Annotated in this window: 54 protein-coding genes (2 of these 54 cut by a window edge); 27 read left to right on the top strand and 27 right to left on the bottom strand. The window is 66.4% G+C overall.

Annotated features, from left to right (window positions below):
• The 3 genes from phoB to DOM56_RS02365 all read right to left on the bottom strand — a co-directional run.
• Positions 1-285: the 5' portion of a phosphate regulon transcriptional regulator PhoB gene (phoB, locus tag DOM56_RS02375; RefSeq protein WP_110601779.1), read on the bottom strand. It extends 405 nt beyond the left edge of the window; 285 of the gene's 690 nt are visible here — the first part of the coding sequence; it begins with the start codon at positions 283-285; its stop codon lies beyond the left edge, outside the window.
• Positions 286-430: 145 nt separating this feature from the next.
• Complete coding sequence (ubiA, locus tag DOM56_RS02370; RefSeq protein WP_110707312.1) at positions 431-1,324, bottom strand: 4-hydroxybenzoate octaprenyltransferase; 894 nt, start codon at positions 1,322-1,324, stop codon at positions 431-433.
• A gap of 83 nt (positions 1,325-1,407) precedes the next feature.
• Positions 1,408-1,890: a chorismate lyase gene (locus DOM56_RS02365; RefSeq protein ID WP_348627085.1), complete on the bottom strand. Its 483-nt coding sequence runs from the start codon at positions 1,888-1,890 to the stop codon at positions 1,408-1,410.
• A 221-nt stretch (positions 1,891-2,111) separates the two neighbouring features.
• Here DOM56_RS02365 and DOM56_RS02360 point away from each other — a divergent pair, with 221 nt between their 5' ends.
• The 3 genes from DOM56_RS02360 to DOM56_RS02350 all read left to right on the top strand — a co-directional run bounded on the left by DOM56_RS02360 (position 2,112) and on the right by DOM56_RS02350 (position 4,243).
• A complete protein-coding gene (locus DOM56_RS02360; RefSeq protein ID WP_110707310.1) occupies positions 2,112-3,314 on the top strand; it encodes an FAD-dependent oxidoreductase in 1,203 nt (400 codons plus the stop codon).
• A 168-nt stretch (positions 3,315-3,482) separates the two neighbouring features.
• Positions 3,483-3,758, top strand: a complete 276-nt coding sequence (locus DOM56_RS02355; RefSeq protein WP_035472794.1) for an HU family DNA-binding protein — start codon at positions 3,483-3,485, stop codon at positions 3,756-3,758.
• Between the two features lie 128 nt (positions 3,759-3,886).
• Complete coding sequence (locus DOM56_RS02350; protein ID WP_110707309.1) at positions 3,887-4,243, top strand: hypothetical protein; 357 nt, start codon at positions 3,887-3,889, stop codon at positions 4,241-4,243.
• Between the two features lie 106 nt (positions 4,244-4,349).
• On the opposite strand, the gene DOM56_RS02345 is transcribed toward DOM56_RS02350, so the two are convergent.
• The 4 genes from DOM56_RS02345 to trpB all read right to left on the bottom strand — a co-directional run bounded on the left by DOM56_RS02345 (position 4,350) and on the right by trpB (position 8,065).
• On the bottom strand, positions 4,350-4,949 hold the full coding sequence (locus tag DOM56_RS02345; protein ID WP_232822138.1) for a YceI family protein: 600 nt from the start codon (positions 4,947-4,949) through the stop codon (positions 4,350-4,352).
• Positions 4,950-5,026: 77 nt separating this feature from the next.
• The gene (locus DOM56_RS02340; protein WP_110707308.1) at positions 5,027-5,734 is read right to left on the bottom strand and encodes a pirin family protein; all 708 of its coding nucleotides are present in this window, start codon (positions 5,732-5,734) and stop codon (positions 5,027-5,029) included.
• A gap of 130 nt (positions 5,735-5,864) precedes the next feature.
• Positions 5,865-6,740, bottom strand: a complete 876-nt coding sequence (gene trpA / locus DOM56_RS02335) for a tryptophan synthase subunit alpha (RefSeq protein ID WP_110707307.1) — start codon at positions 6,738-6,740, stop codon at positions 5,865-5,867.
• Positions 6,737-8,065, bottom strand: coding sequence for a tryptophan synthase subunit beta (gene trpB, locus DOM56_RS02330; RefSeq protein WP_110707306.1), 1,329 nt, complete (start codon positions 8,063-8,065; stop codon positions 6,737-6,739). The genes trpA and trpB overlap by 4 nt, the downstream gene beginning before the upstream one ends.
• 113 nt (positions 8,066-8,178) lie before the next feature.
• Between trpB and DOM56_RS02325 the strand changes: the two genes are divergently transcribed.
• A complete protein-coding gene (locus DOM56_RS02325) occupies positions 8,179-9,081 on the top strand; it encodes a LysR family transcriptional regulator (RefSeq protein ID WP_110707305.1) in 903 nt (300 codons plus the stop codon).
• Here DOM56_RS02325 and DOM56_RS02320 read toward each other — a convergent pair.
• Positions 9,072-9,956: an oxygenase MpaB family protein gene (locus DOM56_RS02320; RefSeq protein WP_110707304.1), complete on the bottom strand. Its 885-nt coding sequence runs from the start codon at positions 9,954-9,956 to the stop codon at positions 9,072-9,074. The two genes, DOM56_RS02325 and DOM56_RS02320, sit on opposite strands and share 10 nt — an antisense overlap.
• 15 nt (positions 9,957-9,971) lie before the next feature.
• Positions 9,972-11,045: a DUF4105 domain-containing protein gene (locus DOM56_RS02315; RefSeq protein ID WP_110707303.1), complete on the bottom strand. Its 1,074-nt coding sequence runs from the start codon at positions 11,043-11,045 to the stop codon at positions 9,972-9,974.
• Between the two features lie 318 nt (positions 11,046-11,363).
• On the opposite strand from DOM56_RS02315, the gene yccS reads away from it, so the two are divergent.
• A complete protein-coding gene (gene yccS, locus DOM56_RS02310; RefSeq protein ID WP_232822164.1) occupies positions 11,364-13,586 on the top strand; it encodes a YccS family putative transporter in 2,223 nt (740 codons plus the stop codon).
• A 104-nt stretch (positions 13,587-13,690) separates the two neighbouring features.
• Here yccS and DOM56_RS02305 read toward each other — a convergent pair whose 3' ends face one another.
• Positions 13,691-14,734 (bottom strand): zinc-dependent alcohol dehydrogenase family protein, encoded by a 1,044-nt coding sequence (locus tag DOM56_RS02305; protein ID WP_110707301.1) that lies wholly within the window; start codon positions 14,732-14,734, stop codon positions 13,691-13,693.
• 169 nt (positions 14,735-14,903) lie between these two features.
• On the opposite strand from DOM56_RS02305, the gene DOM56_RS02300 reads away from it, so the two are divergent.
• A complete protein-coding gene (locus DOM56_RS02300; RefSeq protein ID WP_110707300.1) occupies positions 14,904-15,368 on the top strand; it encodes an Lrp/AsnC family transcriptional regulator in 465 nt (154 codons plus the stop codon).
• A 30-nt stretch (positions 15,369-15,398) separates the two neighbouring features.
• Here DOM56_RS02300 and recG read toward each other — a convergent pair whose 3' ends face one another.
• Both recG and DOM56_RS02290 read right to left on the bottom strand, forming a co-directional pair.
• Positions 15,399-17,477 carry an ATP-dependent DNA helicase RecG gene (gene recG, locus DOM56_RS02295; protein WP_110707299.1) on the bottom strand — a complete coding sequence of 693 codons (2,079 nt, stop codon included), beginning with the start codon at positions 17,475-17,477 and terminating at the stop codon, positions 15,399-15,401.
• Positions 17,474-18,394: a hydrogen peroxide-inducible genes activator gene (locus DOM56_RS02290; protein ID WP_110601802.1), complete on the bottom strand. Its 921-nt coding sequence runs from the start codon at positions 18,392-18,394 to the stop codon at positions 17,474-17,476. The genes recG and DOM56_RS02290 overlap by 4 nt, the downstream gene beginning before the upstream one ends.
• Before the next feature lie 136 nt (positions 18,395-18,530).
• Between DOM56_RS02290 and DOM56_RS02285 the strand changes: the two genes are divergently transcribed.
• The 15 genes from DOM56_RS02285 to DOM56_RS02215 all read left to right on the top strand — a co-directional run bounded on the left by DOM56_RS02285 (position 18,531) and on the right by DOM56_RS02215 (position 31,321).
• Positions 18,531-19,409 carry an NAD(P)H-binding protein gene (locus DOM56_RS02285; protein ID WP_110601803.1) on the top strand — a complete coding sequence of 293 codons (879 nt, stop codon included), beginning with the start codon at positions 18,531-18,533 and terminating at the stop codon, positions 19,407-19,409.
• 277 nt (positions 19,410-19,686) lie between these two features.
• On the top strand, positions 19,687-20,511 hold the full coding sequence (gene phnC / locus DOM56_RS02280) for a phosphonate ABC transporter ATP-binding protein (protein ID WP_110601804.1): 825 nt from the start codon (positions 19,687-19,689) through the stop codon (positions 20,509-20,511).
• A 62-nt stretch (positions 20,512-20,573) separates the two neighbouring features.
• Positions 20,574-21,617: a phosphonate ABC transporter substrate-binding protein gene (gene phnD / locus DOM56_RS02275; RefSeq protein WP_110601806.1), complete on the top strand. Its 1,044-nt coding sequence runs from the start codon at positions 20,574-20,576 to the stop codon at positions 21,615-21,617.
• A gap of 95 nt (positions 21,618-21,712) precedes the next feature.
• Positions 21,713-22,507: a phosphonate ABC transporter, permease protein PhnE gene (gene phnE, locus DOM56_RS02270; protein ID WP_110601807.1), complete on the top strand. Its 795-nt coding sequence runs from the start codon at positions 21,713-21,715 to the stop codon at positions 22,505-22,507.
• 34 nt (positions 22,508-22,541) lie between these two features.
• Positions 22,542-23,354 carry a phosphonate metabolism transcriptional regulator PhnF gene (phnF, locus tag DOM56_RS02265; protein WP_110707298.1) on the top strand — a complete coding sequence of 271 codons (813 nt, stop codon included), beginning with the start codon at positions 22,542-22,544 and terminating at the stop codon, positions 23,352-23,354.
• On the top strand, positions 23,351-23,791 hold the full coding sequence (phnG, locus tag DOM56_RS02260) for a phosphonate C-P lyase system protein PhnG (protein WP_110707297.1): 441 nt from the start codon (positions 23,351-23,353) through the stop codon (positions 23,789-23,791). The genes phnF and phnG overlap by 4 nt, the downstream gene beginning before the upstream one ends.
• Positions 23,792-23,793: 2 nt before the next feature.
• Positions 23,794-24,480 (top strand): phosphonate C-P lyase system protein PhnH, encoded by a 687-nt coding sequence (gene phnH / locus DOM56_RS02255; RefSeq protein WP_110707296.1) that lies wholly within the window; start codon positions 23,794-23,796, stop codon positions 24,478-24,480.
• A complete protein-coding gene (locus tag DOM56_RS02250; RefSeq protein WP_110707295.1) occupies positions 24,480-25,604 on the top strand; it encodes a carbon-phosphorus lyase complex subunit PhnI in 1,125 nt (374 codons plus the stop codon). Before phnH ends, DOM56_RS02250 begins: the two co-directional genes overlap by 1 nt.
• 1 nt (position 25,605) lies before the next feature.
• Entirely contained in the window at positions 25,606-26,439 is an 834-nt protein-coding gene (locus DOM56_RS02245; RefSeq protein WP_110601812.1) for an alpha-D-ribose 1-methylphosphonate 5-phosphate C-P-lyase PhnJ, read from the top strand.
• Positions 26,436-27,245, top strand: a complete 810-nt coding sequence (gene phnK, locus DOM56_RS02240) for a phosphonate C-P lyase system protein PhnK (RefSeq protein ID WP_110707294.1) — start codon at positions 26,436-26,438, stop codon at positions 27,243-27,245. Before DOM56_RS02245 ends, phnK begins: the two co-directional genes overlap by 4 nt.
• An 11-nt stretch (positions 27,246-27,256) precedes the next feature.
• Positions 27,257-28,024: a phosphonate C-P lyase system protein PhnL gene (phnL, locus tag DOM56_RS02235; protein WP_110707293.1), complete on the top strand. Its 768-nt coding sequence runs from the start codon at positions 27,257-27,259 to the stop codon at positions 28,022-28,024.
• Positions 28,021-29,169 carry an alpha-D-ribose 1-methylphosphonate 5-triphosphate diphosphatase gene (locus DOM56_RS02230; RefSeq protein WP_110707292.1) on the top strand — a complete coding sequence of 383 codons (1,149 nt, stop codon included), beginning with the start codon at positions 28,021-28,023 and terminating at the stop codon, positions 29,167-29,169. Before phnL ends, DOM56_RS02230 begins: the two co-directional genes overlap by 4 nt.
• Before the next feature lie 135 nt (positions 29,170-29,304).
• Positions 29,305-29,862, top strand: a complete 558-nt coding sequence (gene phnN / locus DOM56_RS02225) for a ribose 1,5-bisphosphokinase (protein WP_110707291.1) — start codon at positions 29,305-29,307, stop codon at positions 29,860-29,862.
• On the top strand, positions 29,859-30,614 hold the full coding sequence (gene phnP / locus DOM56_RS02220) for a phosphonate metabolism protein PhnP (RefSeq protein ID WP_110707290.1): 756 nt from the start codon (positions 29,859-29,861) through the stop codon (positions 30,612-30,614). Before phnN ends, phnP begins: the two co-directional genes overlap by 4 nt.
• Before the next feature lie 59 nt (positions 30,615-30,673).
• Entirely contained in the window at positions 30,674-31,321 is a 648-nt protein-coding gene (locus DOM56_RS02215) for a DapH/DapD/GlmU-related protein (RefSeq protein ID WP_110707289.1), read from the top strand.
• Positions 31,322-31,341: 20 nt separating this feature from the next.
• Here DOM56_RS02215 and thpR read toward each other — a convergent pair whose 3' ends face one another.
• From thpR to DOM56_RS02200, 3 genes are all read right to left on the bottom strand, one after another.
• Positions 31,342-31,866, bottom strand: a complete 525-nt coding sequence (thpR, locus tag DOM56_RS02210; protein WP_157958139.1) for an RNA 2',3'-cyclic phosphodiesterase — start codon at positions 31,864-31,866, stop codon at positions 31,342-31,344.
• 87 nt (positions 31,867-31,953) lie between these two features.
• Complete coding sequence (locus tag DOM56_RS02205; protein WP_110707287.1) at positions 31,954-35,136, bottom strand: multidrug efflux RND transporter permease subunit; 3,183 nt, start codon at positions 35,134-35,136, stop codon at positions 31,954-31,956.
• Between the two features lie 104 nt (positions 35,137-35,240).
• The gene (locus DOM56_RS02200; RefSeq protein ID WP_110707286.1) at positions 35,241-36,422 is read right to left on the bottom strand and encodes an efflux RND transporter periplasmic adaptor subunit; all 1,182 of its coding nucleotides are present in this window, start codon (positions 36,420-36,422) and stop codon (positions 35,241-35,243) included.
• 535 nt (positions 36,423-36,957) lie between these two features.
• On the opposite strand from DOM56_RS02200, the gene DOM56_RS02195 reads away from it, so the two are divergent.
• Positions 36,958-37,875 (top strand): AraC family transcriptional regulator, encoded by a 918-nt coding sequence (locus DOM56_RS02195; RefSeq protein ID WP_348627084.1) that lies wholly within the window; start codon positions 36,958-36,960, stop codon positions 37,873-37,875.
• A 36-nt stretch (positions 37,876-37,911) separates the two neighbouring features.
• On the opposite strand, the gene DOM56_RS02190 is transcribed toward DOM56_RS02195, so the two are convergent.
• The 4 genes from DOM56_RS02190 to gmk form a co-directional block, all read right to left on the bottom strand.
• Positions 37,912-38,301: a RidA family protein gene (locus DOM56_RS02190; RefSeq protein ID WP_110601828.1), complete on the bottom strand. Its 390-nt coding sequence runs from the start codon at positions 38,299-38,301 to the stop codon at positions 37,912-37,914.
• 329 nt (positions 38,302-38,630) lie between these two features.
• The gene (locus DOM56_RS02185; protein WP_110707285.1) at positions 38,631-40,793 is read right to left on the bottom strand and encodes a RelA/SpoT family protein; all 2,163 of its coding nucleotides are present in this window, start codon (positions 40,791-40,793) and stop codon (positions 38,631-38,633) included.
• 113 nt (positions 40,794-40,906) lie between these two features.
• Positions 40,907-41,164 carry a DNA-directed RNA polymerase subunit omega gene (rpoZ, locus tag DOM56_RS02180; protein WP_075561565.1) on the bottom strand — a complete coding sequence of 86 codons (258 nt, stop codon included), beginning with the start codon at positions 41,162-41,164 and terminating at the stop codon, positions 40,907-40,909.
• A 173-nt stretch (positions 41,165-41,337) separates the two neighbouring features.
• Positions 41,338-42,000 (bottom strand): guanylate kinase, encoded by a 663-nt coding sequence (gmk, locus tag DOM56_RS02175; protein ID WP_110707284.1) that lies wholly within the window; start codon positions 41,998-42,000, stop codon positions 41,338-41,340.
• 173 nt (positions 42,001-42,173) lie between these two features.
• On the opposite strand from gmk, the gene DOM56_RS02170 reads away from it, so the two are divergent.
• Positions 42,174-43,382, top strand: coding sequence for an MFS transporter (locus DOM56_RS02170; RefSeq protein ID WP_110707283.1), 1,209 nt, complete (start codon positions 42,174-42,176; stop codon positions 43,380-43,382).
• Between the two features lie 68 nt (positions 43,383-43,450).
• Positions 43,451-44,500, top strand: coding sequence for a dihydroorotase (gene pyrC / locus DOM56_RS02165; protein ID WP_110707282.1), 1,050 nt, complete (start codon positions 43,451-43,453; stop codon positions 44,498-44,500).
• 95 nt (positions 44,501-44,595) lie between these two features.
• Here the strand turns inward: pyrC and DOM56_RS02160 are convergent, their stop codons facing one another.
• The 4 genes from DOM56_RS02160 to DOM56_RS02145 all read right to left on the bottom strand — a co-directional run bounded on the left by DOM56_RS02160 (position 44,596) and on the right by DOM56_RS02145 (position 50,110).
• Positions 44,596-46,704, bottom strand: a complete 2,109-nt coding sequence (locus DOM56_RS02160) for a TonB-dependent siderophore receptor (protein ID WP_232822137.1) — start codon at positions 46,702-46,704, stop codon at positions 44,596-44,598.
• Positions 46,705-46,728: 24 nt separating this feature from the next.
• A complete protein-coding gene (locus DOM56_RS02155; RefSeq protein ID WP_110707281.1) occupies positions 46,729-47,928 on the bottom strand; it encodes an ABC transporter substrate-binding protein in 1,200 nt (399 codons plus the stop codon).
• Positions 47,929-48,037: 109 nt separating this feature from the next.
• A complete protein-coding gene (locus DOM56_RS02150) occupies positions 48,038-48,610 on the bottom strand; it encodes a histidine phosphatase family protein (protein WP_110707280.1) in 573 nt (190 codons plus the stop codon).
• Between the two features lie 57 nt (positions 48,611-48,667).
• Positions 48,668-50,110, bottom strand: a complete 1,443-nt coding sequence (locus DOM56_RS02145; RefSeq protein ID WP_110707279.1) for an aminotransferase class V-fold PLP-dependent enzyme — start codon at positions 50,108-50,110, stop codon at positions 48,668-48,670.
• 143 nt (positions 50,111-50,253) lie between these two features.
• On the opposite strand from DOM56_RS02145, the gene DOM56_RS02140 reads away from it, so the two are divergent.
• Positions 50,254-50,718: an Lrp/AsnC family transcriptional regulator gene (locus DOM56_RS02140; protein WP_110707278.1), complete on the top strand. Its 465-nt coding sequence runs from the start codon at positions 50,254-50,256 to the stop codon at positions 50,716-50,718.
• A 32-nt stretch (positions 50,719-50,750) separates the two neighbouring features.
• On the opposite strand, the gene DOM56_RS02135 is transcribed toward DOM56_RS02140, so the two are convergent.
• On the bottom strand, positions 50,751-52,148 hold the full coding sequence (locus DOM56_RS02135) for a PLP-dependent aminotransferase family protein (protein WP_110707277.1): 1,398 nt from the start codon (positions 52,146-52,148) through the stop codon (positions 50,751-50,753).
• A gap of 127 nt (positions 52,149-52,275) precedes the next feature.
• Between DOM56_RS02135 and DOM56_RS02130 the strand changes: the two genes are divergently transcribed.
• On the top strand, positions 52,276-53,055 hold the full coding sequence (locus tag DOM56_RS02130) for an alanyl-tRNA editing protein (RefSeq protein ID WP_110707276.1): 780 nt from the start codon (positions 52,276-52,278) through the stop codon (positions 53,053-53,055).
• Positions 53,055-53,654, top strand: coding sequence for a LysE family translocator (locus DOM56_RS02125; RefSeq protein WP_110707275.1), 600 nt, complete (start codon positions 53,055-53,057; stop codon positions 53,652-53,654). Before DOM56_RS02130 ends, DOM56_RS02125 begins: the two co-directional genes overlap by 1 nt.
• 13 nt (positions 53,655-53,667) lie before the next feature.
• Here the strand turns inward: DOM56_RS02125 and nfsA are convergent, their stop codons facing one another.
• The 3 genes from nfsA to DOM56_RS02110 form a co-directional block, all read right to left on the bottom strand.
• Positions 53,668-54,390 (bottom strand): oxygen-insensitive NADPH nitroreductase, encoded by a 723-nt coding sequence (gene nfsA / locus DOM56_RS02120; protein ID WP_110707274.1) that lies wholly within the window; start codon positions 54,388-54,390, stop codon positions 53,668-53,670.
• Between the two features lie 80 nt (positions 54,391-54,470).
• Positions 54,471-55,052 carry a DUF924 family protein gene (locus tag DOM56_RS02115; RefSeq protein WP_232822136.1) on the bottom strand — a complete coding sequence of 194 codons (582 nt, stop codon included), beginning with the start codon at positions 55,050-55,052 and terminating at the stop codon, positions 54,471-54,473.
• 59 nt (positions 55,053-55,111) lie between these two features.
• Positions 55,112-56,112: the 3' portion of an MFS transporter gene (locus DOM56_RS02110; RefSeq protein WP_157958138.1), read on the bottom strand. 202 nt of this gene lie beyond the right edge of the window; only the last 1,001 of its 1,203 coding nucleotides appear in the window; its start codon lies beyond the right edge, outside the window; it ends in the stop codon at positions 55,112-55,114.

Below are 56,112 nucleotides of genomic sequence, written 5' to 3'. Positions count from 1 at the left end.
CCCCTGGACCTTGTTGTCCTCTTCACCCTTGGCGGTGAGCAGGATGATCGGCATCTCGGCGGTAGCCTCCTCGCGCTTCAGCCGACGCGCGAGCTCGATGCCGCTGGTGCCGGGCATCATCCAGTCGAGCAGCATCAGGTCGGGTTTCTGGTCCAGCGCCATGGCGTGGCCGGTCTGGGCGTTGTCGGCTTCCAGCACGCGATAATCGGCCATTTCCAGGGCAACGGCGATCATTTCGCGGATAGATGCTTCATCGTCAACGATGAGTACGGTCTTGGAGCTCATGCGTAGTGCCTCGAGTGAGCCGCCGGTTCGCTTTGTTGCGTGGCGTCGATGACGCCATCGGACGTAGCGACCGGCCGTGACAGAACGGTGACGATTACATCGTGAGAATATGACATCGATATGACAGTTACGACAATCGCGTCCTTCAGACCGGCGGCCACAGCGCCAGGACCAGCCCGGCGAACAGCAAGAGTCCCGACCAGAAGTTGTTGAGGAAGGCCTGGAAGCAGGGGCCGCGCTCGCGCTCCCGGATCAGCCACTGCTGATAGACGAAGGTCGCCGCCATCGCTGCCAGCCCCAGCCAGAAGAACCCACCCAGTGCCAGCCGCGCTCCGACCCAGGCCAGCAGCGCCAGGGTCAGCAGCTGCAGCAGGCCGATGATCAGCTTGTCGGCGCGGCCGAACAGGCGCGCGGTGGACTTGACCCCGATCTTGATGTCGTCGTCGCGATCGACCATGGCATATTGGGTGTCGTAGGCCACGGTCCAGGCGACGTTGGCGAGCAGCAGCAGCCACGCCTCCAGCGGCAGGCTGCGGCTCACCGCCATGAACGCCATCGGGATGCTCCACGAGAATGCCATGCCCAGCACCACCTGGGGCAGGTGGGTGTAGCGCTTCATGAAGGGGTAGAGCGCGGCCAGCGCCACGCCGACGAAGGAGAGCAGCACCGTGGCCAGGTTGGTGAAGCAGACCAGCACGAAGGACGCCGCCACCAGCGCCGCGAACAGGAGCTTGGCTTCCTGCTCGCGGATGCGTCCGGTGGCCAGCGGGCGCTCCCGGGTGCGCTTGACGTGGCCGTCGATCTTGCGGTCGGCGTAGTCGTTGACCACGCAGCCGGCGGCGCGCATCAGATAGACGCCGAGCACGAAGATGATCAGGTTGGCGCGATCCGGCAGGCCGCCGGCGGCGAGCCACAGCGCCCACAGCGTCGGCCACATCAGCAGCCAGGTGCCGATCGGCTTGTCGAGCCGGGTCAGGCGCAGGAAGTCCGGCAGGCGGGCGAGGCCGCGGGGCGTGGAAGGGGAACCGGCGCTGGGCATACGAATCTCCGAAACGGCAAGGCCTCTGAATCGGCAACGACTTTACTGCAACTGCGGCCTCGCTTCGAGGTGGGAGCCGTCGTTCAGGTCGTCGGTCGTCGTCCCGGGAGAGCCAGGCCCAGGTCCTCCGCCATTTCGTGCAGGAAGCACTCCTGCACCAGCAGTTGAATGCTGCCGTGACGGAAACGTGACCGCCGCAGCCACACGCCCTCCGCGTCCGCGGAGACTCGCGCCACCTCGATCGGGTCGCGTTGCAGGTCGGGCTGCGCGAATAGCCAACTCCCCAGCGAACGCTCGCCCAGCGTGCGCAGGCGCCGACAACCGGTACGATCCAGTGGGGTGACCGAGCGCGCCGCCACCCACGGTCGCTCGCCGCTCATCAGCGTGACCTCGCGTATCCAGGCGAGGTCGGTCGGCGCCAGCCCCAAGGCAAGCGCCTCGTCGCGGCGCGGTCGTTCGACGCCCTGGTGTTCCAGCCTGACCCGGAAAGGGCGCCTGGAGGCCGCGACCAACCGGGCGGTGAGCGAATCGGTAGAGCCTACCCACTGCCACCAGGCGGCGCTCATGCAAGGTCGGCGGGTGACGGCGGGAACCCAGCGAATCCATCGCCAGGATCGTTCGGCGGGCGACATTGCATGGCAGTAACAAGCTGAGGGCACGCGAAGCGACTCCATCAGGACGCATCAGGGAAGCGCCGTGGAACGGTCAGGAACCACCGGGACGGCGCGGGTCGAAGGCGGCGTAGTGTAACATGAGGCCTCGAGACGACCGACCGACGAGCCCCGCAATGAGTCAATCCGATCCCTCCAGCGCGCCCCTGACGATCATCGGCACCGGCATGGCCGGCGTGGGCCTGGCCCGAGCCGTTCGGAGCCGTGATGGCGAGCGGCCGATCACCCTGATCAGTGCCGACAGTGGCGACGAGTACACCAAGCCGCTGCTCTCCAGCGCCTTCGCCAAGCGGCAGACGCCACAATCGCTGGCCATGCACGATGCGGTGGGCCTGGCCACGACGCTGAAGGCGCGGGTCCGTACCCGGACGCCCGTCGATGCCATCGACCCCGTCGGCCATCGGCTGATGATCGGTGCCGAGACGCTACCCTACGGCCAGCTGGTGCTGGCGACCGGAGCCGCCCCCCGGCAGCCGTTCGAGGTGGCATCCTCGCTGCGCGACCGGGTCTTTCAGATCAACGATCTCGATGACTACCGTCGCTTGCGCGGGGTGCTGGATCGCCACCCCGGCCAGCAGGCCCGCATCGCCATCATCGGCGCCGGGCTGGTGGGTTGTGAGTTCGCCAATGACCTCCATGCAGGAGGCCACCGGATCGCGCTGGTCGCGCCCGAGCCGGCGCCGCTGCCACGCCTGTTGCCACCACCGTTGGGGCGGGCCCTCGGCGAGGCCTTCGCCGAAGCCGGTATTAGCGGTTATTTCGAACGTCAGGTGACAGCGCTTCACGACGATGGCGACGGTGTGACGCTGGCACTCGACGATGGCGAAGTGCTGGCAGCGGATCTGGTGCTGGTCGCGACGGGGCTGTGCCCGCGTACCGGCCTGGCCGAGGCCGCAGGGCTGGCGGTGTCGCCGGCCGGTATCCTGACCGACCGCCGGCTCGCGACCAGTGCACCGGATATCTTTGCGCTGGGTGACGTGGCCTGTGTCGACGGGCTCGGCGCCCCGGCCGGCGGAGTGAGCGCCATGTACGTTCAGCCACTGCAGGCCGCGGTCAAGGCGCTGGCGGCAACGCTGACCGGGATACCGACCGAGGCGAGCTACGGCGCCTGGCCGGTGGTGGTCAAGACACCACTGCTACCGGTTGTCGCGCTGCCACCGCGCGAACCCCCGCACCGCTGGCGGATCGAGGGAGAGGCCAGCGATTTCAGCGCCCTGGCCGAGGATCAGGCAGGGCGGTTGCTGGGCTTCGCGCTGACCGGGCGCTGCGTTCGTCGTAAAGTCGAACTGGCGCGAGCTGCCCCCCCGTTGCTAGGCTAGCCTCGGTGGCTACGGTTGTATCAGCCATGAATCGTCACCTGATGCTGGACAAACCGCGCCCCGAGCGGCTTATTATGCGTTCGGAGGGCATTCCCCTCATCGAGAACAACAACTCGTTTTAGATGCGAGGCGTTTCAGGTGACGCCATAGCCAAACTAGGAGGGCTCTATGCGTAAGCCAGAACTCGCTGCGGCGATTGCCGAGCGTGCGGATCTTTCGAAGGACAAGGCCAGTCAGGTGCTGAACGTCATTCTCGACGAAATCACCGGTACGGTTTCCAAAGGTAGCGATGTCACTTTGATCGGTTTTGGTTCATTTACGGTTCGCGAGCGTGCCGCACGGACGGGTAAGAACCCGCAGACTGGCAAGCCGTTGAACATCCCGGCCAGCAAGACCGTGGCCTTCAAGCCCGGCAAGGCTCTCAAGGACGCCGTCAGCAAGTAAGTTCGGGTTTCGAATTCCCGAGTCGCTCATCCGCCAATGAGCGCAGCGATAGCCGATCCGTCCCGATGCCGGCGGGTCGGCATTATTCGATACATTCCCTGTCCTGTTGATCGGTCGTGCGAGGTGGCATGAAGCTCAAGTTGATGCTGTGGTGGCTTGGCGTGATGCTCAAACGTGCGCGCTCGCGCAAGACGGCATTCCGTGACACGCTGGAAAAGCTCCGTCGGTTCGACTGGGGTGTGGCCACCGAAGACCTGTCGATTGCTCGGCACTATCGCATGACGCCCCAGGCAATCCAGAGCGCTCCCGGTCTGCCGGTGGATCTGGCGCTGGAGCTACGCTTTCGTGACGCCGACAGCGCGACCCGCTTTCTCCGTAAACCGTCTCAGCGCGCCTTCCGAGAGGGGCTGTTCGATGGCCGCCTGCGGTTGGTGGGCGACTCCCGCGATCTGGAGCGACTGCAGGGACTGCTCAAGCATCTCTAGCCTATCTTGATGATGCGCCGGCCCTGAACCGCAGCGCCCCTGGCAGTGATGAACTGCCAGGGGCGCTTTTCGTCGGCCGGCGGGAATGCCCGTCAGCATCCCGTCTTTACTGTGCGGTGGACGGCTTGGCGGCTTCGGCTTCGCTCGACAGGCGAATGGTGATGTCATCGCTGACATTGGGCACATACTGATCCAGGCCGAAATAGCTGCGCTGAAGGGTCGTCTCGGCGTCGAAGCCCAGCGCCGGCACCTTCGCCATCGGATGCTCGCCAACGCCATTGAGCGTGGCGTGCAGCACGACCGGCTTGGTCACGCCCTTGACGGTCAGGTCGCCATGCACGTCGTACCGATCGTTACCCACCGATTCGATCTCGGTGCTCTTGAACGTGGCGTCGGGATACTGCGCAACGTCGAAGTACTCGCTGCCCAGGAACTCCTCGTTGAGTGCCGGCACCTTGGTGTCCACGGTCTTGACCGGAATGGTCACCTCGACACTGGAATTGGCGACGTCGTCCTCATCGAACTGAATGGTGCCGGTCACGTCCGAGAACGTGGCCGTCGGGTGAGAGAACCCGAAGTGGCTCCAGGAAGCCACGACGCTGGTATGCGTGGGATCCATTTGGTAAGTCGTGGTATCTGCCATCGCGCTGACGCTTGCCGTCGACGCCAGCAGGGCTGCAGCCAGGACGATCTTGTTCGACATCATCGGTAACTTCCTCGAGTTGGGTGGTCTTTCACGCTGTTCGAATGGCGGACACCCGTAGGTGGCCGCCAAGATTCAGATCAGGATATCGTCGGCAGATCGAATACCAGCACTTCGGCATCCTCGCCGTGTTCCAGGGTCACGCCTGGCTCTTCCACCAGCATCAGCGCATCGCCGCCCTCAAGCGCCTGGCCGTTGACGCTCACCTTGCCGCGCACCACATAGACGTAGCTCTGACGGCCATCGGCCAGTGCCAGCTCGACACGCTCGTCGGCGTCGAGCAGCGACGCGTAGATGAAGGCATCCTGCTGCAGGGTGAGCGAACCGTCGCGACCGTCAGGCGAGAGAATCAGGCACAGCCGGCCACGCTTGTCGGCATCCGTGAAATCCTTCTCGGCGTAGTGCGGGGTCAGGCCGCGCTCTCGGGGGAACAGCCAGATCTGCAGGAAGTGGACCGGTTCGCTGGTCGAGTGGTTGAACTCGCTGTGCTCGACGCCACTTCCCGTGGTCATGATCTGCACTCGGCCGGGGCCGATCGAGGAGCCGTTGCCCAGGGTGTCCCGATGACCCAGCTCGCCGCTCAGGACATAGGAGAAGATCTCCATGTCCTGATGGCCGTGCCGGCCAAAGCCTTGACCGGGCGCCACGCGATCTTCGTTGATGACCCGCAGTACGCTGAAGTGGACGTGCTTCGGATCGTGGTAGCCGGCGAACGAGAAAGAGTGATAGCTCTTGAGCCAGCCGTGATCGGCGTAACCGCGCTCGCCAGCGTGTCTGATCGTCAACATGGAGTGTCTCCTGGTTGCGGGCGCCGAGCGTCAGCCGCGGCGCGATGGAGACAGTGTATCGATCAATTAATCGAACAAAAGCGCGTTTTTATGCATGTATCGATGCGCAAAATCGAACGATTGCGCGCACTCAGGATTCGCCGATTCGCGCACCATGGATCGAATCGGCCAGTTCCCGGATCAACGCCAGCGCACTCTCCGGACCTGACTCGGCGAGTCGTTCGATCAGCGCGCTACCGACGACCACCGCGTCGGTGACCCTGGCAATGGCGGCGGCCGTGTCGCCGTCGCGCACGCCAAAGCCGACGGCGACAGGCAACGGCGACTGCCGCTTGAGATCGTCGAGCGCGCGACCCAGCTCCGCCGCGATATCGAGTCGCCGACTGCCGGTCACGCCGTTGAAGGCGATGCGATAGACGAAGCCGTCACCCTGCGCCAGCAGGGCCGGTAGTCGATCGGGCGGTGTCGTCGGCGCCACCAGCGGGATTCGCGCCAGACCCAGGTCGCGTGCCCTGGCCGTCAGCGCGGCGCCGTGCTCCGGCGGCAGATCGACCAGGATCAGTCCATCCACACCGGCCTCCGCTGCCGCTTGCAGGAAGCGATCCTCGCCGAAGCGCTGGAGCGGATTGAGATAACCCATCAGCACGATCGGCGTCTCCTCGTCGCGCTGGCGAAAATCGCGCACCATCTGCAGGGTTCGCGCCAGGGTCTGGCCATTCGCCAGGGCCCGCTGTCCGGCACGTTGGATGGCCACGCCGTCGGCCATCGGGTCGCTGAACGGCATCCCCAGTTCGATGATGTCGGCGCCCGCGGCCGGCAGCCGGGCGAGCAGGTCGCCGCTGGTGACGGGATCGGGGTCGCCGGCCATCACGTAGGTCACCAGCGCGGCGCGATTCTCGACACTCAGCGCCGCGAAACGGCGCGCCAGGCGTGAATCGGTCAGGGGAGAGACAGGGCGCGGGGTCTCGGTCTGCTGCGTGTCGATCGTCGATGACGGTGCGTTCATGATTCGGCCTCCTCGGGCATCAGGTGACGGGTGATGGTGTCCATGTCCTTGTCGCCGCGACCGCTCAGGCAGACCACGATGATCTGGTCCGCTTCCTGCCTGGCGGCCAGCCGCCCGGCGTGATGGAGCGCGTGGGCCGATTCCAGTGCCGGCAGGATCCCTTCCAGCCGGCAGCAGAGCGCGACGGCCTCGAGCGCCTCCTCGTCGGTGACCGCGACATAGCTCGCCCGGCCGCTGTCGTGAAGGTAGGCGTGCTCGGGGCCGATGCCGGGATAGTCGAGTCCCGCGGAGATCGAGTGCGCATCGCGAATCTGGCCGTCGTCGTCCTGCAGCAGATAGGTACGATTGCCGTGCAGGATGCCGGGCGCGCCGCCGTTGAGACTGGCGGCGTGGCGGCCGCTCTCCAGCCCTTCCCCGGCGGCCTCCACGCCGACCATGGCAACCGCCGCGTCGTCGAGAAAGGCATGGAACAGTCCCATGGCGTTGGAGCCGCCGCCGACGCAGGCGACCAGCGTGTCCGGCAGACGACCCTGCGCCGTCAGCAGCTGCTCGCGTGTCTCGAGACCGATCACCGTCTGGAAATCCCGCACCATGCGCGGATAAGGCGCGGGCCCCGCCACCGTGCCGATGATGTAGAAGGTGTCGTCGACGTTGGCGACCCAGTCGCGCAGCGCCTCGTTCATGGCGTCCTTGAGCGTCGCCGTGCCACTGTGGACCGGCACGATCTCGGCGCCGAGCAGGCGCATGCGCTGAACGTTGGGCTGCTGGCGCTCGATATCGGTCGCCCCCATGTAGATCACGCAACCCAGGCCGAGCCGCGCGGCGATCGTGGCGACGGCCACGCCGTGCATGCCGGCCCCGGTCTCCGCGATCAGCCGTTGGCGGCCCATGCGCTGCGCCAGCAGCGCCTGACCCAGGGCGTTGTTGATCTTGTGCGCGCCGGTGTGATTGAGATCCTCGCGCTTCAGGTAGATCCGCGCACCGCCGAAGTGTTCGGTCAGACGCTCGGCGAAATAGAGCGGAGTGGCGCGCCCCACGTAGTCGCGCTGAAGCTCCTCCAGCCTGGCCTGGAAGGCGGGGTCGAGGCGAGCCTCGTCATAGGCGGCTTCGATCTCGCCGATCAGCGGCATCAGCGTCTCGGCGACATAGCGCCCGCCGTAGCCCAGGTTCGACGGCGTGCCGTGGCCATCGTCCGCGCTGCCACCCAAAAATTCCCGGGGAAAATTTTTGACGTCGCGCCGGCGACGGCCCGAAGGGTGGCCGCCAGGAGTGGCGGGTACAAAAAAGCCGTTGTGGTCGGGGAGAGTCTTCAATGTCGAGTTCATCGTTCAGATCCGGTCATCGATTCGATGCCCCCAGACTAGGCTGGCGGCGAGAGGGAAAAAATCGATAAACTCTCCGCGTAATGTGAGAAAAAATCACCTAATGGGGGCCTGCGATGGCCACGTTACCGTCTCTCAATGCGTTGCGCGCGTTCGAGGCCACCGCCCGCCTGGGCAGCGTCAGTGCCGCCGCCGAGGAGCTTCATGTCACGCATGGTGCGGTGAGTCGCCAGTTGCGAACGCTGGGAGAACACTTTGGCGTCGAACTGTTCGAGAAGGCTGGGCGCGGGCTCGTGCCGACGAGTCACGGTCGTCTGCTATATCCTGCCGTCGGTGAGGCTTTCTCACGCTTGAGCGAGGGCTGCTCGGCGCTGACCCGCCATCTCGACGAGGCGCCGTTCACGCTGGCCTGTCCCGGCAGCCTGCTGGCACGCTGGTTGATCCCGCGGCTCGACCGGCTCAATGCCGACCTGCCCGAGCTGCGCCTGCGGGTGGTCTCCAGCGAAAACGAACTCGACCCGCGTCGCGAGGATGTCGATGCCACGCTGCGTTTCGCCGCGCCGCCCTGGTTTGATGACATGCCGGTGTTCGAACTGATGTCGGAGCGCATCGTCGCGGTCGCGACACCGGCGATCTGGACGACGGCAGCGAAGGGGTCGGCCAGGGCAATGCTCGAGGGGCTCACGCTGCTGGATACGGCGTCGCGGCCGCAAGCCTGGCCCCAGTGGGCAGCGGCCATGGGCGTCGATGACACGACGCTGGCCGACGCGCGCGCCAGGGGGCGTAGTTTCGAGCATCTCTACTATCTGCTGGAGGCTGCGCTGGCCGGCCTGGGCGTCGCCATCGCGCCCGAGTTGCTGGTGGCGAGCGAGCTGCACCAGGGACGGCTGATGGCGCCGTGGCCGGCGATCGAGACCGATGCGTCGCTGGGGCTGTGGCTGGCGCCCGGCATCGATACCCGGCGCGGCGAGCGCCTCGCCGAATGGTTGCGCCGCGAGCTGACCGGCGTTCAGCGCTGAGCCTGCTCCCTCGCCTGCATCCGTTCCAGGGCCCGGCGATAGGAGCCGTTGCGCACCGCCCAGCGCATCACCGGGGCGATGGCACGGATGCCGCCGCGAACCGCGTGGCGCTCGAGTCGCGACATCTTGAGGCTGAGCAGTGTCGCCGCCCAGGAGGGCAGCAGATCGATGCCGGCGCGCATGAACAGCGTCCCGGCCGACCGGAAGATCGGGTTGGGCGGCAAGGCGTGCAGCAGCACGTCGGTCACGTCGCGGGTCCGTGTGTCGCAGACGAGATACCGACGCTGACGTTCCAGATAGGCGTCGATCGCCGCGCGCGATCGGGGCACATGGCGCGCGCCCAGTGCCTCGGCGACGCGTGCGGTTTCATCGAAGTAGCGATCCTGGTTCTCGAGGCTGAGCCGGGGATTGCGATAGCGCATGTGGGCGGCCAGGAAGCGGCTCATTTCGGCCACGTGGACCCACACCAGCAGTTCGGGGTCGTTGGCGGCGTAGGGCGTGCCGTCGGCGGCGTGACCGTGGACGCCGTCGTGAACCCGGCGCACCCGCTCGATGACCCGCTCGGCGTCATCGCGGGCACCGAAGGTGGTGACGGCGATGAACTGGCTGGTACGGCGCAGCCGGCCGATCATGTCCTGGCGGAAGTGGGAGTGATCCCAGATGCCGGCCAGGGCCAGCGGGTGCAACGTCTGCAGCAGCAGCGCGCTGACACCGCCGCACATCATCGGCGTGAACTCGCCGTGGACCTGCCAGGCGACGGTATCCGGACCGAACAGGCCGGGATCGCCCTTGGGCTCGGTGTAGTCGACCCCGCCCAGCGTGCGGCCGGTCAGGTGGCTGATACGCTTTTCGATGGCGTCGCGCAGGGAAGTCATGGCATTGGGTTCGGGTCAGGGCGGTGACGCATGAACGGTCTCGCCGTCGGCGACGGGGACGCCATCGCGGATGGCGCGGGAAAAGGCCTCGCTCCCCGCATTGTACGGGATCTGCCGGGCGCGCGGATTGATATGGCCCCGCTGGCGCAGGAATTCGAGCGAATGGCTGCTGTCCAGCCCACCGATATCGTAGACGTACGCCGGCAGATAGCCGGAGAGAATCAGCCGGATATCCCTGGGCAGGCCCGGCACGATCTTGTCGACCATGTCGAAGACGATGGTGGTGCAGTTGCTGGTCAGGGTGTTGTAGAACGCGGGGTCCGCGCGCAGCCTGTCGGCTTCGTCGAGATAGGCCAAAAACAGCTCGCGCCGGGCGGCCGGCGACAGCCCCACGTTGTAGAGATAGACGTCTTCGCCTCTGACGTTGCTGCGCAGGCGCAGAATATCGTTCTCGTCGGCGGCGATCAGGTTGACCTCGAACTGCTTGAAGAAACCGCCGCTGATCGAGAACGCTTCATCGCGCTCGCGACGGATCTCCACCGAGAAGGTCAGATGCCGGCCATCGTCGAAGCCGAAGCTGACCAGGGTGTGGGCGATTGCCGGTCCCATCCAGTAGGAGACGATCATGTCGACACGGTCGAGCTGCGACAGATCGTACTCGCGGGTCTCCCAATGCGGTGTCGCGGTCTCCGGCGTATGCCACTCGAAATCGCGAACGTCATGTAGCGTCACCCGATCGCCCTCGCGCTCGTAGGAGAGCTGGCGGGCGACGTCGGGGGCCCAGTCGCGGTCGCTGCGGGGAGTCAAACCCTGCCACCAGGCAACGAGGGTGATCAGCGCGATGACGAAGCTGCAGCGTGCCGCCAGCGCGAGGTGCGGCCGCGCGCGTTGCCAGAGCGGCGCCAGCAAGGCAACGCCGCCGACCAGGCACCAGACGGCAAGGGTCGAGATCACCACGCCGGGCGAGCCGGGCAGCTCGAAGTGGATTGCGAGAGCGCCCCAGCCGATGGTGGCGATCAAGGCGATGGCGCGCACGCTGTGGCCGAGGATGCGAAGCGGGCGGCGAGTCGGACGAACGGAGAGGGCCATGGCGCTCCATGAGACGGTGGCGTACGGAGACCGCCAGTGCCCAACGGAAAGTGCGGGCGCGAGCGGCACCTCCTGCGGACACGGTGGCGGAAAGGAGCGATGGTGCCGGACAAGCGCGAGGGAATAAAGCGCTGTCGGAACTGTGGTGAATCGGGGTATCGGAGTTATACTAAAGTCTAATGCGTGATGCCGGGTTCGCATGCCGATAACGGCTACCACGCACTTGAGTTCGTTTCGGCTCTTCGACTCAAGACGCCTGTCAACTTCTTGTCCGACAGGCTATCGTGCCTCGAGAGCCAAGATCCTGGAGAAGCCGAGATTTCCGATTCGCTGTCCCACTCGCTGCGCCGTCTCTGGACGCTCGACAAGTTCGCCTACAGCCTTCGTGTCTTCCTCGCTTTCAGCGGTGCCATCGCGCTGAGCTGGACTCTCGATCAGATCGCGCTCGCCATCCCGCTGTTTCTGGGCATCATTGCCAGCGCCCTCTCCGAGACCGACGACAACTGGGAAGGCCGGGTCCGGGCCCTGCTGGTCACGCTGATCTGCTTCTTCGTCGCCTCCACCTCGGTGGAGCTGCTGTTCCCCTGGCCGTGGCTTTTCGCACCGGGGCTCGCGCTGTCCGCGTTCGTGCTGATCATGCTCGGTGCCATCGAGCAGCGCTATGCCACCATCGCTTCCGCCACGCTGATTCTCTCCGTCTACTCGATGATCAACATCGAGCAGCACGGCGGTACCACCGATGGCAATTTCTGGCATCAGCCGCTGCTGCTGGTCGGCGGCGCGGCCTGGTATGGCCTGATCTCGGTCATCTGGTGCCTGCTCTTCTCGCGCCAGCCGGTCAAGCAGAGCATGGCCCAGCTCTACCGTGAGCTGGGCGAGTACCTGATCATCAAGGCGACGCTGTTCGAGCCGCTGCGCGGGCTCGATGTGGAGGCCCGGCGCGTGGCGCTGGCGCGCCAGAACGGGCGGGTGGTGATGGCGCTCAATCAGGCCAAGGAGATGATCTTCCGGCGTCTCGAAGGCCAGCGTGGCAGCCGCAAGCTCAATCGCTACCTGCGACTCTACTTCATCGCCCAGGACATCCACGAGCGAATCAGCGCTTCGCACTACCCCTATTCGGCGCTGGCCGAGACCTTCTTCCACCACGACGTGCTGTTCCGCTGCCAGCGTCTGCTCGACCAGCAGGGGCGAGCCTGCAAACGGCTCGGCAAGGCGCTGCTGCTGCGTCAACCGTTCGACCACAGCCTGAGCGAGCAGGCTCTCGAGGACCTGCGCGCCTCGATCGTCTACCTGCGCGCCCAGCGCAACCCGGCGTGGACACCGCTGCTACGCTCGCTGCAGGCGCTGGCGCGCAATCTGGCCACGCTCGAGGATCAGCTCTCCAGCGCTCACAACCCCGACGCCGTCGTCGACCAGAAGGATGCGAGCCTGTTCAATCGTTCGCCCCGCAGCTTCAAGGATGCCTGGGAGCGGGTACGCCTCAACCTGACTTCGGGTTCGCCGACCTTCCGCCATGCGCTGCGGCTGTCGATCGCGCTGCTGGTCGGCTACGGCGTGCTGCACCTGGTTCACCCGACACAGGGCTTCTGGATTCTGCTCACCACGCTGTTCGTGTGCCGGCCCAACTTCGGTGCCACCCGGCGCTTCCTGCGTCAGCGCATCATCGGCACGGTGGTGGGGCTGGTGGTCGGCTGGGCGCTGATCAGCCTGTTTCCCGATCCGCTGATGCAGTCGCTGATCGCCATCGTCGCCGGTGTCGTCTTCTTCGCCAACCGCGAGAAGCACTACGTGATCGCGACCGCCGCCATCACCACGCTGGTGCTGGCGAGCTTCAACCAGGTCGGCGACGGTTTCGACCTGATCATGCCGCGGCTGATCGACACGCTCATCGGCGCGGTGATCTCGGGGCTCGCGGTATTCTTCATCCTGCCCGACTGGCAGGGACGCCGGCTCCACAAGGTGGCCGGCGCGGCGCTCACCGGCAGCAGTGCCTACCTGCGCGAGATCGTTCATCAGTACGAAGCCGGCAAGCAGGATGACCTCGCCTATCGCCTGGCCCGGCGCAACGCACACAACGCCGATGCCGCGCTCTCGACCGTGCTCGCCAACATGCTTCAGGAGCCCGGGCACTACCGCAAGAAGGATGCCGACGAAGGCTTTCGCTTCCTCGTCGTCTCGCACACGTTGCTGGGCTATCTCTCTGCGCTGGGGGCTCATCGTGGCGCGCTGGCGGCGAGCGAGAGCGATACCGACACCTACGTCGCCGCGCGCCGGCTTGCCGATGGTTTCGATGCCATCGCCGCCGGACTGAACGCCCGCGAGGCGATACCCGACTTCAAGACCGAACAGAACGACCTCGTCGCCATCTTCGAGCAGGAGCCGACCAGTGCCCAGGATGACGGCGACGACGAGCGTCGCCTGATCCAGGCGCAGCTCGCCCATATCAGCCGCCAGCTGGTGCCGATGAGTGAAGCCGCGGCGCGCCTGATCGAGACCCAGACGCAGACCGCGCACGACGAGAAGGCGGTCGAGGCGAGTTGAGACGCCGGGCGCCGTGGCCGCGCCTTGAAGTCTGGATCTGCCCATCCCTGCCGGCCTCGTCGGCCAAACAGCAGCGGATCGGCGGGAGGCTTCTTCCTGCAGGCCTAGCGGAAGTCGGTGATCACCGTGGCCCCTACGCCCTGGAACGAATCCATCGCCATCAACGCCGCCGGTGCTTCGGTCAGGCTGATGCGCTGGCCGACCAGGCGCGCCGGGTCGAGACGGCCATGGCGGACCATGTCGAGCATGGCGCCGTAGCGGTGCGCCTGCATACCGTGGCTGCCCAGAATCTCCAGCTCCTCGGCGATGACCCGGTGCATGGGCAGCGGCGGCGACTGCTGGTCACCCGCCATCAGCCCCACCTGCACGTGCTTGCCGCGAGTACGCAGGCTCAGGATCGAGTTCTGGCAGGTGAGCTGGCTACCCAGCGCATCCAGGGAGACGTGGGTACCGCCCTGGCTCAGCTCGCGTACCGCCTCGACAACGTCGGCACACTGCCGCGCGTTAAGGGTCGCCGTGGCGCCGAGCTCTTGGGCCAGGCGCAGCTTGGCGTCGTCGATATCGATCGCCACCACCTGGGCACCCAGGGCGCTGGCGATCATGATCGCCGAGAGACCGACCCCGCCGCAGCCATAGACGCTGACCCACTGCCCGCCGCTGACCCGGCCCTGATCGACCACCGCCCGGAAGGAGGTGGCGAAACGACAGCCGAGACCCGCGGCGGTGGCGAAATCCATGCTCTCTGGCAGCGCGACCAGGTTGAGATCGGCATGCTGCAGGCTGGTGTACTCGGCGTAGGAGCCCCACTGGGTGAAACCGGGCTGCACCTGGTGGTGGCACACCTGCTGATGGCCGCTGCGGCACTCGTGGCAGGCGCCGCAGCCGCTGACGAAGGGCACTGTGACCCGCGCCCCCGGCTGCCAGCGGGTGACATCCTTGCCCACCGCGACGATGGTGCCGGCCAGCTCGTGCCCGGGGACGTGGGGCAGCACGATGTCACTGTCGTGCCCCATCCAGGCGTGCCAGTCGCTGCGGCACAGCCCCGACGCTTCCACTCGCACCACCACGCCGTGGGGCTCGGGAGAGGGATCGGGAACGGTTTGCAGGCTGGGGGGTGTCTGGAAGCTTTCGAAGACCACGGCTTTCATGGCGATGAACTCATGCGTTAAAGGATTGAGTGGAAGCGGCGTCAAGAACGGCTGAGCGTAGGAGACAGGCTACCTCAGATGGCCGAAATATCTTTGCCTTCTTGCCCCGTTTTCCCGCCAAGTGGCAAGCTTGTTCTATCGACATGCCAAGATTGAGAAGGATTTTCCCTTGAAGCCGCTGGATGACATCAACCTTCGCCTGCTGGATCTGCTCCAGCAGGATGGCCGCATGACCAACGCCAAGCTGGCCGAGCGCCTGGCGCTGAGCGAGACGCCGTGCTGGCGGCGGCTCAAGCGGCTGGAGGAGGAGAAGCTGATCACCGGCTATCAGGCCAACCTGGATCGCAAGCGGCTGGGGCTGGGGGTGCTGGCCTTCGTCCAGCTCAACTGCTCGGAGCACCACGCGGGCTCGGTGGAGGCGTTCGAGCGGATCATCAATGCCAGTCCCAATATTCTCGCCTGCCACAACACCACCGGCGATGACGACTTCCTGCTGATCATCGTGGCCAAGGACCTGGACGACTACAGCCGGTTCGTGGAGCGCGAGCTGCGACGGCTGCCGGGGGTGACCAATATCCGCTCCAGCCTGTCGCTGCGCGAGGTGAAGTCGACCAACCGGCTGCCGCTGGGCTGAGATACCCGTGCCGACGCGGCGTTGGCCGCGTTATACCTGCCCGTAGCGCCCGGCTTCATCGCCGAGCCAGCGGCGGATCAGCGGCGTCGCGGCGTCGGGGGCTTCTTCCAGCAGCGCCTGGGCCAGCGCGGTGACGGTATCGAGCAGATCGCGGTCGCGCTCCAGGTCGGCGATCTTCATCTGCGCCAGGCCGGTCTGGCGGGTGCCGAGCACTTCGCCGGGGCCGCGCAGTTCGAGATCCTTCTCGGCGACCTTGAAGCCGTCGGTGGTGTCGCGCAGGATGCCGAGCCGCTGGCGGGAGTGGTTCGACAGCGGCGGGTGATAGAGCAGCACGCAGTAGCTGTCGACGCGCCCGCGGCCGACCCGGCCACGCAGTTGATGTAGCTGGGAGAGCCCCAGCCGCTCCGGATTCTCGATGATCATCAGGCTGGCGTTGGGCACGTCGACGCCGACCTCGATCACCGTAGTGGCGACCAGCAGGTCCAGCTCACCGCGCTTGAAGGCGTCCATCACCTCGACCTTCTCCTGCGCCTTCATGCGGCCGTGGACCAGCCCGACGTTGAGTTCCGGCAGCGCTTCGACCAGGGTGTCGCGAGTCACTTCCGCCGCCTGGCAGGTGAGCGCCTCCGACTCCTCGATCAGGGTGCAAACCCAGTAGGCCTGACGCCCTTCGGCACAGGCGTTGCGGATCCGCTGGATCACTTCCGGACGCCGCTCGTCGGGCACGGCCACGGTATGCACCGGGGTGCGGCCCGGTGGGAGCTCGTCGATCACCGAGAGATCGAGATCGGCGTAGGCGCTCATCGCCAGGGTGCGCGGGATCGGCGTGGCGGTCATGATCAACTGGTGCGGGGTCAGTCCGCCGGACTCGCCCTTCTGGCGCAGCGCCAGGCGCTGGTGGACGCCGAAGCGGTGCTGCTCGTCGATCACCGCCAGCCCCAGCCGATGGAAAGTCACGTCATCCTGGAACAGCGCGTGGGTGCCGACGGCGACCTGCACGCGACCGTCGGCGATGGCCGCCTTGGTATCCAGGCGCGCCTTGCCCTTGAGCTTGCCGGCCAGCCAGCCCACCTCGATGCCCAGCGGTTCGAGCCAGGCGCGGAACTGGCGGAAGTGCTGCTCGGCGAGGATCTCGGTGGGTGCCATCACCGCCGCCTGGCAGTCGCCGGCGATGGCGTTCAGCACCGCCATCGCCGCGACCACGGTCTTGCCCGAGCCGACATCGCCCTGGACCAGCCGCAGCATCGGCACCTCCCGCTCCAGGTCACGGCCGATCTCCTCGAGCACGCGACGCTGGGCCTGGGTCAGCGAGAACGGCAGCTGGGTCAGAAAGCGCGCCTGCAGGTTGCTGGCGGCGGCCAGCGGGGGGGCGCCATCGGCCTGAATGCGCAGCCGCACCTGGCGCAGGCTCAGCTGGTGCGCCAGCAGCTCCTCCAGCGCCAGCCGCCGCTGGGCCGGATGGCGACCATCGGCCAGACGCTCCTGGGGGGCGTCGGGCGGAGGTTCATGGAGATAGCGCAGCGATTCGATCAATCCCGGCAGCCGAAAGCGGCCCCGCAGCGGTTCGGGTATCCACTCCGGCAGGCTCTCTGGGGCCGCCGCCAGGCGTTTCAGCGCCTGCTGGATCAGCGCCCGCAGGCGCGGTTGTGCCAGGCCCTCGGTGGCCGGGTAGATCGGCGTGAGATGTTCGTCCACCGGCGTGGCGTCGGACTGGATCAGGCGATATTCCGGATGATAGATCTCGAGTCCGGTGCTGCCGGCGCGGGCCTCGCCGAAGCAGCGCACCTGGACGCCCTTGACGAACTGCTGCTGCTGGGCCGGCGAGAAGTGGAAGAAGCGCAGGCTGAGGATGCCGGAGCCATCCTTGAGCCGCACCAGCAGGCTGCGCCGGCGACCGCGAACCACCTCTGCGGCGCTCACCTCGCCCTCGACCACCGCCTCGGTGCCGGCACGCAGGGTGCCGATCGGGGTGATCCGGGTCCGATCCTGATAGCGCAGCGGCAGGTGGAACAGCAGGTCGGCGACCTGCTCGATGCCCAGCCTGGCCAGCTTGCCGGCCAGGGCCTCGCCGACGCCGGAGAGCTCGGTGACTGGCGTGTCGAGGCTCATGCCGCCTCGACGTCGCTACCCTGGATTTTATCGATCGCCTGGATCAGGGCATCGATCGCCTTGGGCCGCGGGAAGCTGGCACGCCAGGCCAGGGCGACGCTGCGCATCGGCACATCGCCCTTGAACGGCCGGCTTTCCAGCAGCCCGCCTTCGTAGTGGCTGGTGCCGATCGCCAATTTGGGCAGTACCGTGATGCCCAGACCGGAGGCGACCATGTGACGAATGGTCTCCAGCGAGCCGCCCTCCGCAATCAGGGTGTTCTCGGGATTGTTGAGCTGGGCGCTGATCGCCGGGCACGCCTCGAGGATCTGGTCGCGGAAACAGTGGCCCTCGCCGAGCAGCAGCAGGCGCTCGGTAAGCAGGTCCTCCTTGTCGATCGCCGCCTTTTCCGTCCACGGATGGCCGGCGGGCAGCAGCACCTCGAACGGCTCCTCGTAGAGCGTCTTGGTGACCACGTCGGGCTCGTTGAACGGTAGCGCCACGAAGATCGCGTCCAACTCGCCGCTGCGCAGCTTGCGCCGCAGCACGCCGGTGAAACTCTCCTCGATATACAACGGCATCTGCGGGGCGATGCGCGACAGTGCCGGGATCAGGTGCGGGAACAGGTAAGGGCCAATGGTATAGATGGCGCCGATGCGCAGCGGGCTGATCAATTGATCCTTGCCTTCGCTGGCCATCTCCCGGATCAATGTGGCCTGCTCCAGCACGCGGTGGGCCTGCTCGACGATTCGCTCGCCCAGCGGTGTGACCTGAACGGTGGACTTGGAGCGCTCGAACAGCGCGATGCCGAGTTCGTCCTCGAGTTTCTTGACGGCCACCGACAGCGTCGGTTGAGAGACGAAGCAGCGCTCGGCGGCGCGGCCGAAATGACGCTCCTGGGCCAAGGTTACGATGTAGCGGAGTTCTGTTAGAGTCATTGGCTGGGACCGAAAGGCTCCCTGTCAGCGCGATTTGGCAAGTGAACAGCGGTACGCAATTCTCGTGGTCACGCTCGTGCGTGCGCGTCCTCAGGGACGAATCATCAAGGACGTTTTACCAAGAGGCTAGGGAAAGGTGAAGAAAACAACGCTAATTCTCGGCTGTGGCGATATTGGCACTCAGCTCGGGAAGCAGTTGATCGCTGCCGGTCATCGCGTGATCGGCGCGCGGCGCAATGTCGGCGCGCTGGAGGGAACCGGCATCGAGGCGGTGGCGCTGGACGTCACTGACGAAGCGGCGCTGGCGGCACTGCCGGATGCCGACATCATCGTCTACGCGGTGACCGCGGATCGGTTCGAGGAGTCGGCCTACGAGACGGCGTATCCGACCGGGCTGAAAGCGGTGCTCGAAACGTTCGGGGCCCGCGAGAAAAAGCCGGAGCGAGTGCTCTTCGTCTCCTCGACGAGTGTCTATGCCCAGCAGGGTGGTGAAGAGGTCGACGAAACCTCGGAAACCGACCCGAACGGTTTCTCCGGTACGCTGATGCGCGAAGCCGAGCAGGCCCTGCTCGCCCACGATCTGCCCGGCACGGCGGTGCGTTTCTCGGGTATCTACGGCCCGGGGCGTGATCGGCTGATCCGCCAGGTGCAGGAGGGCCGGATCGCGGCCTCGAACCCGCCGATGTACTCCAACCGTATCCATCGCGACGACTGCGCAGGGGTCATCGCGCATCTGGTTCAGCTGTCATTGGAAGGCAAGCCGCTGGAGCCGGTCTACCTGGCCAGCGACTGCGACTCCGCGCCGCTGCACGAAGTGATGGCGTGGATCGCCAAGCGACTCAAGGTCGAGACGCCGGAGGTGATCCAGTCGCCGTTGCGGCGTCGCTCGAGCAAGCGCTGCAATAACCGGCAGCTGCTCGATTCCGGCTACACGTTTCGCTATCCCACCTTCCGCGAAGGTTACGAAGACGTGCTCCAGCAGGGCGGCTTTCTGTCGGCCAAGGAGAAGGCGTGACGTCAGGGCGCCAGTCCGGCGCGTGATGTCGCTCGGCTGTGACGTTTCGACGACGAATCGATGTCGATCCGATGACACGATTTCTCAATCCGCTGAAATATCTGATAAAGCGCCTCCGGGCGCTTTTTTTGTGGCTCGTACCACCGTCCAAGCTGTCATCGTTTCTTAATTGTCTAGATAAATAACCGTCACACGACGTCGCCAGACTGTGTCCAACACTTCGGGGCCAGGGATTCGTAGTCCGAATCACGGCCCGACACTTTCCGGGACGAATCGTATGACCGCCATCGTTAGCGTCGAACGGCTCGACAAATCCTTCGGTCACCATGCGGCGCTGCGCGAGATCGGTTTCGAGATCCACGCCGGCGAGCTGGTCACGTTGATCGGGCCGTCGGGGTCGGGCAAGTCGACCCTGCTGCGTCACCTCATCGGCCTGACACGCGCCGATCGTCAGTCGCACAGCCATGTCCGGGTGCTGGATCGCGACGTGCAGCGCAACGGGCGTCTGCTCGGGGCCAGCCGCGAACAGCGCCGTCGCTGCGGCTACATCTTCCAGCAGTTCAACCTCGCCGGCCGGCTGAGCGTCATGACCAACGTGCTGGTCGGCCACCTTGGCGCGATGCCGCGCTGGCGGGCCCTGACCGGCCGCTTCACCCACCAGGAGCGGGACAAGGCGCTGCAGGCCCTCGAACGGGTCGGCATCGTCGGGCTGGCCCACCAGCGTGCCAACACGCTGTCGGGCGGCCAGATGCAGCGCGTCGCCATCGCCCGGGCGCTGGTGCAGGAGGCGGAGGTGATCTTCGCCGACGAACCGATCGCCTCCCTCGACCCGCGTAGTGCCCGCGAGGTGATGGAGATCCTGCAGCGCATCAATCGCGAGGATGGCCGCACCATCGTCGTCACCCTGCATCAGGTCGATGTCGCCCGCCGCTACTGCCGCCGCGCCATCGCATTGAAGCAGGGGCGCCTCTACTACGACGGGCCGATCGCCGGCCTCACCGATGCTCGCCTGCAGGCGCTCTACGAGAACGCCGGTCTCGACGAGCTCGAGTCCCGTCAGCCCGGCCACCGGATCGCGCCGCCGCTGCATGCGGTGGGCTGATCCGGGCAGGCATTCGACTCAAGACCCACGATCCATCACCCACGACACCTCGAGGAAACGCCATGATCTCATCCCTGTTGCGCCGCACGGCCCTGCCGCTGATCGCCGGGCTCGGCCTGCTCGGCGGCACGCTTGCCGTCGGTTCCGCCCAGGCCGCCGACGAGCCGCTGCGCTTCGGCATCATCTCCACCGAATCGAGCACCAACCAGGCTACCCAGTGGCAGCCGTTCCTGGATGACATGTCCAAGGCCCTGGGCGTCAAGGTCGAGCCGTTCTTCGCCACCGACTACGCCGCGGTGATCCAGGCGATGCGTTTCGACAAGATCGACCTCGCCTGGTACGGCAACAAGTCGGCGATGGAAGCGGTCGATCGCGCCGGCGGCGAGATCTTCGCCCAGACCGTCGCCGCCAACGGCGACCCGGGATACTGGAGCCTGATGATCGTCAACAAGGACAGCCCCTATGACAACGTTCAGGAGATCCTCGCCAACGCCAGCAAGCTGACCTTCGGCAATGGCGACCCCAACTCCACCTCGGGCTATCTGGTGCCGGGCTACTACGTCTTTGCCAAGAATCATGTCGATCCCAACACGGCGTTCAAGCGCACGCTCAATGCCAGCCACGAGACCAATGCGCTGACCGTGGCCAACGGCCAGGTCGATGTCGCCACGTTCAATACCGAGGGCATGGAGCGCCTGGAGCTCACCCATCCCGACAAGGCTGCCCAGCTCAAGGTGATCTGGAAGTCGCCGCTGATCCCGTCCGATCCGCTGGTCTGGCGCACCAATCTGCCGCAGCAGACCAAGGACGAACTGCGCCAGTTCTTCCTCAGCTACGGCGATACCGAACAGCAGAAAGCGATCCTCGAACCGCTGCAGTGGTCCGGCTTCGCCGCTTCCGACAACGATCAGCTGCTGCCGATCCGTCAGCTCGAGCTGTTCAAGCAGCGCGCCCAGGTCGCCGCCGATGATTCGCTCGATGCCGATGCCAAGCAGCAGCAACTGGCGGATCTCGACGCCCGTCTCGACACGCTGAACCAACGCATGGAAGCCCGCGACGCCGCCCAGGCCGAGCGCGCCGACAACACCACGGCGATGGTCGACTAGGACCGCGTTCATCGCTGGCGGCGGGCCGCGGACAGCGCCCTGCCGCCAGCGATAGCGCCATCCCGGCCTTCACCGACTGCGTCAGGACAACACCTATGCAAAGCGCCGCTTCCTTCGACATTCGCGCCCGATCCGGCAGACGCCGCTGGACCACCCTGCTGGGCTGGGCCATTGCCGTCGTCGTGCTGGGCTGGGCCTGGCAGGGCGCCGAGATGGCGCCGAGCCTGCTGTTCCAGAACGCCGGCAACATGGCGACCCTGGCCGCCGACTTCGTGCCGCCCACCTTCGGCCGTCTCGACCACTACATCGACCAGATGCTGGTCACCATCCAGATCGCCATCTGGGGCACGCTGCTGGCGGTGCTGTTCGCCATCCCCTTCGGCCTGCTCTCGTCGGAAAACCTGGCGCCGTGGTGGATCAACCAGCCGGTGCGGCGGCTGATGGACGCCTGCCGTGCGATCAACGAACTGGTGTTCGCGATGCTGTTCGTGGTCGCCGTCGGGCTCGGTCCTTTCGCCGGCACCATGGCGCTGTTCGTTCATACCACCGGTGTGCTCGCTAAGCTCTTCTCGGAAGCGGTGGAGGCCACCGACGCCGGGCCGATGGAGGGCATCCGCGTCACCGGTGCCGGGCGGCTGGAAGAGATCGTCTTCGGCCTGATCCCCCAGGTACTGCCGCTGTGGATTTCGGTCAGTCTCTATCGCTTCGAATCCAATATTCGCTCCGCCACGGTGCTTGGCATGGTCGGCGGTGGCGGTATCGGGGTGTCGCTGTGGGAGACCATGCGCGGTTTCCAGTACACCGAGACCGCCACGATCATGCTGGTGATCATCGTCGCCGTGACGCTGCTGGACATGGTGTCGCAGCGTGTTCGCAAGCGCTTCATCTGATGCCGGGGCTGTCCCGGCTTTTTTGGGCCACAGGATGTCTAGACAAGTTTTGACACTACCCCGCTACCGCGAACTGGCCGAGGTGCTGGTCCGCGAGGTCCGTGCCGACTACGCCCCGGGCGATCTGCTGCCGACCGAGGCACAGCTCGCCAAGCGCTTCGCGGTCAACCGCCACACCGTGCGTCGCGCGCTGGACGAACTGGTCGCCGCCGGCATGGTGACCCGCCATCAGGGGCGTGGCACCCAGGTCGTCGATCGCCGACTCGACTACGCCGTCAGCGCCGGCAGCAAGGTGACCCAGAACCTGGCCGGCCTCGGGTTGCCCTCGACGACCTGCTGTCTCGAGCAGGGGCTCGTGAATCCTCCCGAGGCCATCGCCCAGCGCTTCGGACGGCCGGCCAGCGAGCCGCTGCTGCGCGTCGATACCGTACGCACCGTCGACGACGCCCCGCTGATGCGCCTGCGCCACTGGTTCGATCCCGCGCGGGTGCCGGGCTGGCTGGCGCGCTATCGCGGCGGTTCCACCCGCGCCCTGCTGACCCAGCACTACGGCCTGCAACTACATCGGCGGCGGGTCCGCATCGACGCTGTCGGCGCCGATCGCGACGACACCCGCTGGCTACAGTGCCCGCTCAACGCCCCGCTGCTGGTGATGACCAGCGACAACACCGATGCCGAAGGGGTGCTGGTGGAGGTCTCCGTGGGGCGGGCGCGGGCCGATCGGCTCTCCTATCACATCGATTTCGAGGAAGCCACGGGCCGGGATTTCGAGGAAGCCGCGGGCCGCCGTCACGACGGCGCCAGCGATCCTTCCGCTCTCTTTCCATCCGACGAGGACGACGCATGACTCGCACCTCCCGAGGCGCCCGCCAGCGACTGCTGGCGCTCTCCTCCCGTCAGCACATCGAAGCCCGCTGGGGCGCGCTGGGCCGACTGCCCAGCCACCGCTGCCTGCGCGGGCCGGAGACCGGCATGGCAATGCTCAAGGGCCGCATCGGCGCCACCGGCAACGCTTTCCACCTGGGCGAGATGACCCTAACCCGCGCCAGCGTGGCGCTCGATGACGGCACTGTCGGCCACGGCTGGGTGCGCGGGCGCGATCATCGTCACGCCGAACTGATCGCGTTGGCCGATGCCGTCGCCCAGCACGCGGCGTGGCAGGAAGCACTCGAGACCCAGGTGCTGGCGCCGCTGGCCGACGAGCTCGCCGCGCGCCAGCGACGTGATGCGGCCACTGCTGCCGCCACCCGGGTCGATTTCTTCACGCTGGTCAGGGGAGAGTGACGATGACGCAGAGAGATATCACGCCGCAGAGCGAGAGCGGGAAGAGAGAAGCGGTGAGTGCAGCCTGGCCCGGGCTGGATGACCCCGCCCACGACAGCCAGCGCCTGTTTCGCCAGATTCTCGGCGCAATGTCCGAGCCGGGCACGCTCGAGACGCTGACCGTGCCGGCACCGCCCCAGGTACCGCCGAGTGACGCACTGGGCGCCGCGCTATGGGGGGTGGTGCTGACGCTTTGCGATCTCGAGACACGCGTGTGGATCGCCGCCGATCTCGATTCGCTGGCCCTGCGCCAGGCGCTGACCTTCCACACCGGGGCGCGCATCACCGACGACCCGGTGAGCGCCGATTTTGCGCTGCTGAGCCACGAGTCTTTCGATCCACAGACGCCGCTTGCGCTGGGCAGCGATACCTACCCCGACCGCGGCACCACGCTGGTGGTCGCCGTCGAGCGGCTGGAAAACGCCTCCCACAGCGAGTGCGGCTGGCAGCTCAGCGGTCCCGGCATCGCCGACTCGCGGTTGCTCGATATCGGTGACAGCGCTGGCTGTCGGCGGCTGATGAACCGCCTTAGCGCCAATCGCGCCAGCTTCCCCCAGGGGCTGGACATGATCTTCGGCTGCGGCGCGCGGCTGGCGGCAGTGCCACGCAGCACCCGCGTCACGCGTGCCGATGCCACGGAGGTGAACTGATGTACGTTGCCGTCAAGGGAGGCGAGCAGGCGATCGCCAGAGCTCACCGCTGGCTGGCCGACTGCCGCCGGGGCGATCGCGAGCGTCCGGAACTCGAGGTTGCCCAGATCGGCGATCAGCTGCGGCTGGCCGTCGACCGGGTGATGAGCGAAGCCTCGCTCTATGATCCCGAGCTCGCCGCGCTGGCCTTCAAGCAGGCCAGCGGCGATCTCACCGAGGCCGTTTTCCTGCTGCGCGCCTATCGCACCACGCTGCCGCGCCTGGCGGTCAGCGAGCCGCTCGACACCGCCAGCATGCGCATCGAACGGCGCATCAGCGCCACCTACAAGGATATCCCCGGCGGTCAGATTCTGGGCCCGACCTACGACTACACCCATCGGCTGCTCGACTTCCTGCAGCTGGCCGGTGCCGAGGTGCCGCCTGCCGAGACCCGGGATGACGTCACCGACGCCGAGCCATGCCCGCAGATCCTCGAACTGCTCAACGACGAAGGCCTGGTGGAGCAGGCGATCGACGACGGCAGCGAGCCCATGGATATCACCCGCGATCCGCCCGATTACCCGATGGACCGCGCCGCTCGGCTGCAGATGCTGGCCCGCGGCGACGAGGGCTACCTGCTGGCGCTGGGCTACTCCACCCAGCGCGGCTACGGCCGCAACCATCCGTTCGCCGGCGAGATTCGCCTGGGCCAGGTGGAAGTGGAGATCCACGTCGACGAGTGGGAAGAGACCATCTGCGTCGGCGAGATCGCGTTGAGCGAGTGCCAGATGATCAACCAGTTCGGCGGCAGCCGAGAAGCCGCGCCGCAGTTCACCCGGGGCTACGGCCTCGCCTTCGGCCACAACGAGCGCAAGGCCATGGCCATGGCGCTGGTCGATCGCGCCCTGCGCGCCGAGGAGCTGGGCGAGCCGATCAGTGGCCCGGCGCAGCAGGCGGAGTTCGTGCTGGCCCACGCCGACAGCGTCGACGCCTCCGGCTTCGTCTCCCACCTGAAGCTGCCGCACTACGTCGACTTCCAGTCCGAGCTGGATCTGCTCAGGCGGCTGCGTCGCGAACATGCCGCGCGCCAGGCCGAACTTGATAGTGCTCGCGATACGGCCAGCCCCCAACCGGAGGAGCGTTGATATGAACGGATACAACTTCGCCTACCTCGACGAACAGACCAAACGCATGATCCGCCGCGCGCTGCTCAAGGCAGTGGCGATCCCCGGCTACCAGGTGCCGTTCGGTGGCCGCGAAATGCCGATGCCCTACGGCTGGGGCACCGGCGGCGTGCAGCTCACCGCCAGCATTCTCGGCGCCGACGACATTCTCAAGGTGATCGACCAGGGCGCCGACGACACCACCAATGCGGTCAGCATCCGTCACTTCTTCCAGCGTGTCGCCGGGGTCGAGACCACCACCGCGACCACGGCCGCGGACGTGATCCAGACCCGCCACCGGATTCCCGAAACCCCGCTGCGCGCCGGCCAGATTCTGGTTTTCCAGGTGCCGATTCCCGAGCCACTGCGCTTCATCGAACCCAGCGAGCAGGAGACCCGGCTGATGCACGCGCTGGAGGAGTACGGCGTGATGCACGTCAAGCTCTACGAGGACATCGCCCGCTACGGCCATATCGCGACTACCTACGCCTACCCGGTCAAGGTCGACGGGCGCTACGTGATGGATCCTTCCCCGATCCCCAAGTTCGACAACCCCAAGCTCGACGGCAATCCGGCGCTGATGCTGTTCGGTGCCGGCCGCGAGAAGCGGCTCTACGCGATTCCGCCCTACACCCGGGTCGAGAGCCTCGACTTCGAGGACCACCCGTTCGAGATCCAGCGCTGGGAGCACGCCTGCGCGCTGTGCGGCAGCGATCACAGCTATCTGGACGAAGTGATCACCGACGACCAGGGCGGGCGGATGTTTGTCTGTTCCGATACCGACTACTGCCAGAGCCGGCGAGGAGAAGTGGCATGAAGAAGCCGGTACTGGAACGCCCGGTCCTGCTGGATGTGCAGGGCATCACCCGACTCTACGGCCCGGCCAAGGGCTGCGAGGCGATCGATTTTCAACTCCACGCCGGCGAAGTGCTGGGTATCGTCGGAGAATCCGGCTCCGGCAAGTCGACCCTGCTGCGGGTGCTCGCCGGCCTGGAAGCGCCGGATGCCGGACAGGTCCTGTACCGCCGTCAGGCGGATGAAGTGAGGGGCGAGGAAGCCGAGCTCGATCTCTACGCCATCGGCGAGGCGCGACGCCGGGCACTGCTGCGCCTCGAGTGGGGACTGGTGCATCAGAACCCCCGCGACGGCCTGCGCATGGGCGTGTCCGCCGGAGCCAACATCGGCGAACGGCTGATGGCCCAGGGCCAGCGCCACTACGGCCAGCTCCGCGCCACCGGGCAGACGTGGATGCGCCAGGTCGAACTCGACCCCGGGCGTATCGACGATGCCCCGCGGACCTTCTCCGGCGGCATGCAGCAGCGGCTGCAGATCGCCCGCACCCTGGTCACCCAGCCACGGCTGGTGTTCATGGACGAGCCCACCGGCGGGCTCGACGTCTCGGTACAGGCGCGGCTGCTCGACATGCTGCGCACGCTGGTACGCCAGCTCGGCCTGTCGGTGGTGCTGGTGACCCACGATCTCGCCGTGGCGCGCCTGCTCGCCCACCGGCTGATGGTGATGCGCCGCGGCCAGGTGGTCGAGACCGGCCTCACCGATCAGATTCTCGACGACCCGCAGCACGAATATACGCAGCTGCTGGTGTCATCCGTGCTCACCCCTTGAGGATATCTTCGATGCTTTCCGAGACTGGCGTTTCCCCGAAGCGCGCCCGACCTCGCCTCACGGTGAACGGGTTGCACAAGCAGTTCCTGCTTCACGGCCAAGGCGGGCTCGAGATCGACGTGATGCACGATCTCTCGCTGACGCTGCAGGCCGGTGAATGTCTGGTGCTGGCCGGACGTAGCGGCATCGGCAAGAGCACGCTGCTGAAGATGCTCTACGGCGACTACCGCATCGATCAGGGCCGGATTCGGCTGCACTTCGACGATGGCGACCTCGATCTCGAGACTCTGCCGACCTACGCCTGGCATGGCCTGCGCCGCGACGTGATCGGCTACGTCAGCCAGTTTCTGCGGGTGGTGCCGCGGGTCGCCGCCGTCGATGTGGTGATGGAGCCGCTGCTGGCCCGCGGCGCCGACCAAGCCGAATCGCGCCAGCGAGCCGAGACGCTGCTGGCCCGGCTCAATCTGCCCGAGCGGCTGTGGCGACTGCCCCCCGGGACCTTCTCCGGTGGTGAGCAGCAGCGCGTCAATATCGCCCGCGGCTTCATCGGCGAGCATCCGCTGCTGCTGCTCGACGAGCCCACCGCCTCGCTGGACGCCGCCAACCGCGACGTGGTGATCGCGCTGATCGGCGAGGCCAAGGCGCGCGGTACCGCCATGCTCGGGATCTTTCACGACGAGGACGTGCGCGAGCGCGTCGCCGACCGTCTGCTGCCGCTGGATGGCAGCCAGGGCGGCCTATCCAACGCCAGCCAGCACTACCGGGAGAGCCTGTCATGAGTGCACGGGAACAGATCCTGACCCACGCCACACTGGTGCTCGACGACGAAACGGTCGACGGCACGCTGGTGATCCGCGACGGTCGTATCGCCTCGGTCGATCACGGTGCCAGTCAGGTCGCAGGCGCCATCGACTGCGAGGGCGACATCCTGCTGCCGGGGCTGGTCGAGCTGCACACCGACAACATGGAGAAGTATTTCCAGCCGCGGCCCAAGGTCGAGTGGCCGGGGCTCCAGGCCGCGCTGGCCCATGACGCCCAGATGGCGGCCAGCGGCATCACCACGGTGTTCGACGCGGTCTCGGTGGGCGACGTCGACGAGCAGAGCATGCGTCACGGCTCGCTCGACGATATGTGCCAGGCCCTGGCGCGGATCGCTCACGACGGCCTGGCGCGGGTCGATCATCGTCTCCATCTGCGCTGCGAGGTGAGCCACCCCAACACGCTGGCGCGCTTCCACGAGCTGTCGTCATCACCGCTGCTGGGCCTGGTATCGCTGATGGACCACGCCCCCGGTCAGCGCCAGTTTGCCAGCCTCGAGGCCTATCGCATCTACTATCAAGGCAAGTACAAGCTCGACGACGCGGCCATGAATGCCTTCATGGCGTCCCAGATCGACAACAGCCAGCGCTACAGCGCCGAGCATCGTCGCGCCATTGCGGCGATCTGCCGCGAGCGCGGTCTGGCGATCGCCAGCCATGACGATGCCACCGTCGAGCACGTCGCCGAAAGCGCCGAGTACGGCACCCGGGTGGCGGAGTTCCCGACCACCCTCGAGGCGGCCGAGGCCTCCCACCGGGCCGGCATGGCGGTGATGATGGGCGCGCCCAACGTGGTTCGTGGCGGCTCCCACTCCGGCAATATCGCCGCCGCCGCGCTGGTCGAACTGGGCGTGCTGGATATCCTGTCGTCGGATTACTACCCGGCCGCGCTGCTCGATGCGGTGTTCAAGGTGGCGGCGATGGAGAACGGCTACGCCTTGCCCCATGCCGTTGCCACCGCGACCCGCATTCCGGCCGAGGCGGTCGGTCTGACCGACCGCGGCCGTCTGGCACCGGGGCTGCGTGCCGATCTGCTGCGGGTGCGAGTGATCGACGATCATCCGGTGGTGAAGCGGGTTTGGTCTGCCGGTAAGCAAGTTCACTGAGGGTACGTCTGAAAATGCCTGCGCTCGTCGATTTTCAGATCGACCCTGGATAAATGCCGATGTCTCGGTCACCACGCCCGGCAATTTATCTCACGGCCGGGAGTATCTGGAATACGTAGATAGAAAGAGGCTGAAATGAGCGACGGTCGTTTGATCTATGTCATGGGCGCCAGCGGGGTCGGCAAGGACAGCCTGCTGCGCGAACTGCGTCAGCGTCGGCCGGATGTGCTGGTGGCGCATCGCTATATCACCCGGGCCAGCGGTAGCGGCGAGAACTGTGTCGAGCTGAGCGCCGCCGAGTTCGCCTGGCGCCGGGAGCAGGGGCTGTTCTGCCTCGCATGGTGCGCGCATGGGCTCGACTACGGCGTCGGCATCGAGATCGAGTCCTGGCTGACGGCGGGGCATACGGTGGTGCTCAACGGCAGTCGCCGCGCGCTGGCGCTCGCGCGGGCGCGCTTCGGTGAGTCGCTGGTGCCACTGCTGGTGGTGGCGGATGCCGAGGTGCTGCGCCAGCGTCTGCTCGCGCGTGGGCGCGAGACGCTGGCCGAGATCGAGGCGCGGCTGGCGCGGGGTGGTGGCGAGGAGACCCTGGGCGACATCCCGCGGCTCAACAACGGCGGCGAACTGGCACAGAGCATCAAGGCGCTCGAAGCCTTCGTCGATGCGTCGCCCGCGACGGCATCGCCGCCATGAAGCTGCGTTTCGCCGGCACCGGCGACAGCGCCCAGGTGCCCTGCTTCGGTTGCGACTGCCCGGCGTGTCAGCGGGCGCGGCTGCTGACTTGCCACCGCCGCGGGCCCTGCGCCGGCGAGATCGAGCTCGATGGCGAGCTGATCCTGATCGACGCTGGCCGCATGGACCTGGCCGAGCGCTGCGAGCGTCAGCGCCCGGCCGCGATCCTGCTGACCCACTACCACGCCGATCACGTCCAGGGGCTTCTGCACCTGCGCTGGGGGCGGGGCGAGGCGATTCCGGTGTATGGCCCCAAGGATGCCCAGGGCTGTGCCGACCTGCACAAGCACCCCGGCATCCTCGACTTCCGCCCCGGCCTCAAGCCGTTTCGGCCCCTCACCCTCGGCGGCCTCACGGTGACGCCGCTGCCGCTCAATCACAGCAAGCCGACGCTGGGCTATGCGATCGAAGACGGCGCCCAGCGCATTGCCTGGCTCTGCGACACCGTCGGCCTGCCCGGCGCCACCGAGCGTTTTCTTCAGGAGTGGCGCCCGCATGGGGTGGTGATCGACGCGACCCATCCCGATTCGTACCAAGCGCCGCGCAACCACAACGACGTCGCCATGGCGCTGGAGATCATCGAGCGTCTCGACCCCGCCCGCGCCTGGCTGACGCATATCAGCCACGAGCTGGACGCTTCGATGATGACAGGCAATTTGCCACTGCCGGTCGGGGTCGAACTCGCGGCAGATGGTCTGGAAATTCTGGTTTGAAGATTTCGCCGCCGACGATCGCTCCAACTCGACGAAACCGCCAACGGGAAGACGTACGAATGTCGACTATCAATACGCCGAGCGCTGCAAAACTCTCGACTACGATCATCGATCACAGCGTGAAAATGCGTGAGAGCTCGATCGGCGAACAATGCGAGATTCTGGCTCACACCTACCTGGAATACAGCGAGCTGGGGGATTTTTCCTACCTCGGCGAATATTGCCATGTGGCCGATTGCTCGATTGGCAAGTTCACCGCCATCGCCAATCATGTGCGCCTTGGCGCGCCCAATCACCCCATGGGGCGACCTTCCCAGCACCGTTTTACCTACTGCCCGGAATACTACGATTCCGATCTGCAGCGCGACGCGGGCTTTTTCGCCCAGCGTCGCGAACAGCGCGTGACGATTGGTCACGACGTTTGGATCGGGCATGGCGTCACGGTGTTGCCCGGTGTCCATGTCGGTAATGGCGCGGTGCTGGCGGCGGGCGCCGTGGTGACGAAAAACGTGGCCCCGTATGCGGTCGTGGGCGGCGTCCCCGCGCGCGCGATCAAATCCCGCTTTCCGCCCGACATCGTCACCCGACTGCAAGCCATCGCTTGGTGGCACTGGCCGTTCGAGACGATCACCGCAAGGCTTTCCGATTTTCAGGACGACGATGTGGTCGCGTTCTGTGAGCGTTGTGAAACCGCGCACGAGTGCTAGCTGGATAGGTCATCGTGATCTCAGCCTGAACTGCAAGCCAGGGTGCGATGGCGCGAGCCGCCGTCGCCGAGCTGCGATTCCACCAGCGCGAGATGGTCGAAGCGCCAGCGCAGCGGGGCGGGCAGCCGTGAATCCGGGGCCGCGCGGTCGGCCTGGCGAACCAGGCTGACATGCGGGGTGAAGTCACGCTGTGGCGCGGTGAAACCGTGACGGGCGAGTGCCTGCCAGAGTTCGGCATTGAGTGCCAGCAATACAGGGTCCGGCGTCTGGCTGCCGGCCCAGACGATGCGCGGCTGAGGGAAATGGCCGAGTCGATCCAGCGTCCACTCGCCCTGCGGCGCCGGCCACGCCCGGGTCAGCTCGAGCAGCGCCGCCAGCCGCGAGGCATCGACACTGCCCAGAAACGCCAGCGTGATATGCATGTTCTGCGCCGGTAGCGGGTAGCCGCCGCAGCGGGGTGCCAGGCGTCCGGCCTCGGCGGCCAGCGCCCGACGACTGGCGTCGTCGGGCCACAGGGCGAAGAAGAGTCGGCGAGGAAGGGTCACGATGGCGGCTCCCGATGGCGTTGCCCGCAGGGTGGCGCATCGTTCCCCTCGTTGCCAACGGTTTCCCGGTATGCGCGTGGCTCCCGCTCAGGCGGGGCCGTCGTGGGGCCGAGGCTGCTCGCCTTCCATCGTGGAGCCGTGATCCTGGCGCAGCGGGCCGGCCAGCTTGCGCAGCGCGACATAGAAGACCGGCGTCAGGAACAGGCCGAACAGGGTCACCCCGAGCATGCCGGCGAAGACCGCGATGCCCAGTGCCTGGCGCACCTCGGCACCGGCGCCGTGACCCAGCGCCAGCGGTATCACCGCCGCGGTGAAGGTGATCGAGGTCATGATGATCGGACGCAGTCGCAGGCGGCAGGCTTCCAGCGCCGCCTCCACCACGCTGCGACCCTGGAACTCGAGCTCGCGGGCGAATTCGACGATCAGAATCGCGTTCTTGCAGGCCAGCCCGATCAGCACCACCAGTCCCACCTGGACGAAGACGTTGGTATCGCCGCCGGAGATCCTGACGCCGACCAGCGCCGACAGCAGACACATCGGCACGATCAGGATCACCGCCAGCGGCAGGGTCCAGCTCTCGTAGAGCGCGGCCAGGACCAGGAACACCAGCAGTACCGCCAGCGGGAAGACCACCAGCGCGGCATTGCCCTGGGTGAACTGCTGATAGCTGAGGTCGGTCCACTCGAAGTCGATGCCATCCGGCAGTACCCGCTCGCCGATATCGGACAGCACGCCCATCGCCTGGGGCGAGGAGAGCACCCGCGGATCGGCTTCGCCGGCCAGGTCCGCCGCCGGATAGCCGTTGAAGCGCAGCACCGGGTCGGGGCCGAAGCTCTGATGGATATCGATCATCGAGCCAATCGGCACCATCTCGCCCTGGGCATTGCGGGTACGCAGCCGGGCGATGTCCTCGACGCTGTCGCGGTAGGGGGCGTCGGCCTGGGCAATCACCTGCCAGGTGCGGCCGAAATTGTTGAAATCGTTGACGTAGGTGGAGCCAAGATAGGTCTGCAGGGTGTCGAACAGGTCGCTCACCGCCACGCCCTGGGTCTTGGCCTTGAGGCGATCCACCTCGGCATCGAGCTGGGGCACGTTGGCCTGGTAGCTGGTGATCGGATAGGACATGCCCGGGGTCTGCACCACCGCGCCCTGAAACGCGGTCACCGCCTCCTGCAGCGGGCCGTAGCCGAGCCCGCCGCGGTCCTCGATGAACAGCTGATAGCCGGAGCCGTTGCCGAGCCCGAGGATCGGCGGCGGCATGAACGAGAACGCGATGCCGTCCTTGAGGCCGGCGATCCTGCCCGCGATCTCGGCGTTGATCTCTGCCGCGGTACGGGTGCGCTGGTCGAATGGCTTCAGGGTCAGGAACGCCAGCCCGGTGTTGGCGGTGTTGGTGAACTGCAGCGCGTTGAGGCCGGGGAACGAGATTGCGTGCTCGACGCCGTCGGTCTCCATGGCGATATCCACCACCTGACGCAACAACTCGTCGGTGCGCTCCAGCGAGGCCCCCTCGGGGAGCTTGACGCCGGCGATCAGGTACATCTTGTCCTGAACCGGAATGAACCCGGGCGGCACCAGCTTGAACAGATAACCGGTGGTTCCCAGCAGGATCAGGTAGATCACGAACACCGCACCGCGACGGCGCAGGCTACCCGCGACGACGCCCTGGTAACGATTGGAACTGGCGTTGAAGAAGCGGTTGAACGGCCGAAACAGCCAGCCGAACAGGAAGTCGATGATTCGGGTCAGGCGATCCCTGGGCGCGTCGTGGGATCTGAGCAGCATCGCCGCCAGCGCTGGCGACAGGGTCAGCGAGTTGATCGTCGAGATGACCGTGGAGATGGCGATGGTCACCGCGAACTGACGGTAGAACTGGCCGGTGACCCCGGAGAGGAACGCCATCGGCACGAATACCGCGCACAGCACCAGACCGATGGCGACGATCGGGCCGGACACCTCGCGCATCGCCTGGTGGGCGGCGGCCCTCGGCGCCAGTCCCTGGCCGATGTTGCGCTCCACGTTCTCCACAACCACGATGGCGTCATCCACCACGATGCCGATCGCCAGCACCAGCCCGAACAGGGTCAGGGTATTGATCGAGTAGCCCAGCAGGTAGAGCACCGAGAACGTGCCCACCACCGAGACCGGCACCGCCAGCAGCGGAATCAGCGAGGCGCGCCAGGTCTGCAGGAACAGCGTCACCACCAATACCACCAGCAGTATCGCCTCCAGCAGGGTCTGGATCACCGAGCGGATCGAGTCGCTGACGAACAGCGTGGTGTCATAGACGGTGCGATATTCCACCCCCGGCGGGAACTGGGTGGCCAGCTCGTCCATGGTGTGGATCACCTGGTCGCGGATCTGGAGCGCGTTGGCGCCGGGCGACTGGAAGATGCCGATCGCCACCGCGTCCTTGCCGTCCAGCCGGGAGCGCAGGGTGTAGTCGCCCGCGCCCATCTCGAGCCGCGCGACATCGCGAAGCCGAAGTACTTGGCCGTCGGCACCGACCTTGAGCACGATGTTGCCGAACTCCTGCTCGGTGGACAGGCGGCCCTTGGCGTTGATCAGGGTGAGAAAATCGCTGTGAGGCATCGGCTCGGCGCCGATCTGGCCGGCGGAGACCTGCACGTTCTGCTCGCGCATGGCGGCGACCACGTCGCCGGCGGTGAGACCATGGGAGGCAATGCGGTCGGGATCCAGCCAGGCGCGCATGGCGTAATCGCCGCCGCCGAACATCTGGGCCTCGCCGACGCCGGAAATCTTCGCCAGCTGGTCGCGTACGTGCAGGCGGGCGTAGTTGCGCAGGTAGAGGGTGTCGTAGCTGTCATCCGGCGAGACCAGGTGCACCACCATCAGGAAGGTGGGCGATTGCTTCTGGGTGGTCACTCCCTGCCGCCTTACCGCCTCCGGCAACCGCGCCAGCGCCTGGCTGACCCGGTTCTGGACGCGCACGGTCGCCTGTTCGGGGTCGGTGCCGGGCTGGAAGGTGATGGTCATCTGCAGCACGCCATCGGAACCGGCCACCGACTTGAAGTACATCATGTTCTCGACGCCGGTGATCGCCTCTTCCAGCGGCGTCGCCACGGTTTCCGCGATCTCCTTGGGGTTGGCGCCCGGGTAGGTGGTGCGGACCAGCACCGAGGGCGGCACCACTTCCGGATACTCGCCGATCGGCAGGTTGGGAATGGAGATCAGGCCCACCGCGAAGATGATGATCGAGAGCACCGCGGCGAAGATCGGCCGGTCGACGAAAAAGCGGGAAAAATTCATGACAGCAGGCTCCTGGGCGGCGGGGACGATGCCCGCCGCGTCTTGTCATTCAGAGGAGAGAAGCGCTTCAGGAAGCGTTGAGTGGATCGGCGTGCAGTGCTGCCTCAGGATCGAGTGGCAACCGCCTTGCCCGCCTCCGCTTCCCGCATGGCGATCGGGTTCGGCGTGACCGGCATGCCGGGTGCGAACACCTTCTGGGTGCCATTGACGATCACCCGCTCCCCGGCCGCCAGGCCTTCCTCGACCACCACCAGGTCGCCCACCTCGCGGCCAAGCTGTACCTGTCGGGGCATCACGGTATTGTCGTCGCCGACCACGTAGACCAGACGTCGGTCCTGATTGGCGAGCACGGCCTTGCGATTCACCAGCATTGCCTTGGCGAGATTGGCGACGGGCATCTCCACGCGGGCGAACTGGCCGGGCCTGAAGGCGCCATCCGGGTTGGGCAGCACGGCGCGATAGCGCAGCGTGCCGGTATCGGCGTTGATCTGGTTGTCGACGAAGTCCAGTTGCGCCGGATGCGGGAAACCCGTCTCGCCGGTCAGGCCGATATGCAGCGTGGCGCTCTTGCCTTGATTCAGCAGTGCCTGGGCGCTGGGGGCTTCGGCTTCGTTGCTGTCGAAATAGACGTACAAGGGGTCCACCGACACCAGCGTGGTCAGGACCGACTGGTCGGCACTAGCGAGATTGCCCTTGGTGACCATCGCTCGTCCGGTACGGCCCGTCACTGGCGCAATCACCTGGGTGTACTGCAGGTCCAGTTCGGCACTGGTCAGCGCGGCCTCGGCCTCGGCTTCCTGGGCCTGGGCATTGAGCGCCGCCGCCTGGCGCTGGTCGTGCTGCTCCTGGGAAATCATGTGTTTCTGGATCAACTGGCGGGAGCGGCCGGCCTCGACTTCGGTGAGCCGGCGCTGGCTGCGCGCCTGTGCCAACGATGCCTTGGCGGCCTGGACGCGAGCTTCGTAGGGGCGCGGGTCGATCCGGAACAGCAGGTCGCCGGCCTCGACCAGCTCTCCCTCCTCGAAGGCCACCGCGTCGATATAGCCGCTCACTCGTGGCCGGACCTGCACGGTCTGCGGTGATGCCACGCGGCCGGTAAAGGTCTCTCGCAATGTGATCGGCTCCACCAGCACCGTTGCCACGTCGACTTCCGGAGGCGGTGGCGCGGCGGCGGAGTCCGCTTCGCCATGGGCATCGCAGCCGGCCAGCAGCGCGATGACGAGCATCACGCCCAGGCCGCGAGTCAGACCCGTTTTCGACAGACGCTTGTGGTCGGACTTGTTCATTGTTGGGCTTCCCTTGTTTCATTCCCGGTCATCGATCCCTTGCACCACCTTCCACGGCGGATCGCCCTGGGGTGCCTTCGAGTCGGTGTCGGGGGTTATCGACCGACGGCGCCGGCAGCAAGGGGCGTCGATCAACCGATGAAGACGAGGCGAGTGGCGCCGGTCAAAACGCGCCGTCGCCCTTCGCAAGACGGCAGGTGCCGGCGGGGGATCATGGCCTGACAATGTACGTTCGCGCCGCGAGCGGGCGTTATCGGTTTCCTCCGCATTGATTGCCTGATCCTGTCAATATCGCCAATCTTCGAAGCAGAATACCTATTGGCCTCTGCCGGTCTTCGGGGATCGTCGGTTGACTTGCCCGTTTCTTCAAAGGTCTTGCCCAATCCTGCATAAGTCCTCAAATCGTCATAAAAGCACCGTTATGACGGCATATACTCGCGATACATCCAAGATCGAGCATTGGCGATCCATACGGGGTGAGAACATGAGTATCGTGCAACCGGTTTTTCAGACATTAGATGACGAGCTCGCCCAATTGGCGAAAACTCTAGCCCGTCAGATTCAGAAGTGGGCACCGGAAGAGGGCCTGACGCCGACATCGGTGCCAGGGCTGGAGTTGGTGCGCGCCAACTCTTCGCACACCAGCTGTCTCGGTTCGACGGTCTACGACCCCTCGCTCTGCCTGATCGCGCAGGGCAGCAAGCGTATATGGCTGGGGGATCGGGAGATCGACTATGGACCGCTGAGCTGCATGGTGTCGGCGGTGCATCTGCCGGTGCTGGGCAAGGTGACCGAGGCCTCGGCGGAAAGGCCCTACCTGGGGCTGAAGCTCGCCGTCGATGCCCAGGAGATCACCGCGCTGGTACTGGAGCTGGGGGAGGGCGTGGGTGAGATGGAGACGCGGGAGTGTGCCGAGACGGCTTGCGGCCTGAGTCGCGTGCAGGCCGAGAAGGGCCTGGTGGAAGCCATGCTGCGGCTGGTCAACCTGCTCGATTCACCCCAGGACATTCGCATCCTCGCACCGCTGGTACGGCGCGAGATCTTCTATCGTGCACTGATCGGCGAGATCGGCCTGCACATGCGCAAGTTCGCGGTGGCCGATACCCAGACCCACCGCATCGCGAAGGTGATCGCGGCGCTCAAGGATCGCTTCACCGAGCCGCTGCGCGTTCGCGAATTGGCGGAGATGGTGAACATGAGCGAGTCGTCGCTGTTCCACAGCTTCAAGCAGGTCACCCGGATGTCGCCGGTGCAGTTCCAGAAGAAGCTGCGGCTCCATGAAGCGCGCAGGCTGATGCTGACCGAAGGGATGGAGGCGGCCACCGCCAGCTTCCGCGTGGGGTACGGCAGCCCATCCCATTTCAGCCGCGAATACAGCCGCCTTTTCGGAGTGCCGCCGCGCGCGGACGTGAGCAAGCTGCGCGGCGAACTACCGCAGACCGCGCGCGCCTGATGGTGCGCCCCGATTCCGACGGGCCGGGTAACGGACTCAGTCGCCGATGACCATGACCGCTTCGGCTTCCACCTGGCTGCCCTTGGGGAGCTGCTTGACGCCGACCGCGGCGCGAGCCGGGAACGGCGCCTGGAAGAACTCCTCCATCACCTGGTTGACCACGCCGAAGTTGTCGAGGTCGGTCAGGTAGAGGTTGAGCTTGACGATGTCCTGCAGCGAGCCGGCAGCTTCCTGGCACACGGCGGACAGGTTGGTGAAGACCTGGCGGGCCTGGGCCTCGAACTCCTGGGAGACCAGTTCCATGGTCTTCGGATCGAGCGGAATCTGACCCGAGAGATAGACGGTGTTGCCCGACTTGATCGCCTGGGAATAGGGGCCGATGGCGGCCGGGGCGTTGTCGGTGTTGATAACGGCTTTGTTGCTCATGGCGTACCCTCCAGCATTGTTTCAATGTCTGCGTGGACTCGGCGGCCCCGGTAAATCGCGTCGTTGTGCGGTGCCGGTGTGCCGGTCCGATCTCAATCCTCACCTATATCCATAGGCTTCGGTCGACTCGAAACCTGCGGGGTCGTCCGTCGGACGTCCGCTTCGCTTCGAGTCTGTGCTTGCGCCTTGCGCTTCATCCCGCTCGCCGATCCATCCGGCGTTTCTGACATCCAAACCGCGTTTCGGCGATATCGCCGTCCATGGACGGAGCCATGACGCAAAAAACGTTGCCCCGCCGTGTTGGCCACGGCGGGGCAACGATCCTGCGATTAGTTTCGGGCGCGGACGATGCGGCCGATATGGTTCAGATTGCGCAGGCGCTTGATGATTCGCGCCAGATGAACACGCCCCTTGACCAGAATGGTCAGGTTGACGATCGAGAGCCTGGCATCGCGCTCCTCGATCCCGATACGCTCGATATTGGCGTCGGCATCGGTGATCAGGCTGGCCAGTTCGGCGATCAGGCCGCGCCGGGTCTCGACCTCGATCCGCAACGGTACCGGGAAATCCTGATCGATCTGCTTCGACCAGGTCAACGAGACCAGTTTGTCGGGATCGTCGCGCAACTCGTCGAGATTACCACATTCGTGACGGTGGACGACGATCCCCTTGCCGATGGAGAGGTGGCCGATGACCGGGTCTCCCGGTAACGGGTGGCAGCAGCGGGCAAAGCTGATCGCCATGCTCTCGGAACCGTTGATCACGATCGGACCGTTGTGAGGCGAATCCTCCAGCAGCCGCTCCAGCGGGTCGTCGCTCGCCCCGGTATCCACATCCGTGGTGAGTTCCCGCGCGACCAGGCGCCGCGCCGTGGCGTGCGCCAGGCGGGTGCCGAGGCCGATGGTCTCGAGCAGATCGTCCTCGGTCTTGAGGTCCAGCTCCTCCAGCAGCGCCGGGAGGCGTTCCGGCGGCAGCTTCTCCAGGCTGGTCTCGAAGCTGCCCAGCGCCCGGTTGAGCAGGCGGCGGCCGAGCTGAATCGCTTCGCTGCGCTGCTGGCTCTTCAGCGCATGACGAATCGCCGAGCGTGCCTTGGCGGTAATCACGAAATTGAGCCAGGCGAGATTGGGACGTGCGCCGGGGGCCGTGATGATCTCCAGGGTCTGGCCGCTCTCCAGCGGGGTCGACAGCGGCGCGAGATGACGATCGATGCGGCAGGCGATGCAACTGTTGCCGATGTCGGTATGGACGCTGTAGGCGAAGTCGACCGCCGTGGCCCCCTGAGGCAGCTCCATGATGTCGCCTTTGGGGGTGAAGATGTAGACATCGTCCGGGAACAAGTCGTTCTTGACGTGTTCGATGAACTCCAGCGAGTCGCCGGCGTGGCGCTGCATCTCGAGCAGGCCACGGACCCATTCGCGGGCCCGGGCATGGCTGCCGGCGGCGATGGGGCGTTCGGTCTGGCCGGCCTTGTAGAGCCAGTGGGCGGCGATGCCGTTGTTGGCCATCGCCTCCATCTCGCGGGTGCGGATCTGCACCTCGATCGGCATGCCGCTGGGGCCGAACAGCGTGGTGTGCAGGCTCTGGTAACCGTTGGCCTTGGGGATGGCGATGTAATCCTTGAAGCGCCCCGGCACCGGCTTGTAGAGATTGTGCACCGCGCCCAGCACGCGATAGCAGTTGTCGACGCTGTCGGTGATGATACGGAAACCGAACACGTCCATGATCTCGGCGAACGGTTTACGCTGGTCGTGCATCTTGCGGTAGATCGACAGCAGGTGCTTCTGGCGTCCGACCACGCTGCCGGTGAGGTCGTCTTCGTCGAGCCGGCGCTGCAGGCTGGTCTGGATCTGGCGCATGGTCGAGCGGCGGTTGCCGCGGGCGCTGGCCACCGCGCGCTTGATGCGTTCGGCGCGCATCGGGTGGATCGCCTGGAACGAGAGGTCCTCGAGCTCGACGCGAATGGTGTTGATGCCCAGCCGCCCGGCGATGCGAGCGTAGATCTCCAGGGTCTCGCGGGCGATGCGGCGCTTCTTGTCCGGACGCAGTGCACCCAGCGTGCGCATGTTGTGCAGGCGGTCGGCGAGCTTGACGATGATCACCCGGATGTCCCGGGACATCGCCATCACCATCTTCTGGAAGTTCTCGGCCTGAGCGACCGCCTTGTCCTCGAAGGTGATCTGGGTCAGCTTCGAGACGCCGTCGACCAGCTCTGCCACGGCCTCGCCGAACTGCGCTTCCAGCGCTTCCCGGGAGACGCTGGTGTCCTCGATGACATCGTGCAGCATGGCGGCCATCAGGCTCTGATGGTCCATGTGCATGTTGGCGAGGATATTGGCGACGGCGAGGGGATGGGTGACGTAGGGCTCGCCGGAACGACGCTGCTGGCCGTCGTGGGCCTGTTCGGCGTAGTAGAAGGCGCGTTTGACCTGCTGAATCTCGTCGTCGGGGAGATAGCCGCCGAGGCGATCGGCCAGGTCATCGATGGTGAACATGCGGCGCGCCTATTTTTTCGTTAACGACCCGTCTTACATGGCCCGTCTGGCAACCGGCTCCGTGGAGACCGCGACAACGGCCCGGGGGCCGTCGGCCATGCCGGGAGAGTGGCTCAGATGTCGTATTCCTGGGTCGGCTCGGGACGCGGGCGCGGCGGTGCGGCTTCGACCGGCTCGTCGAGAATGCTGTCACCGATCTGGCCGGTGGCGATCTCGCGCAGGGCCATGACGGTCGGCTTGTCGTTTTCCCAAGGCAGCAGCGCATCGCGGGAGCCGCGCGCGAGCTGGCGGGCGCGTTGGGACGAGATCATCACCAGCTTGAAACGGTTCTCGATGTGGTCCAGACAATCTTCGACGGTCACTCGTGCCATGAGGGTAGCCCTGCCAAACAAATTGGGTGAACGCGCCCCGGACTGCGGGGTCTGCGGGACCGAGCAGTCTACTGGAGTGGCGCGCTGTCTGACAAGAGTCCTCGACGCGTGGCAAGAGTCCTCGACGAGTGACGAGAGTACGTCATGACCGGCAGGTGCACGCCGATGACGGTTCAGTCGATGCCGTTCAGCAGCTCGTGGAGCAGCGTCGCATGACGTGCCTGCATCTTGTCGAGACGCGACCGGCGCGCATGGACGATGCACTCGAGCTCGGTCAGGGCGTGCTCGAAAGTGTCGTTGATGACGACATGTTCGTACTCGTCGAAATGCGACATCTCGCTGACCGCATCGCGCATGCGCCGTTCGATCACCGCCTCGTCGTCGGTCCCGCGCCCGGCAAGCCGCTCCCTCAGCGCTTCCCGCGATGGCGGCAGGATGAAGATCGACTCGGCCTCCGGCGCCTGTTCGCGAACCTGCCGAGCCCCCTGCCAGTCGATCTCCAGAATCACGTCCTCGCCCACCGCGAGTCGCTTCTCGACTTCGACTCTCGAGGTGCCGTAGTGGCGGTCGAAGACCCAGGCGTGCTCGAAGAATTCGCCGCGTTCGACCATTGCCTCGAACTCGGGCTGGGCGACGAAGTGGTAGTTGACGCCGTCCTGCTCGCCGGGGCGCATCGCCCGCGTGGTATGAGAAACCGAGACGCCGATGCCCGCGTTGCGCTGGAGCAGGGCTCGGACCAGGCTGGTCTTGCCGGCACCGGATGGCGCGGAAATGATATAGAGCGTGCCGACTGCCGGTGCGGCGGTGGCGTGCGATGAGGAAGTACTTTGCGACATGGCGAGACGGCCGTGAGGAAGTGCGTGAAGCGGCTCAGTATGCCATGAATCGAAGCGATTGGGGCGGCCCGGCGGGTTCGGTCGTGCGCTAGAATGGTGGCGTTCGGCGAGTCTCGCCTGGCGTTCGAGATCCCCCGACGATGCCCAACCCGATTCCACTCCGAAGGAGTTCCATGGCCTCTTCACAACCTGCGGCGGCCGGCAGCCCGGTCGCCTTCATCGGTGCCGCGTTCGCCTTCGTGCTCACCATGATCGGCACCACCATGCCGACGCCGCTCTATCCAATCTATCAGCAGCAGTTCGGTTTCTCCCAACTGACGATCACGATCATCTTCGCGGTCTACGCCGCCGGCGTGATGGGCGCGTTGCTGCTGACCGGACGCTGGTCGGACCAGCTGGGACGGCGCCCGATGCTGTTCGCCGGCCTGGCCGCGTCGGCGTTGAGCGACCTGGTGTTCTGGCATGCCGGCGGTCTCGGCATGATCCTGGTTGGTCGCGTGCTGTCCGGTATCTCGGCCGGCATCTTCACCGGTACCGCCACCGTCGCGGTCATGGAGCTGGTGCCCGAGGCCTGGAAGCGGGCCGGCCCGCTGGTCGCCACCGCGGCCAACATGGGCGGGCTGGGGCTGGGGCCGATGCTGGCCGGGGTACTGGTGGTGGCGTTCCCGATGCCGCTGGTCCTTCCCTACGTCGTCCACCTGGCCCTGGTCGTGCTGGCCGTGCTCTGCCTGTGGCGGGCGCCCGAGACGGTGGAGCGCCCGGCGCGGATTCGGCTGAGCGTGCAGCGGCTCGGTGTGCCCGAAGGGGTTCGCGGCATTTTCATTCCCGCAGCGATCGCCGCTTTTGCCGGCTTCATGGTGTGTGGGTTCGCGACCTCGGTGACGCCGGCTTTTCTCGGCAAGGAGCTTGGCCATCACAACCCGGCGCTGATCGGCTTCGTGGCCGGACTGCTCTTCATCGCCTCCACCGCGGGGCAGATCCTGCAGGGCAGGCTGCCGGCCGCGCGCCGCCTGCCGATCGGCTGCGGCATCCTGCTGATCGGCGTGCTGTCGATCGCCTGGGGTATCGGCGCGAAAACGCTGACGGGATTCATCATCGGCCCCATCGTCGCCGGCATCGGCCAGGGCATCGCCTTCCGTGCCGGGTTGGGCGCCATCGCGGCGGCAAGTCCGTCGGCGCAGAAGGCTTCGGTGGTGTCGACCTTCTTCGTGGTGGCTTACGTGGCCATCTCGCTGCCCGTGATCGGTATCGGCGTGGTCGCCTCCTTCATCAGTCTGCAGCTGACCGGGCTGCTGTTCGCGCTGCTGGTGGCACTGCTCTGTTGCGTGGCGCTGGGCCTGCTGCTGCGCCCGTCCCGACGGCAGCGCTCGGCATCACCCTGATCCGCCCCTCTCTCGGCGCTCTGGTATCATGAGCGCCGATTCGTTCCACCGACTGCCAGGAGCCCCCGATGACCGCCGCGCCCGATACGCTTACCCTCCGCCGCCCCGACGACTGGCACTTGCACTTCCGTGACGGCGAGGTCATGCAGACCGTGGTGCCCTACACGAGCCGGACCTTTGCCCGTGCTATCGTGATGCCCAATCTGGTGCCGCCGGTGACCACCATCGAGGCGGCCAGTGCTTACCGTGAGCGGATCGTGGCGGCAGTTCCCGCCGGTCACGACTTCACCCCGCTGATGACCTGCTATCTCAACGAGAGCGTCTCCCGCGAGACGCTGGAGCGCGGCCACGCGGACGGCCTGTTCACCGCCGCCAAGCTCTACCCGGCCAACGCCACCACCAACTCCCAGCACGGCGTCAAGCACATTGCCGACGTCTATCCGCTACTGGAAGTGATGCAGCGGATCGGCATGCCGCTGCTGGTTCATGGTGAAGTGACGCGTGGCGAGATCGATATCTTCGATCGCGAGAAGGTCTTCATCGACGAGGTAATGACCGACATTCGCCGCCAGTTCCCGGCGCTCAAGGTGGTGTTCGAGCACATCACCACCCGGGACGCCGCCCAGTTCGTGCTGGAAGGCGACGAATTCCTGGGCGCCACGCTGACCCCCCAGCACCTGGCCCAGAACCGCAACGACATGCTGGTCGGCGGCATTCGCCCGCATCTCTACTGCCTGCCGATCCTCAAGCGACAGGAGCATCAGCAGGCGCTGCGCCAGGCCGTGGCCAGCGGCCATCCGCGCTTCTTCCTCGGCACCGATTCCGCCCCCCACGTCACCGCCGCCAAGGAGACGTCCTGCGGCTGCGCCGGGGTGTTCAATGCCGAGGCTGCGCTGTCGGTCTATGCCGACGTGTTCGAGCAGGAGGGGGCGCTCGAGCACTTCGAAGCCTTCTGTTCCGAGAACGGCCCGCGGTTCTACGGCCTGCCGCTGAACGAGGGCACGGTCACCCTGACCCGGCAGCCGACCCCGGTGGCCGAATCGGTAGGTGAAGGCGACAACACCTTCGTCCCCTATCGGGCCGGAGAGTCGCTGAGCTGGAAGACGACGCTGAACTGATCGACGCTTCCCGCGTCACGCAGGCATTAACGTAACGGCTCGCTGGCTTGACGCCGGCGGGCCGTTCGCTTGTCTGGCGTGGACTCGGCAACGCACTAGAACGTCACGCTGGCCTGCAGCGTGACTTCCAGCGGTTCGCCGACCACCACCCGGGTGTCGCCGACGCTGGAGGGGTAGTAGGTGGTATCGAACAGGTTCTTCACGTTCAACTGCAGATGGGTGTTGTCGCCCAGCCAGCCGTTGTCCCAGGCGATGAAGGCGTCGGCGACGGTGTAGTCGTCGAGGCTGAAGCTGTTGTCGGCATCGTCCTCGCGACTGCCGACGTAGCGCACCCCGCCGCCGACTCGCCAGCGGCCGTAGTCGGGATCGAGCCCCAGCTCTCGGGCCAGCAGCAGCGAAGCGGTGTGCCGTGCCACGTTGGGCAGCTCGTTGCCCGCCGTGCCGCCGTCGGCGTCCTCGAGTACCTCGGCATCGGTATAGGCGTAGTTGGCGAGAATCGACAGCCGGTCGGTCAATTCTCCCTGGGCGGAGAACTCGATCCCTTTGGAACGGCTCTTGCCGATGGCCCGCGAGACGTCGTTGTCGCTGACGACGACGTTCTCCTTGGTGATCTCGAAGTAGGCCAGCGAAGCCTGCAAGCGGTCGGCCAGGAAGCTGCGCTTGATCCCCGCTTCCCAGCCGCGACCCTCCTCCGGGTCGAAGCGCTGGCCGGATTCGGCATCGGGTTCGTTGGGCACGAACGATTCGCTATAGCTGGCGTAGAGCGAGGTCTGTGGCGTCAGCCTGTAGAGCAGGCTGGCGTGGGGCAGGAAGATGTTGTCCTGGGTGTCGGTCTCGACCACGAACGGGCGGCTCCGGCCGCCATACAGCTCGGTATGCTGAAAACGCCCGCCCAGACCGAGAATCCAGCGTTCGCCCAGATGGAGGTTGTCGTCGAAGTAGGCGCCGGTGGTGTTGATCTCGTGAAGGCGGCGGCTGCTGTCTTCGAGATAGGTGGCGCCGTCCAACGTCAGATCGCCGTGATTCGGATGGTAGATCGAGATCGTGTCGGTGGCGCCGCGATAACGGTCGGCCAGGTAATCGCGGCGGCGTTCGTGATCGATGCCGACGGTCATCTCGTGGCGAACGCCGGCCAGTTCGACATCGCCGAGCAGCTCGGCGGCGGTATAGATCACGCGCCGCTCGAAGCCGTGATTGGCATCGGCGCGCCGTCTGGCGTTGCCATCCTCGTCGACGCTCAGCACCCGGAGCTGGCCGTCGTCGTATTGACGCCGGTTCCAGCCGTAGCTCAAGCGGCTGGTCCAGGCGCTGCTCAGATCCTGCTCCCAGCGCGCGGTGAACGACTGATCGTGGCCGGTGACCCGCGACCACGCCTCGTCGAAGCGGCGCTTGCGCGGCACGTCGACGGGATCGCCGTCGACGAAGGCGGTGCCGCGATCCAGGGTCAGGTCGTAATCGCGATACTCATAGGCGAACCACAGCCGGGTGTCGTCGTCCTCCCAGCTCAGCGAAGGCGCCACCACGGTCTGGCGGTTGCTGCCGAAGTCGCGCCAGTAATCCTTGTCCTGCTGGCCGACGATGAACCGGAACGCCGCGCCGCTGTCGCCCAGCGGACCGGTGACGTCGACGCTGGCATCGCCGCCGCCGAAAGAGGTGCCCTTGCCGCTGATGGTGCGCGCCCACTCGTATTGCGGCTTCTTGCTGACGATGTTGACCACCCCGCCGGGCTCCTGGATGCCGTAACGAAACGAGCTCGGCCCCTTGAGCACTTCGATCCGTTCGGTAGTGAACAGCGGAAAGGTATTGCGCGGCTGGCGGATGCCGTCGCGCAGGATCGAGCCGTCGCTGTTGCTGCCGAACCCGCGCTTGATGAAGCTCGCTTCGGTGCCGCCCATGGTGTTGCCCTGGGTGATGCCGTTGACGTAGCCCATGGCGTCGGTCAACGAATCGGCACCGATGTCCTCGAGCATCCGGGCGCTGACCTGGTCGACCGTGCGCGCCTGGCTCAGGAAGTCGGTGGCGCGACCGGTGACCATGCTGGAGGGGCCTGGGCGATAGGCGTCGTCGACCGGCGCCGCCGATGTCGCCTTGACGACCAGCGGATCGAGGGTCGTGGCGCTGGTCTCGGTGGCCTGCGCCGCAGGGAGGTACAGCACGGCCATCGCCAGCGCGGAGCGTCGGCAGAGTCTGGGGGTGATACGCATGATGGGGTTCCCGGGGTGATCTCGTTATCGCGGGTCTCGAGACCCGTCGTTGGTATTGCCGTTCTCAGATGGGTTGCCGGCGTAGGTCGCCTGGAAGGTGCCGCTGGCATCGATCGGCATGAACCGGCGATAGAGCGACTCCAGCGTCTCTTCGGGGTCGAGCGCCGCGCACTGGCGAGGATGCAGCCAGCCGGCGATGGCCTGCAGCGCGACCACCGAGAACGGCCCCTGGTGGTAGCCGTGCCAGAGCGCATGAAAGCCGCCATCGTTGACCGCCGACAGCGCCGGCCAACCCGGGCGACGGGCCACGACATCGGCCATGTCGCGCTGGGTGTCGCTCTCCTCGACGCCGAAGCCGGCGCGAACCGAACCGCCTTTTGGCCACTGCGCGGCAGTGGCGATGATGACGTCGGGGTCGTGGGCCAGAATGAGTTCTGGATTGAGCACGTTCTCGGTGCCGGGACTCATGCCGGCGGCGATGTTGTCGCCCCGCGCGTAAGCCACCAGATCGGCGAGGCCGGAGTCGAAGTTGCTGCGGCAGCAGTCGACCCTGAGCCCGGGGGCGATATCGATCAGCACGCTGGGTCGCCGGGTGACGGTAGCGAGACAGTCGTCGACCGCGGCCTGCTCGGTCTCGAGCTGCTGGATCAACGCGGTGGCGCGGGATTCCGCGCCCAGGGCGCGGCCCAGCAGACGCAACGATGGGACGGTGTCCGCCAGCGGATGCTCGCGGAAGTCGACGAACAGGATCGGTATTCGTAGCGCCTCCAGCTGCGCCCGCAGCGGCGATGTCTGCAGCTCGCGATAGCGCGAGACATCGGCGACGATCAGGTCCGGATCGAGGGTGATCAGCGCTTCGGCGCCTAGCATGGCGTTGTTCGCCGTCCCCGGCGCCGGCAGGTCGGCAAGGGCGGGCAAGGCTGCTGTCAATCGCGACTGGGCCACCGGGTCGAAGCTCTCGAGCGAGCCGCGCCAGCCGCTCATCCGCGAGACGGGATCGGGCAACAGGGCAGCGAGGGCGAACAGGTGGCGCGGGTTGTCGAGGAAGATGCGCTGCGGCGGCGCCAGCAGCGTGAGCTCCTGGCCGGCCAGGTCGGTCAAGGTGACGGGGAAGGCCGCGATCGGGTCGGTACGCTCCGCCGCCAGTGCGGTCGTCGACCACAGCAGCGCAGAGCCGATCGCGATGATGGCCAGGCCCAGCCGGCTGGCGAAAAGCGCTCGCATCGTTCTTCTTCTATTTGATTAAAGATAATCATTATCATTGTTATTCATGACACGGTCAACGCGGCGCCAGCCACCGTGTCACCCTGGCCGTCGCATCGGAGAGCCTGGGCTATGACCGGCTAACCGAATCCAGGTGAGCTCTCGCGAGGGGCTCGATCGTCCACTGCGTGGTGCCCATGGGAGCGATCCACAACGGAATCGCGTTGGCCGAGCGTGGCCCCGCCGGGCTGCCGTGGGTCAGCCCGCGCACGGCGCGAACCAGCCCCGAATGCCCGACGATCAGCGGCGTGTCGGCCTCCTCGAGCAGGGCGTTGAGGGTGGTGGCGATGCGCGCCACGAACGTCTCCCAGGATTCGCCGCCAACGGGCGTGCTCAGGTAGGGAACGGTATCGGGGATCGTCTGGCCCTCCAGCTCGCCCCAGTGGCGCTCCATCAGCCCGTCGACGACCCGATCCGGGGCGCGGCCCAGGGCCAGCTCGGCGGTACGATAGGCGCGCTGCAGCGGGCTCGACACCGTCAGCGACCAGTCGACATCGCCGAGCAACGCCCGGGCGCGCCGCGCCTCGTCTTCTCCCTGCGGGGTCAGTGCCACGTCGTGCTGGCCGCCGATTCGTCGTTCGAGATTGCGGGTGCTCTGGCCGTGGCGCAGAAAGACGAAGGGGCGACGGATCAGGGTGGGCATGGCGATGGGCTCCAGCGCATCAGCAAAGCGACCATCTTACCCGGCCCGGTGCGGCTGTCATCCCCCGGCGGCGTCGACCCGGAAGCGCGCGGTGACCGGATCGGCGCGATAGTGGCGGGCCCAGGCCGCTGCCTCCCGCGCCAGAGTCTGAACGCCGTCGAGGATGCGCTCCACCTGGGCGTCGTCGTGCAGAACGTTCAGGCTCAGCCGTATCCAGCCGGGCTTCTCGAGCTCGTGGCCCTGGCCCAACCGCTCGACCAGCGCTTCGGAGGCCGCGGCATCGATGCCGAGCAGGCGATGGGCGTAGGGGCCGGCGCAGGCGCAGCCACCACGAGCCTGGATGCCGTAGACGTCGGACAGCATGCGGGTGAAGAGCTGGTGATGGATCAGGTTGCCGGCATCGTCGCGCACTCGGAAGGAGAAGATCGGCAGCGCTGGCACGTCCTGGCGGCCCAGCAGTTCCAGGCGCGGTTCGTCTGCCCAGCGGGCGAGCGCGCGTCGGCGCAATTCGGCATCGCGCCGGGCGATTTCGGGCAGCCCGATGGCCTCCTTGACCAGCAGCGCCAGCGCGGCACGAATGTCGCCGACCACATTGGGGGTGCCGCTCTCCTCGCGGGCTTCGAGACGGCTGTTGTAGTGGTGTGTCCAGGGCGAGACGAAGCTGACCGTGCCGCCGCCGGGCAGCGACGGTGTGCGGCGGTGAACGAGCGTGTCGCGGACCACCATGACGCCGGAAGCCCCGGGTCCGCCGGCGAACTTGTGCGGCGAGAAGACGATGGCGTCCTTACGGCAGTCCGGCGCGGGCGCCATGTCCATCGCCAGGTAGGGGCCGCCGCCGGCGTAATCCCACACCGCCAAGGCGCCGTGGCGTTTGAGGCGCCGGGTGATGTCGTCGACGTCGCTGACGATCCCGGTGACGTTGGAGGCGGCCGAGAAGGCGCCGACGATCAGGTCGCTGCCGGCGACGGTATCCAGCGCCCGCTCCAGCGCCACGGTGTCCGGCCCCCCGGCGGCGCCCTCGGGAATCTCCACCAGCACGGCGCCGCTCTCCCGCCACGGCAGGAGGTTCGAGTGATGCTCGTAGGGACCGATCAGCACGCTGACCCGCTCGCCACGCCGCACGCGGGCGGCGATATCGAGCAGCGCCACGATCCGGTTGATGCCGGCGGTGGCGCCGCTGCCGCTGAACACCACGTGGCAATCCTCGGCGTTGAGCGCCCGCGTGATCAGTGCCCGTGCCTCCTGGCGCAGCCGGGTCATGGCCTGCCCGCAGTGCGAGGCCACGGTGTGCGAGTTGGCGTAGAACGGCAGGATCTCTTCACTAATGAAGCGCTCGACTTGGCGCAGCGCTCGGCCGGAGGCGACGTAATCGGCGTAGAGCAATCGCCGTTCGCCGAAGGGGGTGACGAACGGCATGTCGTTGCCGATCAAACCTTCCCGCAGCCGGGCAAGCAGATCCGGTCCGGACAGGGAGCGGCGAAAATCGGCGAGCGTCGTCATGGCGGCACCTTGGTGTGGGAAGAGGAGGACGTGGAGAGGGGGAGCACGAGCCTCCACCGCGTCCGGCTATGATATCCCGACGTTGACAGGTAAATTTCTCGATATGACCTGTAAATCAATCATCACATGAGTGTTTTGACACCATGAGCGACGCCAAATTGGATCATTTCAACCTCACCATCCTGCGCACGCTGCAGCAGCGTCCCGGTCTCCCCCAGCGTGAGCTGGCGGAGCGCGTCAATCTTTCCCAGAACGCCTGCTGGCGGCGGATCAGGCAGCTCGAAGAGGCGGGCGTGATCGAGGCGCGGCGGCTGGTGCTGAGCCGTCAGGCGCTCGGTTTCGGGCTGGTGGTGTTCTCCATGATTCGCACTCGCAGCCACTCGCGGACCTGGCTGGCGGCGTTTCGCGAACATGTGCTGAGGATTCCCGAAGTGATCGACTTCTACCGTATCGGTGGCGATTACGACTACATGCTCAAGATCGTGACGCGGGACATCGGCGCCTTCGATCTGATCTATCAGCGCCTGATCGACGGCTTCGAGATCGACACCGTGACCTCCTACTTCGCCATGGAGGCGCTGGCGGAGAGCCGCCCGCTGCCGGTGTGACGATGACTCACGACCGGGCTGCGGTCAGTGTTTCAAACCGTCTGCCACAGCATCGGATCCGGATCGCCCAGCGTCGTGGCGATGACCTGCAGGGCGTGTTCCAGCGCTTCGCGGCTCTCGGCGGCACTGATGCAGACACGAATCGCCTGGGGGGCGCTGACGCTACCGAGGCAGAAGCTTTCCGCCGTGCTGACGTTGACCCCTTGCGCCTGGAGCTGGCCCACCACATGGCTGGTACGCAACTCGCCCGGCAGTGCCAGCCACAGATAGAAACCGCCGCGATGCCCGCGCGGGGAGAACTCGCCCAGCCTTTCCATCGCGCGGTCGAAGCGCCACTCGAGCTCTTCGCGCTGCCACTGCAGCAGTGAATCGGCGTCGCCGCTCTCGATCCAGCGGCAGACCAGCGAGGCCATCAATGGCGGCGGCATCCAGCTCTGCGCCCGCAGCGCTGCCGTCAGTCGCCCGTGCAACAGCGGTGGCGCGCGCATGGCACCGACGCGCAGGCCACCGCCGAGCAGCTTGGCCACCGAGAACAGCGTGACCGTGCACTCGGGGGCCAATCGATAGAGCGGTGTCACCGGCTCGTCATCGAGCTGGGGATGGATGTCATCCTCGATCAGCCAGAACTGTCGCTCCCGGGCCAGGGCGACCAGCGCGTGGCGCCGTGCCTCGCTCAGCCTCGCGGTGGTGGGGTTGTGGCAGTCCGGCATGACATAGAGCGCGCGGAACGGCTGCTGCTCGAAAGCACGCGCCAGCGCATCGATGTCGATCCCTGCCTCGTCGTGGGCGATCGCCACGCTCTTCAGCGATAGCTGCTGCAATCCGCTGATCAGGCCCGGATAGGTCAGCCGTTCCGCCGCCAGCCGCTCACCGGGAGAGAGCAGGGCGCTGAGGCTCAGGAAGATGCCGTGCATGCCACCCTGATTGATCACCAGCTCGTCCGCGGGAACCGGGCGTCCGAGTGTGGTCAGCCAGCCGGCGATGACTTCCCGCTGCCAGGTCAGGCCCGCTTCCGGCTGATAATCGATGGCCGCCCGCAGCAGTTCGGGGTCGTGCTGGATCGACTGCATCGCCCGCGCCAGCGATGCCTCGCGCTGCGGATGGGGGGGCGGCAGCGACAGGCTGAGATCGACGATGCCGCTGTCCGGCGCGGCGCGACGGACATGATCGAAAGCCGGATGGGGGGCTCCGGTGCCGCGCACATAGGTGCCGCTGCCGACCCGGGCGGTGACGATCCCGCGCTGTTCGGCGAGGGCGTAGGCGCGAGTCACGGTTCCGACGGTGACGCCGAGGGCATCCGCCAGGCGTCTTTGCGGTGGCAGCTTGGCGCCCGCCACCAGTTCGCCGCTGGCGGTGGCGTTGGCGATGGCATCGGCCAGTTCGCGGTAGCGCGGACCTTGACCGGGTAGAGCGGGTATCCAGATTGTCATGGTGACAAAAATCGAGTTGACCGGGAAATTAGGCGGTTTATGCTCGAATTGTTCGGTCTTTTGGCCGCAAAGTCAACAAATTGTACCCATTCAATTTCTGAGGAACGACTTCCTCGAGAGGTGTCCGATGTCTACCGCACTGACGTTTCGCGAACTCCCTTACGCCCGCGAGAGCCTGGCGACCGTGTTGGCAACGACAGGGGCCATTGGCGAGGGTGGTGTGGTAGCGAATAGCATGGTCATTACGGATGCCACACTGTTCTACCCCCATGGCGGCGGCCAGCCGGGGGACCAGGGCGTGTTCATCACCGCCGACGGCCGCACGCTGAAGGTGCTCGACACGCGCAAGGGCGACAACGGGCAGGTCCATCATCTGCTCGATCCGGCCCACGGGCTGGAGGCGGGGCAGAGCGTCACCCAGCAGATCGACTGGGAGCGGCGCTATGCCCACATGCGCATGCACACCGCGCTGCATCTGCTCTCCGTCATCGTTCCCCACGGGGTCACCGGCGGCAGCATCGGTGCCGAGCGTGGCCGGCTCGACTTCGACCTGGGCGAGGCCAGCTTCGACAAGGACGAGCTGAGCGAGCGGCTCAACGCCCTGATCGCTGCCGACTATCCTGTCACCAGCGAGTGGATCAGCGAGGCGGAGCTCGACGCCCATCCCGAACTGGTGAAAACGATGTCGGTGGCGCCGCCCCGCGATGCGGGAGCCATCCGCATGGTGCGCATCGGCGACGTCGACTACCAACCCTGTGGCGGCACCCACGTCGCCTCGACCTCGGAGATCGGTCCGATCCAGGTCGCCAGCATCAAGAATCGCGGTGCGCGCAACCGCCGCTTCACCCTGACCTGGGCCGAGCCGGCGATTCCGGCGCCACGCACTGCCGCAGGGGGGAGCCGGTGATGTCACTGACCTGGTGGTTCTCGGTGGCGCTGTTTTCGATCTCGATGACCGGTACGCCTGGCCCCAACAACGTGATGCTGACGGCCTCCGGCGCGCTCTACGGCTATCGCCGCACGCTGCCGCACATCTTCGGCATCATGGCCGGCTGCTTCGTGCTGTTCATGGCGGTGGCGCTGGGGCTCGGCGTGCTGTTCGAGCGTTTTCCGGTGATCCAGCAAGGGCTCAGGATCGTCGGCGCCGTTTATCTGCTCTATCTGGCGTGGAAGATTGCCAAGGCACCACCGCCGAACCTGGCTGCCAGGGAGGGTGCCAAGCCGCTGACGGCCTGGCAGGCGGCCGTGTTCCAGTTCGTCAATCCCAAGGCCTGGGTCATGGGGATCGCGCTGATCGCCGGCTTCATGCCCGCCGACGGCCCGCTTCTCGCCAATGCGCTGGTGCTGTCGGCGTTCATGGAGGTCGTCGGCTTCTTCTGTATCTCGTGCTGGGCCGGGTTCGGCATGGCGCTCGGCCGGCTGCTCAAGACGCCGCGCGCCTGGCGCATCTTCAATGGCGCGATGGGGCTCGCCACGGCAGCCTGCGTGGGGTTCATCGTGACGTGAGGTCTGCCCGGGATTAGTGCGTCGCCCAGCCTTGACTGTGCAGGTAGTCCAGAATGAACGGCCGGGTCTCCTTGATGATCATCCGCTGGATCATCGCGCTCCAGGTCTCGGTGCGCTGCTGGCTGTCGCGCTGCTGATAGTAGCGCGTGATCTGATCGTCGTAATCGGCCAGCACGGCCGGGTCGATCTTCCGGTAGCGGTTCTCGTGGACCAGCATCGCCTGGGGCAGGCGCGGTTTGAGGTCGGGTTCGGCCTTCGGCCAGCCGATACAGAAGCCGAACAGCGGCAGCACGAACTTCGGCAGTTCCAGCAGCTCGGTCACGCTGGCGATGTTGTCGCGCAGCCCGCCGATGAAGACGCCGCCCAGCCCCAGCGACTCCGCTGCCACCATGGCGTTCTGCGCCATCAGCGCCGTATCCACGCAGCCCACCAGCAGTTGCTCGGCGCGCCCCAGCTGCGCTTCCGGACAGACCTGCCGGTGGCGGTTGAAATCGGCGCAGAACACCCAGAACTCCGCCGCCTGCGCGACCCATGGCTGGCCGCCAGTGAGTTCGACGAGCTGGTCACGCAGGCGGGTGTCGGTGACGCGGACGATCGAGGAGCACTGCAGGAAGCTGGAGGTCGAGGCGGATTGCGCGGCGGCGAGGATCGCTTCACGCTGGTCATCGCTGATCGGTTGGTCGGTGAAGGCGCGAATCGAGCGATGGCTGCGCAACAGGTCGATGGTCGGCGTCATGGATTGGCTCCGGATGAATGTCAGGGCCGCATGATCGCCCGTTTGCAGTCCGAAAAGAAAGTTCGCCTGCTTATTTTCTGCTAGAAGGCCGACCCCGGCTGGCGCAGGAACGCGACCTCCTCTGGCGTCGACTCCCGCCCCAGAATGGCATTGCGATGCGGATAACGGCCGAAGCGCTCGATGATCTCGCGGTGACGGTGCTCGTAGTCGAGCTGCGTCTCCATGCCGGGAACGTCGAACAGCGCGACCGCACGGGCATGGATCGCCAGCGACTCGCTGTGCATGAACGGCATGTAGGCGAAGATGCGCTGCGCGACGGGCAGCTCGGCATCCTCCCCGCGGGCAATCAGCTCCTGGGCCAGCGCCAGGGCCAGCGGGTCCTGGGCGAAGGCGCCCGGGGTGTCGCGATGAACGTTGCGCGAGAACTGGTCCAGCACGATGATCTCCGCCAGTCGGCCGGCCGGCGTCTCGCGCCACGGCCAGCATTCGCAATGCGCGGCGGCGGCCAGGGTGTCACCGAAGCGCTCGGCGATGGTGCGGTCGAGATCGGCGTCCTTGCGGAACCACTCCTTGGGGGTCAGCGTCTCGAACCAGAAGTCGAGAACCTGGTGCGGCGTGGCGATGGTCATGAAGTCGGTCTCCGGGCCGGCGGATGGTGGCATCGAGTCCAGCAGCTTATCGCACTGCGGCCCGGGGCAATAACCGGTGGGCAGCGCGAAGGTCAGGTTGGCACCAGCGCCCGGTCGCGTCGACGGATCTGCCAGGCGAAGCCGAAGCCGACCGGCAGCACGGCGACGGCGGCGAGCGCCAGGGTCGGCGTGGTGCCGGACAGCGCGATGATCCCGCCGCCGACGGCGGTGCCCAGCGACTGTCCGGTGAAGAAGGCGGTGGCGAACAGCGATACCGCCGCGCCACGCCGCTCCGGCGCCATCTGGGTGGCAGTGGTCTGCAGCGTGTTGTGGAGCATGTAGAAGCCCAGCCCGAACAGGTAGCAGCCGATGACGCCGACGCCGGGTTCCGGTTTCAGGCAGATGGCAGCCAGCGCGATCGCGATCAGCACGCAGCCCAGCTGGCACAGTCCGCTCTCGCCGAGTTTCGGCACCAGCCGCCGCGCCAGCAGGGCGAAACTCAAGCCTCCGAGGGCGAACACCGCCAGGATCAGCCCGGCCTCGGTCAGCGGCAGCCCTCCGACGACATGAAGGTGACTGGCGACGAAGGCGAAACCGCAGAATACCGCGGCGCCTTCGCAGAACACCGCGACCAGCACCACCCTCGGCCAGGACTTCTGCAGTACATAGCGCAGGCTCACGCCGAGCGACTCCGGCTTGCGCCCCTGGGGTCGTTCGTGACGCCCGGCGCGGTACCACAGCAGCCCGCTGGCGGCGGCGAACAGCAAGGTGTAGACCAGAAACGGCCACTGCCACCAATCCTGCTCCGCGGCCAGCCCGCCGAACGTCTGGCCGCAGGCAAGCCCGCAGATCTGGCCGATCAGAAAGCGCGCCAGAACCGCCTGGCGCTGCTCGTAGGGAACGTTGTCGCCGATCCACGCCATCGCCAGCGGGATGACCGCCGCACACCCCACCCCCGCCAGCATGCGCGCCGCGATCAGTGTCGCCAGCGTCCCCGACAGCGCACAGAGCAGGCTGGCCACGGCGGCGAGCAGCGAGAACAGCGAGATCACGCGCAGCTTGCCGTAGCGATCACCGCTGGGGCCCAGCACCA

It is taken from the genome of Salinicola sp. CR57, assembly GCF_003206585.1.
GTDB classification, from domain to species: domain Bacteria; phylum Pseudomonadota; class Gammaproteobacteria; order Pseudomonadales; family Halomonadaceae; genus Salinicola; species Salinicola lusitanus.
The sequence above is the reverse complement of the archived record's forward strand: the minus strand, read 5'-3'. Positions and strand labels throughout refer to the sequence as shown.

Coding starts and splice junctions, on each gene's coding strand:
- ubiA (WP_110707312.1), bottom strand. CDS start 1,324: ATGCCCAGCGCCGGTTCCCCTTCCACGCCCCGCGGCCTCGCCCGCCTG.
- DOM56_RS02365 (WP_348627085.1), bottom strand. CDS start 1,890: ATGAGCGCCGCCTGGTGGCAGTGGGTAGGCTCTACCGATTCGCTCACC.
- DOM56_RS02360 (WP_110707310.1), top strand. CDS start 2,112: ATGAGTCAATCCGATCCCTCCAGCGCGCCCCTGACGATCATCGGCACC.
- DOM56_RS02355 (WP_035472794.1), top strand. CDS start 3,483: ATGCGTAAGCCAGAACTCGCTGCGGCGATTGCCGAGCGTGCGGATCTT.
- DOM56_RS02350 (WP_110707309.1), top strand. CDS start 3,887: ATGAAGCTCAAGTTGATGCTGTGGTGGCTTGGCGTGATGCTCAAACGT.
- DOM56_RS02345 (WP_232822138.1), bottom strand. CDS start 4,949: ATGATGTCGAACAAGATCGTCCTGGCTGCAGCCCTGCTGGCGTCGACG.
- DOM56_RS02340 (WP_110707308.1), bottom strand. CDS start 5,734: ATGTTGACGATCAGACACGCTGGCGAGCGCGGTTACGCCGATCACGGC.
- trpA (WP_110707307.1), bottom strand. CDS start 6,740: ATGAACGCACCGTCATCGACGATCGACACGCAGCAGACCGAGACCCCG.
- trpB (WP_110707306.1), bottom strand. CDS start 8,065: ATGAACTCGACATTGAAGACTCTCCCCGACCACAACGGCTTTTTTGTA.
- DOM56_RS02325 (WP_110707305.1), top strand. CDS start 8,179: ATGGCCACGTTACCGTCTCTCAATGCGTTGCGCGCGTTCGAGGCCACC.
- DOM56_RS02320 (WP_110707304.1), bottom strand. CDS start 9,956: ATGACTTCCCTGCGCGACGCCATCGAAAAGCGTATCAGCCACCTGACC.
- DOM56_RS02315 (WP_110707303.1), bottom strand. CDS start 11,045: ATGGCCCTCTCCGTTCGTCCGACTCGCCGCCCGCTTCGCATCCTCGGC.
- DOM56_RS02305 (WP_110707301.1), bottom strand. CDS start 14,734: ATGAAAGCCGTGGTCTTCGAAAGCTTCCAGACACCCCCCAGCCTGCAA.
- recG (WP_110707299.1), bottom strand. CDS start 17,477: ATGAGCCTCGACACGCCAGTCACCGAGCTCTCCGGCGTCGGCGAGGCC.
- DOM56_RS02290 (WP_110601802.1), bottom strand. CDS start 18,394: ATGACTCTAACAGAACTCCGCTACATCGTAACCTTGGCCCAGGAGCGT.
- phnC (WP_110601804.1), top strand. CDS start 19,687: ATGACCGCCATCGTTAGCGTCGAACGGCTCGACAAATCCTTCGGTCAC.
- phnD (WP_110601806.1), top strand. CDS start 20,574: ATGATCTCATCCCTGTTGCGCCGCACGGCCCTGCCGCTGATCGCCGGG.
- phnE (WP_110601807.1), top strand. CDS start 21,713: ATGCAAAGCGCCGCTTCCTTCGACATTCGCGCCCGATCCGGCAGACGC.
- phnF (WP_110707298.1), top strand. CDS start 22,542: ATGTCTAGACAAGTTTTGACACTACCCCGCTACCGCGAACTGGCCGAG.
- phnG (WP_110707297.1), top strand. CDS start 23,351: ATGACTCGCACCTCCCGAGGCGCCCGCCAGCGACTGCTGGCGCTCTCC.
- phnH (WP_110707296.1), top strand. CDS start 23,794: ATGACGCAGAGAGATATCACGCCGCAGAGCGAGAGCGGGAAGAGAGAA.
- DOM56_RS02250 (WP_110707295.1), top strand. CDS start 24,480: ATGTACGTTGCCGTCAAGGGAGGCGAGCAGGCGATCGCCAGAGCTCAC.
- DOM56_RS02245 (WP_110601812.1), top strand. CDS start 25,606: ATGAACGGATACAACTTCGCCTACCTCGACGAACAGACCAAACGCATG.
- phnK (WP_110707294.1), top strand. CDS start 26,436: ATGAAGAAGCCGGTACTGGAACGCCCGGTCCTGCTGGATGTGCAGGGC.
- phnL (WP_110707293.1), top strand. CDS start 27,257: ATGCTTTCCGAGACTGGCGTTTCCCCGAAGCGCGCCCGACCTCGCCTC.
- DOM56_RS02230 (WP_110707292.1), top strand. CDS start 28,021: ATGAGTGCACGGGAACAGATCCTGACCCACGCCACACTGGTGCTCGAC.
- phnN (WP_110707291.1), top strand. CDS start 29,305: ATGAGCGACGGTCGTTTGATCTATGTCATGGGCGCCAGCGGGGTCGGC.
- phnP (WP_110707290.1), top strand. CDS start 29,859: ATGAAGCTGCGTTTCGCCGGCACCGGCGACAGCGCCCAGGTGCCCTGC.
- DOM56_RS02215 (WP_110707289.1), top strand. CDS start 30,674: ATGTCGACTATCAATACGCCGAGCGCTGCAAAACTCTCGACTACGATC.
- DOM56_RS02205 (WP_110707287.1), bottom strand. CDS start 35,136: ATGAATTTTTCCCGCTTTTTCGTCGACCGGCCGATCTTCGCCGCGGTG.
- DOM56_RS02200 (WP_110707286.1), bottom strand. CDS start 36,422: ATGAACAAGTCCGACCACAAGCGTCTGTCGAAAACGGGTCTGACTCGC.
- DOM56_RS02190 (WP_110601828.1), bottom strand. CDS start 38,301: ATGAGCAACAAAGCCGTTATCAACACCGACAACGCCCCGGCCGCCATC.
- DOM56_RS02185 (WP_110707285.1), bottom strand. CDS start 40,793: ATGTTCACCATCGATGACCTGGCCGATCGCCTCGGCGGCTATCTCCCC.
- rpoZ (WP_075561565.1), bottom strand. CDS start 41,164: ATGGCACGAGTGACCGTCGAAGATTGTCTGGACCACATCGAGAACCGT.
- gmk (WP_110707284.1), bottom strand. CDS start 42,000: ATGTCGCAAAGTACTTCCTCATCGCACGCCACCGCCGCACCGGCAGTC.
- DOM56_RS02170 (WP_110707283.1), top strand. CDS start 42,174: ATGGCCTCTTCACAACCTGCGGCGGCCGGCAGCCCGGTCGCCTTCATC.
- pyrC (WP_110707282.1), top strand. CDS start 43,451: ATGACCGCCGCGCCCGATACGCTTACCCTCCGCCGCCCCGACGACTGG.
- DOM56_RS02160 (WP_232822137.1), bottom strand. CDS start 46,704: ATGCGTATCACCCCCAGACTCTGCCGACGCTCCGCGCTGGCGATGGCC.
- DOM56_RS02155 (WP_110707281.1), bottom strand. CDS start 47,928: ATGCGAGCGCTTTTCGCCAGCCGGCTGGGCCTGGCCATCATCGCGATC.
- DOM56_RS02150 (WP_110707280.1), bottom strand. CDS start 48,610: ATGCCCACCCTGATCCGTCGCCCCTTCGTCTTTCTGCGCCACGGCCAG.
- DOM56_RS02145 (WP_110707279.1), bottom strand. CDS start 50,110: ATGACGACGCTCGCCGATTTTCGCCGCTCCCTGTCCGGACCGGATCTG.
- DOM56_RS02140 (WP_110707278.1), top strand. CDS start 50,254: ATGAGCGACGCCAAATTGGATCATTTCAACCTCACCATCCTGCGCACG.
- DOM56_RS02135 (WP_110707277.1), bottom strand. CDS start 52,148: ATGACAATCTGGATACCCGCTCTACCCGGTCAAGGTCCGCGCTACCGC.
- DOM56_RS02130 (WP_110707276.1), top strand. CDS start 52,276: ATGTCTACCGCACTGACGTTTCGCGAACTCCCTTACGCCCGCGAGAGC.
- DOM56_RS02125 (WP_110707275.1), top strand. CDS start 53,055: ATGTCACTGACCTGGTGGTTCTCGGTGGCGCTGTTTTCGATCTCGATG.
- nfsA (WP_110707274.1), bottom strand. CDS start 54,390: ATGACGCCGACCATCGACCTGTTGCGCAGCCATCGCTCGATTCGCGCC.
- DOM56_RS02115 (WP_232822136.1), bottom strand. CDS start 55,052: ATGCCACCATCCGCCGGCCCGGAGACCGACTTCATGACCATCGCCACG.